The organism is Streptomyces sp. NBC_00271 (assembly GCF_036178845.1).
Classification (GTDB): Bacteria; Actinomycetota; Actinomycetes; order Streptomycetales; family Streptomycetaceae; genus Streptomyces.
This window is the reverse complement of sequence record NZ_CP108070.1, coordinates 1,026,667-1,082,703: the sequence shown is the minus strand read 5'-3', so window position 1 is coordinate 1,082,703 and position 56,037 is coordinate 1,026,667. Positions and strand designations below refer to the sequence as shown.

Here is a 56,037-nt window from a genome sequence, read left to right as displayed (position 1 = left end):
AGGCCCGTCTCCCACCATGCCGCCGCGCTCCAGGCGGAGGCGTCGCCCTTGGCGTCCCAGACACGTACGGACCAGAAGTAGCGCGTCCGCGGCTTCAGTTGGGGGCCCGCGTACGGCACGAGTACGGACTCACCGGAGGTGACCTTCCCACTGTCCCAGACATCCGGGTGCGAGAGGTTCGACGCACTGGAGGCGACACGGATCTGATAGGCGCTCTGGCGCACCCCCGGTTCGTCCGAGGCCATCGGCCAGCTCAGCCGTGGGTGTTGCGCGTCGAGGCCCAGGGGGTGCCGAACGTACTCGACGGTGGGCGCGGTGATGCGCAGGGCACCGCGTGGCGCACCCGCTCGGGCTGGTGCGGACGCCGCCCCGGCCACTGCTGATCCGGTGTCGGCGACGGCCGCGGCCGTGGTGACCGCTGATGCCGCCAGGAAGTTCCTCCTGCTGATCACTGGGGCCCCTCACGTAGAAGCGATGAATCGATTCACGGCGGTGAACGTAGGGGCATGCGGGATGGAGGTCAATGAGTGTGCAGGATTTTCTTGCCGAGCTGCCGGGTGGGCAGGCGCTTTCGGTAGAGCCTGACGCGTCCGAGGACGGGGCGATTGAACGGTTTCAATCGCCCCGTGTGCTCAGGACGAACCGACGAGGCGGTCCAAGGAGTCGGCGAGGACGGGGGTGAGGGCCGCCGAGTAGGCCTCGGAGAGGTGGCTTTCGTCGCGGTAGACGGCGGTGTTGCCGACGACGACGGGGCAGACGCCCGTGCGGATCGCGCAGACCCAGGGTCGGGGGTCGATGACCGTGGTGCCGGTCTCGGCGGCGGCGTTGCGGACGGCGGACTGGCGGGTCGCATCGTGGATCGCGTCCGGCAGGTGGTTCGCGCAGGCGTGCAGTTGCAGGGAGTTGTCGGCGGCGCAGTCGACCGGGTCGCCCTTGGGCCACGGGGTGTCGAGCAGGGCGACCACATGGGCGCCGGAGGTTCCGAGGTCCCGGAAGGTGTCCGCGAAGCCGGTGGTCCACTGCCGCAGGGTGTCGTCGGCGGGCTCGGCGGGGTCGCCCGCGTCCGAGGAGGAGACGACCACCAGGGCAGGGTGGAGGGCGTTGATCCTCGCTACGGCGTGGGAACGCCAGGTGTCGCAGGCCGTGTACGGCTTGTGGCGGTTGATGATGGTCACGCCGGCGACCTTGCAGGAGGCTTTCGTCAGTGAGACCAGCTTCCATCCGCGCGCGGTCGCGAGACCCTGCAGAGCCGGGAACCACTGGGCCGCGTGGGAGTCGCCGAAGAGCACGACGGTCCGGGACGACGCGCGGTTGCCGTAGACGCACGGCGGATTCCGCGTGCTGTCGTAGTCGACGTGGCAGCCGTCCCGGTAGACCGCGGACCGGGAGGACTTCACCTTCGGCAGGGCCGGGGTGAGGTTGTTCGGCAGGCTGCCGGAGGAAGCGGCCAGGAGCTCGGCCAGCCGCGCCTGCGGGTCCGGCGCGCCGGCCAGCTCCTGCGCCAGTACGGGCGCGGGGCCGCCGACTTCGATCGTCGGCGGGACCGCCGCCGCCGTCAGCGCCAGCACCGTCGCCCCCGCAGACAGCCCGATGCCGAGCGCCAGGGCCCGGTTCGGCCGTCCCCGGAACGCCCGGTGGAAGCGGACCGGGTTCTCGACGAGGCGCAGCGTTAGCCAGGCCAGGCCCAGCGCGACCGCGCACAGCCCGAGCGCGAGCGGCACCCCGGCAGTGCCGTCCGTACGGCCCAGTGCCACCGGGGCTACGACCAGCAGCGGCCAGTGCCACAGGTACCAGCCGTACGAGAGCCCGCCCAGCCACACCATCGGCCGCCGCCCGAGCAGCCACCCCGCGCCGTGCGAGGCGGGCGCGCAGCCGCCGGCCAGGACGAGCGCGGTGCCGAGGACCGGCAGGAGGGCGTGGTAGCCCGGGAAGGGCGTCTGGTCGTCGTACCAGACCGCTGCCAGCGCGACGCAGGCCAGGCCGAGCCAGGTCAGCGGGGCCGCGAGGGCGGCGGGCAGCCGTTCCAGCCGGGCCGTGGCCAGCGCCAGCAGCGCGCCGACGCCGAGCTCCCAGCCCCGGGTGGGAGAGCCGAAGTACGCCCAGGGCTCCGAGGAGTTCGTCACCAGGACGCTGACCACGAACGACCCCAGGCACAGCGCCCCGAGCACCAGCGCGATCAGTCGGCGCCGGCCGCGGGCGGCCCGCCAGTTGAGCAGCAGGAGCAGCGGCCACACCAGGTAGAACTGCTCCTCCACGGCGAGCGACCAGAAGTGCTGGAACGGCGAAGGCGGACTGTGCTGGGCGAGATAGTCCGTACCGGCCGCCGCCAGCCGGAAGTTGACCGCATACAGCGCGCTGCCGAGGGCGTCGCCCGCGTACTCGGCGAGCCGCGCCTTCGACAGGAACAGCCATGACCCGGCCAGCGTGACCGCGATGACCAGGGACGAAGCGGGCAGCAGCCGCAGCGCACGGCGGGCGTAGAAGGTGCGGACCGACAAGCGCCCCGTGGTGGCGAGTTCGCGCAGCAGCAGGGACGTGATGAGGAAGCCGGAGATCACGAAGAAGACGTCGACCCCGACGTATCCGCCGCTGACCTGAGGCACCCCGGCGTGGGAGAGCACCACGAGTGTGACGGCCACCGCGCGCAGCCCCTGGATGTCCAACCTCAGCGAGTGGCCTCCGGGTGGTGCGGTTCTGCCGCCCGCTGGGATGGTACGGACCTCGGCGGGCGTGGTGCTCGGCATCAGGCGCAACTCCTTGGGGGACTGACATGGATTGATGCCGTACTGTCCGGCCGCCGCCCGGAGTTCGGGTGAACAACGCCCCAACTTCACGAGAATGCCCGGGGTGATGAGAATCCTCGGCGCGCCTGTACGAAACCCGCTGGTCAGAGGGTTGACCCCGCCATGCGGATGTCAGGCGGTCGAATGGGGGAGAGGAGGTAATCCGTTCGAGCGTCGCGGTCCGCCACCTGTCCGTGACGATGGTGGCGGCGGGTCGGCTCCCGCACGATCTCCCGGGGGATTCCTGGAATGTCGTGCTCGAGTGAGGGACGTCTTGTCGACCGATTCCGCGACGGCGATCGACCATGCTGCTCTTCGTGCAATGCCGCTGGGTGAGGCGCTGGACGGCGCGCCGATGTCCCGGTTCCATGTCCGGTTCTGGCTGCTGGCGGGACTGGGCATCCTGCTGGACGGCTTCGACTTCTTCATCATCGGGGTGGCCAATCCGCTGGTCGCCAGGGACTTCGCGGTCGGCTCCGCGCTGCAGGGACTGATCTCGGTTGCCGCGATCGTCGGTGCGATGTTCGGCGCCGCGCTGCTGGGGCCGTTGGGGGACCGGATCGGCCGTAGCCGGATCTTCCGGCTGGACCTGTGGATGTTCGTCGTCTTCTCGGTGCTGTGCACCCTCGCCTGGGACGCCTGGTCGCTGGCGGCGTTCAGATTCGCTCTGGGGCTGGCGGTCGGTCTCGACTATCCCATCGCCGCCGGCTACCTCGCCGAGATCCTGCCGTCCAAGAACCGTGGGCGGTGGTTGGTGGGCGCGTTCAGTCTGCAGGCGGCCGGGATCCTGCTCGGCGCGGTGGTCGGTGTCGTGGTCCTCAACGTCCGGCCGGAGGTCGACTCCTGGCGGATCATGCTGGGCTTCGGCGTGCTGCCCGCCCTCCTGATCATGTGGCTGCGGCGCGCGGTGCCGGAGAGTCCGCGCTGGCTCGCCCAGAACGGACGTGAGGAGGAAGCCCGCGAGATCGGTCGGGCACTCGCAGGTGTACCCGTGACGGTGACCGGTGCCGACCGGGAACGCCAGGAGGGTCCCCCGGAGGGGTTCCGTGCGTTCCTCCAGCCGCAACTGTTCTCCCGACGGTGGAGGCCGCGCACGATCTTCACCGCGGTGCCCTGGTTCCTGATGGACATCGCCACCTACGGCGTGGGCATCTTCACCCCCACCCTGCTGGCAGCGGTGCCCTTGGTGGCGGCGATGTCATCGGCGATGAACGTGCTGTTGGCGCCGGCCAGTGCGAACGAGGGCTGTCGGGCTGACCGCAGGCCCACCTCTCCATGGTCGTGGTCGGGTTCGCCCTGTTCAACACCTTCATGAACCTGGGCCCCAACTCCACCACCTTCACGCTGCCCGCCGAGGTGTTCCCCTCCGAAATGCGAGCCGCCGGCCACGGCTTCGCCACCGGGTGCGGCAAGTTGGGCGCGGCCCTGGGCACCTTCCTGTTCCCGGTGCTCCTGGCGCGGCTCGGCGAGAGCCTGTTGCTCTACGGCGTGGCGGTCACCAGCGCGCTCGGCTTCCTGGTGACGTACCTCTTCCGCATCGAACCGCGCAGACGGTCGCTGCAGGAGCTGTCGGGACTCGATGCCGCCGCGCTGGCGCCCCGTATCGCCCCTCCGTGACCCGTCGGCGTCACCGGTCGCGCTCAGGCTTGCGAAGCGGACTGGCGGTCCGTATGCTCCAGTGTATACGGACTATCGGTCCGCTTTCATTCGGGTGTCTTCGAGCAGAACGGAAACCTTGATCATGGCAATGCCAATGACGGCCGCGGAGCTCTACCGCCACGGTCTGCGACTGCTGGTGGAGAAGGACATCCCCGGCTGGGTGGCCCTGTGGGACGAGGCCGGCGTCCTCGAGTTCCCCTTCGCGCCCCAGGGCTGGCCGGAGCGGTTGGAGGGCCGGGAAGCCGTCGGGGACTACATGCGCCACTACCCCGACCACGTGGACATCCACGACTTCCCCGACGTGACGATCCACCAGACCACCGTCCCCGAGACGATCGTGGTGGAGATGCGCGGAGTCGGCCGCCTGGTCGAGACCGACAGTCCCTTCGACATGACTTACATCGCCGTGGTCACGGTCAGGGACGGACGCATCACCTCCTACCGCGACTACTGGAACCCTCTCGCCGTTCAGCAGCCCGGCGCCGACTTCGTAGGAGCCAACTGATGCACGCCCCCAGCGCCACCTTGGTCATCGGGGCCACCGGCACCACCGGTAGCCGTGTCGTCGCCGGGCTGGTCGCCGAGGGCCACTGCGTCAAGGCGGCCGGCCGAAGCGCCACCCCGGTGGAGGGTGCGGAGGCTGTCCGCTTCGACTGGAACGAGCCCGCGACCTTCGGTGAGGCCCTCGACGGCGTCGACCGCGTCTACCTCATCCCGCCGATCGGCTCCTCGGACCCGGCCGCGGTCATGCTGCCCTTCCTCCGTCAGGCCCGATCGGCGGGCGTGCACCGCGCGGTGCTGCTCAGCTCATCGGCGATCCCCGCGGGCGGTCCCGCGGTGGGACAGGTCCACCAGGCACTGCCCGGTCTGTTCGAGCAGTGGGCGGTGCTGCGGCCGTCCTGGTTCATGCAGAACTTCGCCGGCCTCACCCCCCACGCGCGCAGCATCCGCGAGGACGGCGCCATCCTGACGGCTACGGGAGACGGCCGTGTCGGGTTCGTCGACGCGGAGGACATCGCCGCCGTCGCCGTACGCGCCCTGACCGACGAGCAGGCCCCCGATGCCGACCTGATCCTGACCGGGCCGCAGGCGCTGAGCTACGACGATGTCGCCGCGATCATCACCGAGGTCACCGGCCGACGCGTCGAGCACCGGCATCTGACGTTCGAGCAGCTGCGCGACCGCTGGGCGGCGGAGATACCACTCGAGTTCGCCACCATGCTGGCCGGCATGGACCGTGCCATCGCCGACGGCGCGGAGGACCGTACCTCGGACACCGTCCAGCGCCTCACCGGTCGCCCCCCGGGCACGTTCCGCGCCTTCGCCGAACGGGAGTTGTCATGAAACAGCTGATGTTCCATGACGATCCACCCTTCTGGTTCGAGACCCTGCGCAACCTCGGTCTCGCCGCCTACGGCGGCTCGGACGTCGGCGAGGTCATCGCCACCGCCTCCCGCGTCACTCCCGGCGACTACGAGAGCTGGCACGACGCCTGGCTCTCCACCGCCGAACGCCTGGAGGCCGAGGCACGCGGAAGCCATCCCGTCAGCGCACGCGACGGACTGCTGCGCGCCTCCAGCTACTACCGGGCGGCGGAGTTCTTCCTCCACGGCCACCCCGAGGACCCGCGCATCGACCACGCCTACGAGCGCGGCGTCTCCTGCTTCCGCGACGCCATCGCCCACTTCCCGGGCGTCACGCCCGTGGAGATCCCCTACGAGGACACCGTGCTGCACGGCTACTTCTACCGGGCGGCGGGCGAGGGCCCGAGGCCGGCCGTGGTGATGCACAACGGATTCGACGGCGCCGCCGAGGAGCTGCACTTCTCCGGCGCCCTCGGCGGACAGGAACGCGGCTACCACGTCCTGACGTTCGACGGTCCAGGGCAGCCCGCAGCCATCCACCGGGACGGGCCGACCTTCCGGCCGGACTGGGAGAACGTGGTCGGTCCCGTCCTGGACTTCCTCACCCGGGACCCGGGTGTCGATCCCGCCCGCATCGCGCTGCTCGGCGTCAGTCTCGGCGGCTACCTCGCGCCCCGCGCGGCCGCCTACGAGCCGCGCCTGGCAGCCGTCGTCGCCCTCGACGGTGTCTTCGACGCCGTCTCCGCCCTGACCGCGCACCTTCCGCTGCCGCACGAAGAAGCCGTCCGGCGCGCGGCAGCCGAGCACGACGAGGAAATGGACCGCCTGATCGCCGACGCCCGGGCGCGGAGCCCGATTCTGCGCTGGGCCTTCGATCACGTCCGGTACACGGGCTCTTTGCGCAGTGCTCCAGGGTTCAGCCTGGGGGTGGAGTGCATCCTGTGGCTGCGACGCGGAGTGTTGCGGTGCCGGGCGGGGCGGGGTGGGCGCGGAGCGGCCGCAGGGCTGCCCGGCGGAGCCGGGGGATGCTTCGTCCGGGCCGTGTTGCCCGTATGGCGGCAGTGCGGAAGTGTTCCGGTGAGGCTGGGTTCGGCTGATCGGGTCGGGGTTGTCGGTGGTGGGTGTTAGCGTCCGGATCATGCAGCTTCGGTATAAGGACGGGAGTGCCGGGAAGATCACCTGCCCCGTGCTGGTGTGCGAGGCGACCGACGACCTGTTCTATTCCACCGCCGAGGAATCCGATCCGCGCAAGCTGTACCGGCGCCTCACCGCACCGAAGACGCTTCTCAGCTTCACCGAGGAAGAAGGCGGCGACGCCCACTGCCACCCGGGTGCCCTCCGTCTGGCGGTTGCGCGTATCTTCGACTGGCTCGACGACACGATCTGACGCGTTGCGCGTCAGGCGGAACGCTCGGCTGCCGCCCCTGGGTGCGGGAGGTGCGGCCGGGCGCGAGCCGCCACTCACGCGAACCCACCGCATATCATTCCCGGGGGCCGGGACAGGCCGAAGACCAAGGAGGCCCCGTGGCCCAGCGCACAGAACGCGCGGACGCCCTGCGCAACCGAGAAGCCGTCCTGGCTGCCGCCGACGCCCTCTTCGCGGCCAGCAGCAGCCCCCACAGCGTGTCGATGGACGACATCGCCGCGGCCGCGGGTGTGGGCAAGGGCACCCTCTTCCGCCGCTTCGGCGACCGCGCCGGCCTGATCGGCGCTGTGATCGCCTCCCGCCTCGACCCCCTGCAGCAAGCCGTGCGGGAAGCGCAGGACGCAGCCGGATCCTCATCGCGGCAGCGGGTGTTGGACCTCCTCGATGCCTCCCTGCGCTTCAAGATCGAGAACCGGAACCTGATGACGGCCGCGGAGGACGCCGGGCTCAGCAGCCCCTACCAGGCCGAGCACTACGGCTGGTGGCACGAGATCCTCCGTGCGGCACTGGAACAGGTGCCCGGCGTCCACAACGCGGATTTCACCGCCCACGCCCTGCTGGCCGCCATCCGCGCCGACCTCGTGGCGCACCTGATCGACGATCAGAAGATGACGCCCGAAGGCCTGCGTTCGTCGCTTGCGGCCTACATCGACAACGTCCTCGGCGGCAGTTCCGATCAGCCCGGCACGCGCAAGGACGCGTGAGCGACTGCTCCCGGGCTGACATGCGGTGGGGCCGGGCGGGCGTCGGTTCGGGCTTGGTGCGGTCCGCCGTCGATGAGCAGCAGCCGGTCGAAGAGCTCGGGCCTGTTGGCGGCACCGCGCAGGGCGACGTACGCGCCCAGCGACTGCCCGGTCAACGCGACCGGACGGCCGTGCCCGAACTCCTCTGCGGCGCGGCACACATCGGCCGCGTGCCGACCGATGACGTAGGGGCCGGGCACGGCGGCACTGCCGCCACGACCGCGTAGGTCACGCGCGTACATGCTCCACTCGGCGGGCAGATGCCGGGCCACCGCGCGGAACGACATCCCGGAAGCGGTGATGCCGTGTGCGGCGATGGCCGTGAGGGGGCCGCTACCGAAGCCACTTACCGCAACGTCCCTCCGGCTACGGACAGTTCTCCTCCGGTCGGGTCGTCCACGTGCTCTCCTCGAGGTCCCGCTGAACCGCTTCTCGGCGAACAGCTCGAGACCCGCCACAAGGATGCGTCCCGCCGTGCGAAGCGCGAAGTCAGCCCGCGGCCTCGTTCAAAAGGGCGCGCGCCTTGCGTTCGACCAGGACCGGAACGAAGTCGCGCACGGGCCGCTCACTGAAGGCAGTGTGTGCCTTGGCTACAGCCGCTTCGACCTGTTCGGGCGTACACGTCTTGTCGTAGGCGCTCGTGAGACGTTCGACGACTCCGCGGATGGCGTCTTCCTCGCGCGTCTCGACAGCCACGACGTCCCCTGCCTGAAAGATGTGCTCCTCAGCTTCCGCTGGAATTGTTACGCGGAAGCGCCATGTCCTGCTGATCATTACACTTGGCCGACGGCGTATCGCGGGAAACCGGCCACGCCTGATGGGCCTGAAGAGCGAGGCTCACCAGGGTCAACAGCAGGTCCATGTCCGTCTCGACTTCGAGGCGTGTCGTCACCCAAGGCGAACCGGGCACCAGACGGAACGCGGTCGCGCCCCTGAGGTGGTCTTCGAAACGCCGGATGGCGCGGGCGGTGAGGTGCAGGTCAACGTCTTGGTCCGTATGGAAGTGGACGATCTCGTTCTGGACCGTGCTCAGTGCCCGCCCCGTGCCACAGCTTGGCGGTGTCTCCGTGAGGTCCGGCCAACTCGCCAGTTGCGCCATGGCGCGCAAGGCCATCGTCATGTACCCATCATGCCCAGCTCACCACGAAGGCATCATGACTTGGGGAAGCCGTAACTGAGGCGCACCGCTTGAATGTCCGGATACCAGCTCGCAGGCCGACGGGGCTTCTACGGCGCCTTCGGCTCCCGGTGTCCGCCGAACGCGACGCGCCGCCCCTGAGGCGGCATGTTGGAGCGGTCGCCGAAGCCGACGTGGGCAAGGTGGTCGTCGACCTGCAGCTCTCACGCCCCGAGCCAGGAGGCGGTCAGAGCCTGTACGGCCGAGCCGTCGGTGTCGGCCAGCTTGACCGCGGTGAAGCCGGCCGCGGACTCGGAGCTCTGGTAGCGGAACCGGGGCTCGGCGGCGGTCAGAGCGCCCACGACGGTCTCCGCGCACTCCCGGGCCGACTGCGCCGCGGAGAACGCCTGCTGGGTGCGGGCCAGATAGCCGTTGATCACCGACTGGTAGTCCCCGGCTCCGGCGACCAGGGCCTCGACGTCCCGGTCGGCCCGTACGTTCGCGACGAATTCGGTGGCCACCGCGCCGGGCTCGATCACACTCACCGCGACACCGAGCTTGCCGACGACCGGGGCGAGACTCTCCATCCAGCCCTCGACCGCGAACTTGGCGGCGCAATAGGCCTCGTTGAACGGCTGGCCGACGACGCCTCCGACGCTGGTGACCGTGATCAGACGCCCCTCGGCGGCGCGAAGGTGCGGCAGCGCGGCCTTGGTCACCTGGACGACTCCGAAGAAGTTGACCTCCATGACGTCGCGGACGTCGTCGACGCTCTCCAGCTCGATGGTGCCGAGGTGTCCGGCCCCGGCGTTGTTGATCAGCGCGTCCAACCGTCCGTGGTCGGCGATCACGCCGTCGACGCAGGCCCTGACCGAGTCCGGATCCGTCACGTCGAGCTGTCGGACGTCGGCGTCGGGCAGCCGCTCGAGCAGTGCCGCGGCCGTGTCGGTGTTCCGCATGGTCGCGATGACCTCGTAGCCCGCCTTTGCGGCGAGTACGGCGGTTTCCAGACCGATGCCGGTCGACGTGCCGGTGACGAGGGCGATCTTCATGACGAACCTCCATGGTTGCGTGTACACACACATATTAGGGTTGTGTGTGCGTGCACGCAAATTGGTAGACTCGCCTGGTGACGGACATCAGGCTCAAGCAGGCAGAACTGCCTGTCGAGGACCAGGCGTACTACCGCCTCGTAGGGGTGAGCAGTGCCCTCACCTCACGCGCGAGCGCCCGACTGGAGGAGGAGTTCCGCCTGCCGGCCTCCTGGTTCGAGGTACTGCTCTGGCTCTACCACCAGGACGGGCCGCTGTCGGCCACCGATCTCGGCTCCTGTGCGTTGATCAGCCGAAGCCAGGTCTCACGGGTGATCGACGCCCTCCAGGCCCGCGAACTGGTCACCCGCGCCCCTTCGGCCAGCGACGCCAGATCCGTCGAGGTGACCATCACGCCGCAGGGCCGTGACCTCTTCGAGCGCGCGGACGCCGCCCGCCGTGAAACCCTGTCTCCGGTCCTGGCGGACAGGCTGGACCCGGCCGAGCTCGAAGAACTGGCCCGCATTCTCCTCAAGCTCAAGGGCTGACGGCGGTATCGGCCGGCGCCGCCCCGGTGCACGTCCGAGGCGCACCGGGACCGGGCCGCCGGACAACGCCGGTTCACACCGATCGGTCAATGCCGACCAGCGCCGGGGCGAGCCACTCCAGCTGGTCCACGCCGACCGAGAAGTCGGTGCCGACCTGCGACAGCAGCGTCACGTGATCCGCGCCGGCGGCCAGGTGCTCGCGCACCTTGGCCGCGATCGCGGCCGGATCACCGTGGCCGATGACCGCGTCCACCAGCCGGTCACTCACCTCGGCGATCTCCTGGTCCGAATAGCGCAGCCGGGCCAGCCCTGCGGCGTACGACGGCTGGCCGAGGCCTGCCGACACCCGCTCCCGTGCGATCGCCCGCGCCCGGTCGCGGTCGCTGTCGGGGACCACGGACAGTCCCACGACCAGCAGCTTGTCCGGGCCGAGCACCTGCCGGGCCTGCGCGGTGAACTCGGGAGGCTGCACGGCGGGCAGCGCTCCGTCGGCGATCTCGCCGGCCAGCGCCAGCATCTTCGGACCGTTCGCGGCGATGATCCGGGGAACGGCGACGTCGGGCGCGGGCGTCTGGGTCGGGGCGGCCATCCGTTCCACGTAGTCGCGCATGGTGGCCAGCGGGCTGCCGAACTCCTGGCCGACGTCGGCCGCCTGCTGCGGGTGGCCGACCCCGAGGCCGAGCACGAACCGGCCGGGATAGGCCTGGGCGAGTACGGCCGCCGCACCGTGCATGGTCTGCGGTTGCCGGGCCCAGATATTGGCGACGCTGGTGCCGAACGCCAGCTGCTCCGTTGCCGACAGCAGCACGGCCAGCTGGACGAGGGCATCCTTGCCACCGATGACCTCGTTGGTCCACACGGCGTGGTAGCCGGCGCGTTCCAGGCGGTGAACGGCCTCGCGCTGGAGATCGATGGACAGGGGGGTGGTGAAGGAGACCGGCAGGGTCACGCCGACCGGCCCCAGGGCCCGGCGGGCCGCGTCGATCACGGTAGTGGTCCCCGTGGACCCCATGAACATCCTCCTCGGATTGCCGGCGGACACGGCGCTCGATGGTGTCCGACCGGTGATTCCACTGTGTGACCCCAGTGCACTCCAGGTCCAATGAATGTTTCGCCATACGCATCCCGCTGTGCGCAACACCGCAGTTCGCGGCGGCCATTGGGGCATACGCCGATGAGCGAGGGGCTACGCTGCAGAGGTGTCCGACTCGCCACCACCTGCCCAGGACCTCGACCTGAAGTTGGTGCGGTGCTTCACCGTCGTCGCCGAGCACCGGCACTTCGGTCGCGCGGCCACCGCCCTGCACCTCACCGCGTCGTCGCTGAGCCGGCAGATCAGTCGTCTCGAACTGCTGGTGGGCGCCCGACTGCTGGACCGCACCCCGCAGGGCAGTCGGCTCACCGAGGCCGGAGAGGTCTTCCTCCCGCTCGCCACAGCACTGCTGCGCTCCGCCCACCAGGCCACGGCACGTGTCCGGGCCGCCGCCCAGCCCGCCCGGATCACCATCGGCTACATCGCGAACATCATCGTCACTCCGGCGGTGCGCGAGTTGCGCCGGCGGCACCCCGACGCCGAGGTGCGCTCCGTCCACCTGCCCTGGAACGAACCACGGGCCGCGCTGCTCGATCACCGGGTGGACGTGGCGGTGGCCCGGCTGCCGTTTCCCACCGACGAACTGCACGTCACGGTCCTCTACGACGAACCCCGGGCGCTCCTGGTGCCCCTCGACCATCGCCTGGTCGGCAAGAAATCGGTCACCCTCGACGACATCGCCGACGAACCCCTGTCCCGGACGCTCGACCCGATGTGGAACGCCTTCTGGCGAGTCGACCCCCGGCCCGACGGACGCCCGGCACCCGACGGTCCGCTCATCGAGGGGACCGTCGAGGACAAGATCGAACTCATCGCGGGTGGGCAGGCCGTGGCCATCGTTCCGGCCGGCGCCCGCATCAACGGCCTGCGCCCCGACCTCACCACGATCCCGCTGGAGGGTGTCGAACCCAGCCACGTCGTGCTGGCCACCCGCGCCGGCGACCGCGGCCGTCTCGTGACCGCCTTCCGCCGATACGCCGAAGCCCACCTCACCGCTCCCGACCCAGGGAGATCTGAGGTTGGCCCTCCCGCATGATCCGCGGAACGACTCCGTGGTGCGGCTGGAGAATGGCTGGCGGCTGGCGAATGGCTACTGGCCAATGGTTAGAGGATGAGGACGATCGCGGCGCCTATTCCGCCCAGGAACAGAGCGAAGGCCGCTTCGGCCCAGCCTCCTCTGCCCCACGGGAAAATACGGTCGACGGCCAGCTTTCCGGGGCCGATGGCCGCCACGGCGAGTGCGGTGACGGTGATACACACGCTGTACTCCACACCGCCTTGGGTGTCCCACAATCCATGCGCCCCGCTCACGGTCGCCATGGCATTGATCATCACGCCGATCACGGCAGCCGCCGCCAGCGGTGTGAACAGCCCCAGAGCCAAGCCGATGCCGCCCAGGAATTCGGAGCCGCCGCCTATGGCGGCGTAGACCTTTCCGGGACGGTACCCCAGCGCGGCGAATCCCCTGCCCGTAGCGGTGAGGCCGTCGCCACCGAATATCCCGAAGAGCTTCTGGGCACCGTGTGCTGCCATGAGCAGGCCGAACGTAAGCCTGATGAGAAGCAGACCGCAGTCACCTGCGGAGACCGCTGCCCGCGCGGGGGTGTCGACTGTCGGAGCGGTGGGAGAGCGCAGTCGCTGCGTTATGTAATTCACGGGGTGCTCTTCTCTGCAACGCGCTCCGGAACGGTACCGGCTGACTATCGAGGAGCTCGCAGAGTTGATGGTCCGGTCGCCATGGCGCGTTGAAGACCTTCAAGACCTTCAAGACGCCAGGTATGGAGGGCCACAACGCTGCCGCACGCGGCCGGAAAGGAAGTTCTCGCGTCGGAGGATCGCGTCGGGCCGCCGGTCGTCTTCTCGTGTAGCGATACGGCCGCACTGTCCCATCCTTACTCCATTCCTTTCCTCATGCCTTTCCTCATGCCTTTCCTCATGGTCGAGCGTTCGACGGGGAAGGTACGGGAGCACGACAGGCGGAATACGGAGCGCGACTCACGGTCCGCCGGGAGCCTGGGCAATGTCCACCACGACCTTGCCCGCCGCGGTGCCCTGTTCGACCGCCGCGTGTGCGTCGGCGACGGAGTCGAGGGTGAAGGTGCGTGGGTCGAGCCGTGGCTTCAGGGAGCCCGCGTCGGCGAGGGCGGTGGCCTCGCGCATGATCTCGCCGTGGTGCGCGCGGTGACTGCCGGTGAGCATGGGCATGAGGGTGAACACACCGGAGTAGGTGGCGCCCCGGAAGGAGAGCGGAGCGAGGGCGTGGGTGCCCCAGCCGAGTGCGCTGACGACGTGGCCGGTGTACGTGCGCACGGCCGTGAAGGAGGCGTCGAGCACGGGACCGCCGACGGTGTCGAAGACGATGTCGAAGCCCTCGCCGCCGGTGTGTTTGCCGACGTACTCCGCCACGGACATCGCGGTGCGGTCGATGGGCGTGGCGCCGAGGCGCGCGACCGTCTCGGCGTGGGCGGGGGAGGTGGTGGCGTAGACGTCGGCGCCGTGGGCACGCGCGATCTGGATGGCCACGTGTCCGATGCCGCCGGCTCCGCCGTGGATGAGGACCTTGTGTCCGGGACGGACTCGGGCGCGGTCGATCAGGCCCTCCCACGCGGTGATGAAGACCAGAGGCAGTGCGGCGGCTTCGCGCAGGGTCAGGGCGGCGGGTTTGACGGCCAGCAACCGGGCGTCGACCGCCGCGTACTGGGCGAGGGAGCCTTGGAGGTCGCCGACCCCGCCGGTGAGTCCGTAGACCTCGTCGCCGACTTCGAATCCGGTGACGTCGGTACCGACTTGTTCGACCACACCGGCGAGGTCGAGGCCGAGTACGGCGGGCAGGACGGTCCGGGCGTGTGCGGCCTTCCCCGCCCGGATCTTGAGGTCGAGCGGGTTCACTCCGCTGGCCGCGATCCTCACCAGGACCTCGCCCGGTTCGGGGGTGGGCCGGGGGAGCTCTTTGAGTACCAGGGGTGCCCCGAACTGTTCGAGGATCGCTGCGCGCATGGCCCTGCCTTCCTTCCTGGAAGTTGTGCGTGAGTACGGAGCCGGAGGCGTGGGGCGTGTCGCGGTCAGGGGTGTGCCCGGTGGCCTGTCACGGGAGGTCGTCGGCCGTGTCGCGGCGGGTGTGGTCGTCGAGGAGGCGCCGGGCCGCGGATCTGGCCTGATCCACCACCGCGCGGTCCTGGAGCAGCCGCCCGGACGCGAGGGCGCCGTCTATCAGGAGGCCGAGGTGGCGGGCGAGGGAGTCGGGGTCGGCGGCACCCGCCTCGGTGCTGAGCTGTGTCAGCCAGGTGTGCCGGCGTTCGACGTGCTGCACGGTGATGGCCCGGGCGTCGGAGTCGCGCGCGGTCTCGACTGCGGCACTGACGAAGGGGCAGCCGAAGAAGCCGTGCCGGTCGAAGGCGTCCGTCAGTGCGTCGAAGAGCCCGGTGATCCGGTCCGCCGCGTCGTCGCCCGCCCGCTCGGCGGCCGCCTCCAGTTGGGTGCGCCAGGATATGTCGGTTCTGCGCAGGTAGGCCGCGACCAGCTCGTCCTTGGTGCGGAAGTGGACGTAGAGGGTGGATTTCGCCACCCCTGAGGCGGCGATCACCTGGTCCACGCCGACGCCCCGCAGGCCGTTCGCATAGAACAGGTCGGCCGCCGTGTCCAAGATCTTCTCGACCGTGTTCGTCCTTCTCGTGCGCGTCGCCATGTGCGGGCACCTCCCTTAATCGAACAGACTAGTCCGTTCGATTAAGGGGAGCAAGGCCGGTCATCGGGATCGACACTCATGCGCGGCGAACGATCGGGGCCACCGTTCCGCCGTCCCGCCGTGCGTCTACGGCCCTGAGCCGGGCCTGACCGCCCGGTGCCCCGCTCGATATCCACTTCGGCCGATATGATGCGTTTTGTGATCATGTCCGGATGGCTGCGGCGCCGTCGTTCCCTCGGCGGTGGCTGGTGGGAAGCTGCCCCGCTGTCACCGGTGGTCCTCACCCTCCTCATCACCTGCCTGGCGTTCTCCACACCGAGGGAGATCGCCGTCAGCCGACTCCTGCCCGCCGCCCCTGCCCTCGCCGCCGCGATGTGGCCCGTACTCCCTACGATCCTGCTGGGCACGTTCTGCCTGCTGGTCATGATCAGCCTCAGCTTCGTCTACGCCGACCTGGGCACGCAGTACACCGCGGCGGCGATCGTCGCGGTCACCCTGGCGGCCGCCTACGCGAGCCATGTCCGACTTCAGCGGGAGGAGGTGCTCTTCCACATCCGCCTCGTCGCCGACGCGGCCCAGAAGGTACTGCTGCGCCCTCTGCCGCACCGCATGGACGGCGTCGAGATCGAGTCGCTGTATCTGGCGGCCCAACAGCAGGCCAGGATCGGCGGCGACTTCTATGAAGCCGCCGCCACGCCGTACGGGGTCCGGCTGCTCATCGGCGACGTACGCGGCAAGGGCCTGTCCGCGGTGGGGGCGGCCTCGGCAGTGATCAGCTGCTTCAGGGAGGCCGCGTACGACGAGCCCGACCTGAGAGGCGTCATCCATCGTCTGGAGATCAGCATCATCCGCCACAGCGCCGCGTTTCCGGCACAGGACCTGCCGGAGCGCTTCGCCACCGCTCTCATCGCCGAGATCCCGCACGGCGGCGGCCACGTCAGACTTCTCAACTGTGGGCACCCTCCGCCGTTGCTCTCGCATCGTGGGAAGATCCGCGTCCTGGATCCCACCACTCCCTCGCCGCCCCTGCACCTCGCGGCGCTCATCGGAGACCAGTACTGCGTCGACACCGTCGCCTTCACCCCGGGCGACCAGCTACTGCTCTACACCGACGGCGTAACGGAGACCCGGGGCCGCACCGGCGAGTTCTTCCCGCTCCCGGACTGGATGCGGCGGCAGGGCCCGAAGCCGCCCCGTGAGCTGCTCGACCGGCTTCACCAGGACCTGCTGCACTACAGCGGCGGCAGGCTCAACGACGACATCGCGGCCCTCGCGGTGAGGTGCCCGAGCACCCAGGCACCGGAGTACCCGGTGTAGGTGGCCGGATGCCGTGGTCGGGGCCCACGGTCGGATCCGCGGTGCGGCGCGGGCGGTGACGCGACGAAGTCGGCCAAGGCTCGTTGATCACCGCATGAAGAACGTCACCCGCCTGACGCGCTTCGACCACGAGGTGCGCGAGTTCGTCCACGCCAACGGTGCCAGGCCCGGTTTCTCGGCCCTCCTGGACGGCGTCTTCTGGTCCGGCGACCTGAAGAAGGCCACCTACGAGCGTTCACGCGAGTTCGACGTCGACCAGGTCGGCCGTGAACCTCCAGGCCCCCGGCGTCAGCCGGACCCGTCTGCATGACGCGCTGCTCGCGGACGCGGAGGCCCGCGACCGGCTCGGCGGCGGCTCGGTCACCCTGGACGGGCGGCTCATCCTCATCGCCCCGCTCGCCGACCTGCCGGTGGCCCGGAGGTTCACGGCCGAACTCGGCGTCGACTGGAACAAGGCCGAGGAGTTCGTGAGCTGAAACCGTGCCCCCGCCCGGCTGAACGTCACGCGCGCCGGGGGTCGGCCGGTAGACGCGTGATGGCCACGAAGGTCGCGAAGGCGGCCAGACTTCCGCACGCGAGACCGGGCCAGTCGGCCCAGTCGGGATCGGTGGGAGCGGATACCACGGCTCTGAAGAGCCTGTCCGCGGACCATCCCGCCGACAGAGCGGCGACGAAGGCCGGCCAGCGATGCCGTACCCCCTTGACGACGTCGTCGAGGAGGGCTTGCACGGTGCCGACGAACATCACGACCACCACCATGTCCCCCCAGCCGAGTGCGGCGGCACCGGCCCCCGCCGCGACCACGAAGAACCAGACCCGCGCCAGGGGCCGGACCGGGGCGGCATCACGAGAGGCCTGCCGCGGCAGCCAGAAGAACCGCCGCACGCTCTCCGTGAAACCGTGCCTGTGCTCTCCGCCGTCAGATGTCACATTGCCCCCGACTACCGGCTCGCCCGCGGAATCATTCGGCTCGCGTCAGCTGGACGCACGGCAGGGAGCGAAGGTTGCGGCGTCGGCAACGGGAAGGGGCGGTATCCGTCGGCCCTCCGTCGCGCACTCGGTGCGCGGGCCACGGATACCGCCCCGACGGACACGGCTACGGCCGTGTCCGATGGGTCGCGTGCTCCCACAGTCGCGACCCTCCTGCAGCCGTGTCAGCCATCACGGGGTGCAGGCGGCTTGGACGGCGACGCCGGTCGGCTCGAGGGTGGAACACCTCACGAGGCCATTAGCTTCCGCACTCGCGGGGCCACCTCGGTGCCGAAGAGCTCGATGGTGGTCATGAGCGTCTCGTGCGGCAGACCGTTCATCCCGTACTTGAGGTCGAAGCGGCTCGCGTCGAGCTCCCGGAGGGTGGTGGCGATCTTCTGCGCCACGGTCTCCGGTGATCCGACGAACAGCCCGCCGCCGGGACCGACATCGCTCATGAAGTGCTCGAATGTCGGGACGCGGAATCCTCGCTGCCGGGCCACCATGCGCATGGTCTTCTCGTAGTACGGCCAGAACTCCTCCACCGCCTGCTTGTCGGTCGCGGCCACGTGCCCCGGACTGTGCACGCCGACCGGCACATCGGGTCGGTCGAACTTCTCCAGCGCCTGGCGGAAGAGCTGCGAGAAGGGGGCGAACCGCGCCGTCGGACCGCTGATGATCGCGAGCATCAGTGGGAATCCGTAGCGTGCGGCACGGACGACGGACTGAGGATTGCCGCCGACGCCGATCCAGGTGGGGATCGCTCCGGACTCGCTGTGCGGGTAGACGGGCTGGTTCGTCAGCGCCGGCCGGGTGCTGCCGGACCAGGAGACGGGCTTCTCCTTGCGCAGTTCGGCGAAGAGGCCGACCTTCTCCTCGAAGAGGGTGTCGTAGTCGCCGAGGTCGTAGCCGAACAGCGGGAAGGACTCCGTGCTCGAGCCCCGGCCGAGAATCACCTCGGCACGGCCGTCGGACACGGCGTCGAGGGTCGCGTACCGCTGGTAGACCCGAACGGGATCGTCCGAGCTGATGACGGTGACACCGGATCCCAGACGTATGCGCGAAGTACGCGACGCGATCGCCCCGAGCACCACATCCGCCGCCGAGAGCGGCATCCAGTCGACGTGGTGCTCACCGATGGCGAAGTGGTCGAGTCCGACCTCATCGGCGAGGACACCCTCCGCCACCAGGTTGCGGATCGTCTCGCCGTGCGAGAGCGGTCGGCCCTGGGCGTCGTCGGTCACGTCGCCGAACGTGTCCAGCCCAAGCGTGATCGGGTGCCCACCCGCGGGGGAGGCGGCACGTTCTGACATCGGCGGATCTCTCTTTTCCCGAAACGGTCGACAGGTGACTCAGGCCGCGCCCCGCACCCCGCGCCGGTGTCAAATGTCAAACGCCGGTGCGGGGCATGGGTGGGCGGCGCCCCGTGATTCCTCGCGTCAGCCGACGCGCAGCGGAGCGAGGGCGTTGCTCCACGCCACGACCTGGTCGAGGGTGGCGGTGACGGCGTCACGGTGGCTGTCGGCGGGCTTGAAGACGCTGAAGTTCTCGAAGTCGGTGAACAGGGAGAGCGCCACCTGGGAGCGGACGTCCGCCATCTGCAGTTCACCGGCGATCAGGCGCAGGTGCTCGACGGCGCGGACGCCGCCGGTGGAGCCGTAACTGACGAAGCCGACGGCCTTGTTGGCCCACTCGGCCGCCAGGAAGTCGATGGCGTTCTTCAGCGCGCCGGGCACCGAGTGGTTGTACTCGGGGGTCACGATGACGAAGCCGTCGAACGAGGCGATCTTCGCGGCCCACTGCTGCGTGTGCGGCTGGCTGTACTGGCCCATCGCCGGCGGGTAGGCCTCATCCAGCAGCGGCAGCTTGTAGTCCACCAGGTCGACGAGCTCGTACTGTGCGTCGGTGCGCTGCGTGGCCAGCTCGTGCACCCAGTGGGCGACGGCCTCGCCGTTGCGTCCGGGGCGCGTGCTGCCGAGGATGATGCCGATCCTTGTCATGTTCTGCACCTTCGCTTGTATGTGTGCTTGTCGAGTCAAGTAAATGTATGAGTGCTTGCCGTGTCAAGGAGATAGGGTGTGAGGCATGCCCTACGACGAACAGCCCCTGCGCCCCTTGGACCAGACCGAGGAATCGCTCGTGCGCGCCCTCGCCCACGTCATGATGGCGCTGCCGCGACTGGTGGACACGGACATGGTCGGCGACGGAGGGCTGCCCCTTTCCGAGTACACCCCGCTCATGTTCCTGTCCGAGGCGCCCCACCGCCGGATGCGGATGAATGAGCTCGCCACCGCCTGCAACCTCTCGCTCAGCGGCATGACCCGTGTCGTCAACCGCCTCGAAAAGCAGGGCTTCGTCCAGCGGGCCAAGTGCCAGGAAGATCTGCGCGGTTGGAACGCCGTCCTCACCGACGACGGCCTCGCCCGTCTCCAAGAGGCCTGGCCCGCCCACCTGGCCAGCATCCGGCGGCACGTCCTCGACAACCTCGCCGGCCACGACCTCGCCGCACTCACCGCCGCACTCGAACGCGTGGCGACGACACCCTGACCCGGTGGCGGTCGCCGCCTCAGCGCTCCAGGACCAGGGCCAGGCCCTGCCCGACGCCGATGCAGAGCGCGGCCAGGCCCGTGCCCGAGCCGGCTTCCGCGAGCTGATGGGCGACCGCTCCGGTGATACGAGCGCCGGAGGCGCCGAGGGGATGCCCGACGGCGACGGCGCCGCCCTTCGGGTTGAGGATGTCGGAGTCGAGTTCCGGCAGGGCGGCGAGACAGCCCAGCGCCTGGGCGGCGTATGCCTCGTTGAGCTCGACGGTGTGCAGGGCGTCGAAGGTGCGGCCCGCCTTCGTCAGGGCCTTGCGGATGGCGTCGACCGGGCCGAGACCGAAGTACTGCGGCTCGATGCCCGTCACGGCACTGGCGCGGATCCTGGCCAGCGGCTCACGGCCCGTCTCGGCCAGCCCGGCCTCGTCGACCAGCAGCAGGGCAGCCGCGCCGTCGTTGAGAGGCGAGGCGTTGCCGGCCGTGACCGTGCCGCCCGCACGGAAGACCGGCTTGAGGCGGGCCAGCGCTTCGAGTGAGGTGTTGTCCCGGATCCCCTCGTCGCGGGGCAGGTCCACACCCTCGACGGGGACCACCTCGGCGTCGTACGCACCGTCCTTCCACGCCCGGGCGGCCTTCTCGTGACTGGCGAGCGCGAAGGCGTCCTGGGCCTCGCGGGTGATGCCGTACTTGTCGGCGATCAGCTCGGCGCTCTCGCCGAGCGGGATGGTCCACGCGTCGGGCATCCGCGGGTTGACCATCCGCCAGCCGAGGGTGGTGGAGTACAGCTCCTGGTTGCCGACCGGGAAGGCGCGCTCCGGTTTGGGCAGGACCCATGGGGCGCGGCTCATGGACTCCACTCCGCCGGCCACGGCGACGGAGGCGTCGCCGAGTGCCACCGCGCGGGCGGCCTGGATGACCGCCTCCATCCCCGAGCCGCACAACCGGTTGACGGTGGTTCCGGGGACCGTCACGGGAAGACCGGCCAGCAGCACGGCCATACGGGCGACGTCCCGGTTGTCCTCCCCGGCGCCGTTGGCGTTTCCGAAGAACACGTCACCGATGAGGGACGGGTCCAAGGCGGGAGTGCGGCGGAGCAGTTCACGTACGACTCCGGCGGCGAGGTCGTCGGGGCGCACGGCGGACAGGGCACCGCCGTATCGGCCGATCGGGGTGCGGACGGCGTCGACGACGTAGACGTCCCGCAGGCGCTCGTTCATCGAGACTCCTTGTGGTGGGGGGAGTTGGGGAGGGGGCTGCTGAATCGGGGTCAGCCGACGGGGTCCGGCACGCGCACGGGCGCGGCGGTACGGCTGACGATCTCGTCCGTGCTGACGCCGGGAGCGGTCTCGACGAGGACGAGTCCGTCCTCGGTGACGTCCAGCACGCCGAGGTCGGTGATGACGCGGTCGACGCAGGCCACGCCGGTGAGAGGCAGGGTGCACGCGGCGACGAGCTTCGGACTGCCGTCCTTGGCGCAGTGTTCCATCACGACGACGACTCGGCGGGCGCCGTGGATGAGGTCCATCGCACCGCCCATGCCCTTCACCATCTTGCCCGGGATCATCCAGTTGGCGAGATCTCCGGTGGCGGAGACCTGCATGGCTCCCAGAATGGCGGTGTCGATGTGACCGCCCCGGATCATTCCGAAGGACAACGCGGAGTCGAAGAAACTCGCACCCGGCAGTACGGTGACCGTCTCCTTGCCCGCGTTGATCAGGTCGGGGTCCACGTCCTCCTCGGCCGGGTACGGCCCGACGCCGAGGACGCCGTTCTCCGACTGGAGCACCACGTGCACCCCTTCGGCCACGTGTTCGGGCACCAGCGTGGGCAGTCCGATCCCGAGGTTGACGTAGTCGCCGTCCTGGATCTCCGCCGCCGCGCGTGCGGCCATCTCGTTCCTGGTCCATGGCATCAGTGCCGCACCGTCCCTCGTGCCGACGGCGCGGAGACAGTGCGCCGTTCGATGTGTTTGTCCGCGGCCTGCTCCGGCGTCAGTTCCACCACACGCTGGACGAACACGCCGGGGAGATGGATCTCGTCCGGGTCGAGCTCGCCGGGCTCGGCCAACTGCTCGACCTCCGCGATCGTGACGCGGCCGGCCATCGCGGCGAGCGGGTTGAAGTTACGGGCCGAGCGGCGGAAGACGAGATTGCCGTGGCGGTCGCCCCTGGCCGCCCGCACCAGTGCGAAGTCGGTGGTGATGCCGTGCTCGAGCACGTAACGCCGGCCGTCGAACTCGCGGACCTCCTTGGGCGGTGAGGTGACGGCCACGGTGCCGTCGGGGGCGTAGCGCCAGGGCAGGCCGCCCTCGGCGACCTGGGTACCGACACCGGCGGGCGTGAAGAAGGCGGGGATGCCGCATCCGCCGGCGCGCAGGCGCTCGGCGAGCGTGCCCTGCGGAGTCAGTTCGACCAGCAGTTCACCGGAGAGGTACTGGCGGGCGAACTCCTTGTTGTCGCCGACGTACGAGCCGGTGACGCGGGCTATGCGACCGGCGGCGAGCAGGATGCCCAGGCCGCCGCCGTCCACGCCGCAGTTGTTGGAGACCACGCTCAGCCCGGTCACACCGGTCGCGTACAGCGCGTGGATCAGCACGTCGGGGACACCGCTGAGGCCGAAGCCGCCCACGGCCAGGGACGCTCCGTCCATGACGCCTGCCAGTGCCTCCTCGGCCGTGGCAACCACCTTGTCCATGTGCACTGCGCTCCGTTCCGGTCCGGCAGACTCGCCCCGAGTGGTGTCTGCCTCTGTTCGGGTTTCCCTGTGGGGGTGTGGGTGTGTGGCTGTACGCGGGTGTCGCGTCGCGGTCGTCAACGGTGCAGTACGGTCCTCAGGGCTGCGAGCAGCTCGCCGTATGCCGCGGAGTCGGCGTCCGGCGCCGAAGAGGCCCGCCAGGCGATGTGTCCGTCCGGGCGGACGAGCAGGCACCCGTCCTCGGCCACCTCCGATGTCCGGCGCCACTCGCCGTAGGCGTCGCGGCTGTCCTCGGCGCCGATGCGGACGTACTTCAGAGGAATCCCCAGAGCCTCGGCGCAGTCGGCCGCGGCCGACTCCCACACGCCACCGGACAGGCCGGTGATCAGCGTGAGGGTTCCCTTGCCGACGACGTCCAGCGTGGACAGGCGGTGGCCGTTGTCGTCGACGAGCCAGGCGTGCGGGAGTTTCGCGCCGGGGCGGGTCGTCGGCCGGTGGAAGAGCTCCGGATCCCGGGTCCATTCCTCGGCGGCGCCGGTGTCCTGTACGACCGCGGAGGAGTCGTAGCGCTGGTTCATCTCGACGCCATGGGCGTTGAACTCGTAGTTCTTCAGCTGAATGGCCTCTTCCAGCGCCTGCCGTCGCTTGGTGCCCTCGGCCGTCCCGCTGCGGCACGCGGCGAGACCGTCGACGATGTCCTCCTCCACGCTGTACTCGTCGAGTCCCAGTGCCTGGAAGATGGGGCCGAACTGGTCGCGGCTGAGGTTGGCGCGATCGACGATCTGCCGGCCGACCGGTGCCCGCTCAGCGGTGTACGTGTCGAGGAGCCCCGGGCCGGCCTGACCGCGGATGACCATGGCGAGCTTCCAGGCGAGGTTGTACGAGTCCTGGATCGAGGTGTTGGAACCGAGGCCGTTGGACGGCGGGTGCCGGTGCACCGCGTCCCCGGCGCAGAAGACACGCCCGGCCGAATACGTCGTGGCATAGCTGTGGTTGACCGTCCACAGCGAGCTCGACGTGATCTCGACGGGAATGTCGCGGTCGCCGATGAGGTCGTGGACGATGTCACGGGCGGTCGCCTCGTCCATGTGGGGCGGGGGCTGGTCGATGTCGTATCCCCACACCAGCAGCCATTCGTTCCACGGCCGCACCATGCGCACCAGCCCCATGCCGATGCCGCCCATGTGGGCGCCGGGACGCATCACCCAGTACAGAACGCTCGGGCGGTGGGCCACGTGCCGGGACAGGTCGGCCTTGAAGACGATGTTCATGCTGCCGGCCTTGCCGCTCTGCCCGGCGATCGGCAGTCCGATCTGCTCCGCCACGGCGCTGCGGCCGCCGTCCGCACCGATCAGGTAGCGGGCTCGCACGGTGAACTCGTCTCCGCGCACCCGGTCCCGGAGCCGGGCGGTGACGCCGTCGGCGTCCTGTTCCAGGCTGAGGAACTCGGTGTCGAAACGGATCTTGGCTCCCCGCGCCGCGGCGTTCTTCACCAGGATCGGTTCCAGAAAGGTCTGCGGAAGGTCGATCATCTGCGCGGGGCTGGCGGCACCGTACTCGGTCGCCGCGTGCGGGCCGGTGCCCCAGCTGCGGATCCGGCCGATCTCCTCGCCCGCCAGGGCGGTGCACAGAACGGTGTCGCCCATGAGTTCGGCGGGGCTCCCGGCCGCGGCGGCTTCGCCGTCCACGCCGAGGTCGCGCAGTACCTCCATGGTGCGCTGGTTGGTGATGTGCGCACGGGGGGTGTCGGCCAGCCAGCCGTACTTGGTGACGAGCAGGGTGCGAATGCCGTACGTGGCCAGGAGCAGGGCCGCGGATCCACCGGCGGGTCCACTGCCGACCACGAGGACGTCGGTGTCGTAGGTGTGGGTCGAGTCCATGAGACTGCTCCAGGTCAGTGTGCGGGGCCGTCGGCCAGGCGGGCGATGCGGAAGGTGAACTGCAGGTTGCGCCACTCCCCGTCGACGGCACGGCCGTCCGGGGTCGGCCCGATCCGGGGGGTGAAGTCCACGATCAGGCCCTCCTTGACGCCGAACACGGTGTCGGAGTCGATGTAGTGGCCGCCCTTCACGAACAGCTGGGTGATCAGGCGCTGGTGGCCGGCGGCGGAGATCATGAAGTGCAGGTGGGGCGCACGGTAGGGATGACGTTCGACGGCTTGGAGCAGCTGTCCCACCGGTCCGTCGTCCGGGATCGGATACTCGGCCGGCAGGGTCGTCCAGAAGCGCAGGCGGCCCTGCTCGTCGGTGCGCAGGCGGCCCCGCAGCACCGGTCCGTCCAACTCGGGCAACTGGACGTCGTAGAAGCCGTCCTTGTTGGCCTGCCAGACGTCCGTGACGGCATCCGGCACGGGCCGTCCGTCCGTGTCGGTGATGAGGATGTCGGCCCACAGAGGGGTGCCGGCCACCCCCTGTGAGATGTCGCCGCCCTGTGCGGTTTCCGGCGGTCCGTCCGTGTAGAAGGGGCCGAGGACCGCTGACGGTGTGGTCTGCGGGGTGCGTGAGTGGGTGAGCAGGTCGACGATGCTGGAGACACCGAGTGTGTCGGACAGCAGCACGAACTCCTGGCGGGTGCTGGTGGAGATCTGTCCGGTACGGGTCAGGAAGTCGATGGCCTGCTCCCACTCGGATTCGGTGACGTCATTGCTCGTCACGAAGTGGTGCAGGTGCCGTACCAGGTCGCTGAGCAGCTGCCTGCTCCGCGGATCGGGTGCGTCCGCGAAGCTCTCCACCACCTGGGCGGTCAGGCGCTCCACATCCGAAGCCACTGCGTGCGCCGCGGGGGCCGACAGCCCAGGGGTTCGCGGAGCCGGAGTCGGCTCCGCGGGAACCGCGGGACGGCGGCCCTGCCAGGCATCGCGCAACAGGCTCTCGATTCCCGTGGGCGTCAGCTCACGGGGGTTGGGGTACGGCGTGGCGACCGCCAGCCGCGCGGCCTGCGGCAGATCCGCCTCCGCCATGCCCAGCTCGCGCAGCGCGGTGGGGCCCCCGAGCGAGGTGATCAGGTCGAACATCCCGCTCGGAGCGTCCGGTACGCCGAGTGCGTCGGCGATGCGGCTCATGGCGTCCCGAGCGGCCGGGGCGTTGTAGGCCATCGCGTGCGGCAGGATCACGGTGTGCGTCGCGGCGTGCGCCAAGTCGAACGCACCCCCCAGCGTGTGGCACAGCTTGTGATGCAGGCCCATACCGACGGAGCCGAGGCAGGTACCGGCCAGCCACGCGGCACGCAGGAGGTCGGCGCGTGCCGCGGTGTCGGACGGCTCGGCCACGAGAGCCGGCAGGGCGCGGGCGCTCAGCGCGATCGCATCGAGCGCCATGGCGTCGATGACGGGGTTCGCCTGTGGCGCGTACAGGGCTTCCACGGCGTGTGCCATGGCGTTGACCGCGCTGGTGACCGACAGGCCCACCGGCAGGCCGAGGGTGAACTCGACGTCGTACACGACGGTCTCGGGCAGGATCGCGGGGGAGGCCACCGTGGTCTTGCGTCCGTCCTGTGTCTCGCCGAGGACGGGGGTGACCTCGGAACCCGCGTAGGTGGTGGGAAGGATCAGCTGCGGCAGATCGGTGCGGAGCGCGAGCGCCTTGGCCAGCCCCGTGGTGGAACCGCCGCCGACGGCCACCAGGCAGTCGGCGGAGTGTTCCCGAAGGAGGTCGAGGGCCCGTTCGGTCACGTCGACCGGAGTGTGCATGGTGGCACCGTCGAACTCCGCCACGATGACGTCACCGAGGACATCGCGGACCCGGGCGGCGGCCTTGGCCACCGACGGAGTGGACAGGAGGAGGACTCGGGAACAGCCGAGTCGCTCGACCTCCTCGCGGACCTGGCCGACCGTTCCGGTGCCGAAGACGATCCGCGAGGGATGGGAGGTATATACGAAATTCCTCATGGGGGTCCGCCTTCGCGTTGCCGTGGGTCCCTGAATTTCTGACTCTGAGTGTGGGGACGGCGGGCGCTCGGACTCCTGCACGTTTCGAGCGTGTTTCTGCAGGATCGGCGCGGTGCGTGGCTCTGGCGGGGGCGCGGGGCGGATGCGGTGCCTGTGGTGCGCCGGAGGAGAGGGGCGGGCGGGGCGGGCCGCGGAACGCGGTGTCAGCCCGCGCGTCGGACCGCGGCGGGGGTCGTGCCGAGTTTGGCGCGCATCACGCGCGTCAGGTGTTCCTGATGGGAGAAGCCGCAGTGGACGGCCACGTCGGGGATGGGCAGGACCGTGGTGCGCAGCATCCGGCGTGCGTGGTCCAGCCGTAGTTGCAACAGGAACTGGTGCGGAGATTTTCCGGTGCTGGTTCTGAACTGCCGACTGAACTGGCTCGCGCTCAGCCCGGTGGCGGCGGCCAGATCGGAGACGCGCAGCGGGTCGGAGATGTGTTGCTCCATCAATTCCCGTGCGGACACGAGCTGCTGGGAGGTCAGTCCCGACATCGCGCCGGGCGGGGCCGCGGGCCGACCGGCTGTGTGCGCGTGGGCGAGCTGCGCGGCGAGCATGCCGACGAGGTGATCGACGTAGGTGCGCGCGGAGGGCTCCCACTGCCGCACGACGCCGTCCAGAGCCAGCATGACCTGCTCGATCAGGGGATCCGAGCTGCCCAGTTCCTCGGCGAGTTCCACCGCCCCACGGCCGCCGTGCGCTTCCTGGAGGGCCGAGTCGCTGAGATAGAGGTGGACGGTGTCGAGGCCCCCCTGGAGTTCGACATCCAGCGCGCGACCTGCCGGGTGGACAAAGAGCCCCCCTGCCGGAATCCGCTGGGCTCGCATCGACCGGCCGGACCGGCGTCGGACGGTCACCGGGCCACTGAGGTGGAGGATCAGCAGATGAGTGGGGGCACTGTCGAAGGTCGAGTGGTACGGCGTTTCCCGCTGGGTGGACAGATACGCGTGCTCCCAGCCCAGACCCGAGCTCGTCCGGTCCGGGGCGACCCACGCCTGGCGCAGGATGCCACCGGTGTCGAGGAGCCCCAGCTCAGACATAGTTCCATCCCCGATCTCGGCGGTGGTGCCCATGCGAGCCTCCCATACGGTCGGCGATCAGGTCCATATTGTTGAGTGCTAAATCATTGTCGGATATTCCCGTCGGAGAGGGGGCGGGTTGGTCGGGGGGACGCCGACGAATGGTCGGGGTCGGTCGGGCGGCCGGGGTCCGGCCGCCCACCCCACTGCAGGCGCGGTGTGGGCGGGATGGCACGGTCGTCGGGTGGTTGCGTGAACGTTCTCCGTGTCATCCCGGTGGAGCCTGGCCTGCCAGGGCGCTGAGGAGGCTCAGTGGCTTGGTCCCCTGTCCTGCGGGCGGCCGGCTGCCTCGACGGCTTGCGCCGTGACGTCGGTCGCGGCGCGCGTGGCCCTTCCGGTCACCCGCCAGGCGACCATGCGCAGCGCGGTGGCCGGAGCGGGCGGGAAGACGCCGAGCTGGCCGAGCATGGTGATGTCGTCGCGCACGGCTTCGTGCCCGACCACTTTGCCGTCGCGGAGTTCGAGCACGTGGATCTGTTCGAAGTCGATGTCACGCCCGGTGGGGGGTATGGCCTGGTCGAGAGCGCCGTCACGGAAGCGGACGAAGGGACCTGTGTGGCGGCCCTGCATGCGAAGCCGTACCCAGACCTGCTCGTCGTTGCGGGCGATGCCGAGGACGGGGAAGGTCAGGTCGCTGAAGGCGAAGCGCATCCATGCGCCGGAGGCAAGGACGCCTGCGGGTCCGGGGAGTGCACAGGCCGCGGGTGACACGGCTGCCTCGCGGTTGTGGAAGTCCTCGTGCACCACCTCGGCGGCCAGTGCCGGATCGCCTGTCTCGAGGACCCGGAAGAGTCCGTGGGCCAGGTCCGTGGCATCCATGCCCATTGCGTTGATCCTTTTCGACGGGTGTGCGCTCTGAGGAGTGAGGCACCGACCGGTCCGAGGGGGACGGGCGGCGCGGTCGTAGCCCGGGTCGAGCACGAGGCCCGCCGACGAATATTGAGGTTATAGCACGCCTAATGAATTCACGCCTTAGGATGACGCCATGCCGTCCAAGCGCCGCTACGTCTCCCCGCTGCGCGAGCAGGCCGCCGCACGGACGCGGGCACTGATCCTCGGTCAGGCCACGGAACTGTTCGCCGAGCACGGCTACGGTCGCGTGACCGTCGCCGACATCGCTTCGGCGGCAGGCGTCGCCTCGAAGACCGTCTTCGCGAGTGTCGGGAGCAAGAGCGACATCCTGAACCGGATCGTCGACCAGGGTGTGATCGCCTCTGGTTACGAGCAGGCCATGGAGGACCTGCTCGCCCTGCGGACACCGGAGTCGGTTCTGAAAGCCCTGGCCCACGGCACGCGGATGGGCAACGAGGGGCAGTTCGCCGTGCACGAAGCGATCCGCAAGGCGCTGCCCGTGCATGAGAACGGCGAGGCCCTGTGGGAGCGCGCGACCGCGGCGTACCGGGACGCCCTCCGCGCGACCGCCCAGCACCTGCACCACCTGACTCCGCCGCCCACCCACTCGGTGCAGGAGACGGCCGACCTCCTCTGGTACTGGTTCGGTCCCACCGGCTGGCGAACGCTCGTGGTGGAGAACGGCTGGTCATGGGAGCGCGCCGAGGAAGTCCTCTACCGCACTTCGGTCGCCACCCTTCACTGACGCCGTTCGCCGAAATCCGCCTGCACGTCTCTAGGAGCGCTCGATGAACCGGACGCGGGGGGCCGATCGGGCTCATCGGGAGGCGCTCGGGTTGAACGGGCGTCGTTCGTGCCCTACGGATGGGTTCGTCGAGGTGCGATCAGCGGCAGACTTTGGAAAGGTCCCGGCCGTGGGCCGGGGCAATCCGCGGGTCCGGAAGGGAGATCGAGATGGCGCGAGTTCTCTACACGGCGGAGGCAACCGTGACCGGCGGCCGCGTAAGCGGCCACGGGCGCACACAGGACGGAGTCCTGGACGTCCAGCTCCGTGTGCCGAAGGAGATGGGCGGCGACGGGGGTGGCACGAACCCCGAACAGCTCTTCGCTGTGGGCTATGCGGCCTGCTTCGAGGGCGCGCTCGGCGTGGTGGGCCGTCGCGAAAGGGTCGAGACCGGCGATGCTTCGATCGAGAGCCGTGTCAGCCTCCTGCCCACCGAGGATCGTGGTTTCGCACTTGCCGTGGAGCTCCACGTGACCCTGCCGCAGATCTCGGATCCCGAGCAGGCAGCGCAGATCGTCGCGGCCGCACATCAGGTGTGTCCCTACTCGAACGCCACCCGGGGCAACATCGACGTCGCCTTGACGGCCAACGGTCACAAGGTCGACTCGGGCGTCGGCGACTGAGTCGGCCCGGCCCGGCTCACTCCCGGCGGGGGAGCGGCTCCTTCTGGGGTGGGCCACCACGACGACAGGTGGGCGCGGTCGCCGTCCGGCGGTCGGTCTCAGTCCGGGATGGCGGCCTCGACCAGGGTCGCGGCCACGATGCGGGCCGCTGTCTCGGCGCTGGGGTCGCGGTCCAGCCAGGCGCTGATCCCGGCGCCGTCATAGAGCAGGACCAGTTGGTGGGCGAGTGACTTCGCGTCCGTGGCGCCTGCCTGCTGGGCGAGGTCGAAGAACAGCTCGTGCAGCCAGGTGCGGTAGTCCTGCGCTGCCTGTTCGACGACACCGCCCTGGGGCGCGTCGGCACTCGCGCTGATGAACGCGCAGCCGCGGAACCCCGGCTCGGTGAACGACAGCCCCTGCACCTCGAACGCGCCGACCAGGCGCTCTTTCGGGGTGTCGTAGCGGGCCTCGAGTTCGCGTGCCATGCGCTCGGCGGTTGCCGCGTGCCGTGCCTGGAGATAGGCGCGGACCAGGCCGTCCTTGCTGCCGAAGGCGCTGTACAGCGTTGCCTTGGCGACTCCGGCGCGCTCGATCACGCGGTCGATCCCGACCGACTGGACTCCCTCGGCGTAGAACAGCTCGTTGGCGGCGGCCAGCAGCCGCGCCCGTGCGGCCACGCTGCGTTCCCGGGGGGACAGCACCTTCTCAGACATGGGTGAATATTAGCAGACAGATCTGTCTGTCTTCAATTGGCCGCCCTTTTCGCGCCCCTCTCCCTTGACGCATCCAGACAGGTCTGTCTAGGTTGGAATTGTTGCCAGACAGACCGGTCTGGATGACATCTTTGGAAGGCGCATCCCATGTCTGAGCGTGAGGACAACCTCGACCTGCAACCCATCACCGCCCTGGTCACCGGGGCCACGTCCGGCATCGGCCGGGCGATCGCCAAGCGGCTCGCCGCCGACGGAATGTCCGTCGTCGTGACCGGCCGCAACGCCCAGCGCGGCGCCGAGACCGTCAACGAGATCACCGCGGACGGCGGCCACGCCCGGTTCGTCGAGGCGGACCTCGAGGACCCGGTCGGCATCGACCGGCTCGCCGCCGAGGCCGGTGAGATCGACGTCCTGGTGCCGGGCACGCGGTCTGGGCACCGACGGAGGAGATGAAGGTCTCCGACTACGACGCGATGTTCGCCGGCAACGTCCGCGCGGCGTTCTTCCTCGTGGCGGCATTCGCCCCCGCGATGGCGGCGAGGGGATCGGGGAACGTGATCAATATCGGCAGCATGGCGGGCAGCCTCGGCCTGGCCACCGGTGCCGCGTACGGCGCGACGAAGGCCGCGCTGGCATCCTTGACGCAAGGCTGGACGGCCGAGTACAGCGGCCGCGGCGTCCGCTTCAACACCGTTGCCCCCGGTCCCGTCTACACCCGGCCTGAGGCCCGCGACCTGTTCGACGCCCTCGGCGAGACCACCGCGATGAAACGCGCGGCCGAGCCCGCCGAGGTCGCCGAGGTCGTCGCCTTCCTCGTCTCGCCGAAGGCCGGCTATGTCACCGGCGCGACGATCGCCGTCGACGGCGGCCGCACCGCCATCTGACCCCGCCCGCTCCTTGTGCGGGGATCGGGCACCAGAGCTGATACGACGCACACATGAAAGGTCACAGCCATGAACAGGCTGGACGGCAAGGTCGCCGTCGTCACCGGCGGCAGTAGCGGTATCGGATTTGCGACCGCGCAACAGTTCGTGGAGGAAGGTGCCTTCGTGTTCATCACCGGGCGGCGCCGGCCCGAACTGGACAAGGCGAAAGACGCGATCGGCAGGAACGTCACGACCGTCCAGGGTGACGTCAGCGTATCCGCCGACCTCGACCGGGGAAGATCGACGTCGTCGTCGCCAATTCGGGTCTGGTCGATCCGCAGATGTTCGGCCGGATCACCGAAGCGAGCTTCGACCGCACCTTCAACGTCAATGCCCGAGGCGCCCTCTTCACCGCCCAGAAGGCCTTGCCCTTGATGAACGACGGCGGTTCGGTCATCCTCGTCGGATCGATCGCGGGCCACATCGGCGTCGAGGGGTACACCACCTACAGCGCCACCAAAGCCGCCTTGCGCTCCTACGCCCGCACCTGGACGAAGGAGCTCAAGGGCCGCGGCATCCGGGTCAACGTCCTCGGTCCCGGCCCGATCGACACCCCGATCATGGACAGCCAGGCGGACTCCGAGGAAGGCGTCGACGCGATCAAGGCGGCCTTCGCATCCGTCATCCCGCTCGGACGCATGGGACGTCCCGAGGAAGTCGCCGCGGCCGCCGTCTTCCTCGCATCCGACGAGAGCAGCTTCTGCGCAGGCATGGAACTGAGCGTCGACGGCGGCATGGCACAAGTCTGAGGCGGGAGCCCGCCGAACGGGGGCTCTCGACCCCGTCCCGTCGCGGCAGGTCAAGCGCCCCGCGACAGGTCCGCCCGGAGGGCGTCGAGCAACTGGTCCAAGTTCCCCAGCTGTTCGGCGCCCATCGCTCCGAAGACCGAGGATCCGCAGTCCGCTCGACCAGTCGCTCCTCGGGGCCGTGTCCGGGTTCTCTCCCGGCTCTCGATGGGTGAGGTACCTCGGCGAATATGACAGGCGAACGGCATCCGCACCCGCCCGGATCGTCACGGTCGCCTCCCGGGCCTCGCGGTCACCTGCTGCTGTCCCGGCTTCAACGCCACCGGCCTGGAGCGTGAGCTCCCCCTCGCCGGTGCCCTGGAAAGGAATCCTCACCGCGCTGGGCAACCGCCCGCCCCGCCCGACGGGAGTGCTCCAGTCGCCGAAGGGCCATGCCCAGAAGATGTAGACACTGGCATCATTGTTGTCGTTGACATCATTGTTTCCAGTGACTACATTCAGGGGCGCAGATCCTGCGGAAACCCCGAGGGCTGTTCGTCGAGGCGGCAGGTCGACTTGCGTCTCGTGTCAGCCTCGGCCCACCCGGCTATCACTACGGAGACCTCTCATGCCTCTGCCGCGCCTCGGGCGGTTGCTTCGCCCCGCCGCCTTCGGCGGCATCCCCACCGGTGCACGACTGGAGCGAATGCAGGCATCTCCTCAGTACGCCGACGGCAGCTTCCGCAACCCGACGGCCACCCTGACCATGGCTTCCGGCTCCGCGCTCGACTTGGCCCGGACGAACGTCCACCGGGCCGATCGCGTCCGTCGAAGGCCGGCCACGGCGATCCCCCTGCACCGACCGGCTCTCACGGAACGCGACGCGGCGCCGGAATCCGGTCTGCGACTGACCTGGACGGGGCACTCCACCGTGCTCACCGAGATCGACGGCGCAAGGGTGCTGTTCGACCCGGTATGGGGCGAGCGTTGTTCACCGGTGGGCTTCGCGGGACCCCGACGACTCCACCCGGTCCCGCTGCCCCTTGAGGACCTCGGCCCCGTGGACGTGGTGGTGATCTCCCACGACCACTACGACCATCTGGACATGCCCACCATTCGCGCCCTCGCCGGCACGGGCGCCCAGTTCGCGGCCCCGCTGGGCGTGGGGGCGCACCTGGAGCGCTGGGGAGTCGCACCCGAACGGATCACGGAACTGGACTGGCACGAGTCGACACAGGTCGCAGGTCTGACACTGACTGCCACACCCGCCCGGCACTTCTGCGGACGAGCCCTGCACCGCCGCACGCTCTGGGCATCCTGGGTGGTGACCGGTCCCAGGCACCAGGTCTTCCACAGTGGGGACACGGGCTACTTTCCCGGCTTCGCCGAAATCGGGGCGGCGCACGGTCCGTTCGACGCGGTGATGATGCAGATCGGCGCCTACAGCGACTTCTGGCCGGACATCCACATGACACCGGAGGAGGGTCTCCGCGCCCATCTCGACCTGGGCGGAGGCGAGCCGCACGGCGTGCTGCTTCCGATCCACTGGGGCACCTTCAACCTGGCCCCGCATCCGTGGGAGGAGCCCGCCGAGCGCACGTACGCGGCCGCTGCTGAAGCAGGTGCTCGGGTTGCCCTGCCCATACCGGGTCAACCCTTCGAACCTGGCGGCGAATTGCCTCAAGCCCCGTGGTGGCGCACGGTGGCAGCGCCCGCATCCGACGCAGCCTCGACCGTCTCCAAGGCCCGCCACCCGGCTGGCGCTCGCCCCGCTCCGGCTCAGCAGCAGCCGTAACTCCGACACGCAACAGGGCCGCGAGCGATGTCTCGCGGCCCTGTATCGACTTGAGTCGCGCGGGCGCTTTGCGCGGAGATTTCCGCGTGCTGTCGCGGACGGCCGCCGTGGTGGAACCTCATATTTCCTCGAGGAGATGTTTCCCCGAGGAGGCAGCCGACTTCGTCTCATGGCTGTGACGCTCGAGAGGGTTGTCTATCCGTGGTCCGGACCTGGTTGGGCGGTGTCGTTCGAGGTGCCTTCGGGTTTGGTGTGGAGGACTTCTCGGGCCTGTTCGGCGGCGCGGGTGATGCTCTCGCTGATGAAGTCGAGGAAGCGGGCGATGTTCTCCAGGCGGGTGGCGGCGGGGGTGTGGGGGCCGAGGACGGCGACGCCTTGGCGTGCGGTTTCGACGAGTTGGTCATTGGCTCGGGCGCTGGCGATCGTCGCCTCGTACCAGGCGTCGTCGTCGACGACGTAGCGGTCGCGGCGGCGTTCGTCGCGTTCCCGGCGGACGAGGCTCTGGCTCTCCAGGAACGCGATCGCTTTGGAGATGGACGCCGGGCTGACCTGGAGGCGCTGGGCGAGCTGGGACGCGGTGAGGCTGCCCGCGTCGGTGGTGAACAGGCAGGTCAGCACTCGGGCCGTCATCTTGGTCAGGCCCGAAGCCATGAGGACGGTGGTGAACGTCTCCTCGTACTCGGCCACGGCCTCGGCGTCACGTCCATGCGGCTGGGCAACGGACTCCGGCCCTCGGGAGGTGGCGGGCCTGCGCCGGTGCGCGCGGCGTTCGGTGGCGCGGTGGGCCAGGTCGGCGCGGTAGGCGGTGGGGCCGCCGTTGCGCATCACCTCACGCGTGATCGTCGAGGTCGGGCGGTCGAGGCGGCGGGCGATCTCGGCGTAGGGGAGGCTGTCGGCCAGCCCCAGCGCGATCTGCTGGCGTTCCTGCTGGGTGAGCCTGCCTCCTGGCATTGCATTCTCCTTGGTGGTCCTTCGCGGCGGTCCCTGATCCCCCCACTGTAGCGTTCACATCACACCCATTGCAATGATCAAGGCAGTCACCGTTGCGTTACCTTCAAGACCGTTGCAACAGTTTCCTGGACTTCACCTGCATAGATGCCGATTCTGCGCAACAAGCTCGTTGCCGGAACATGGAAAGCAACGTAGCGTTTCCGATGTCAGAAACAACGAGCGAGTACAGGAGAACACGATGCAGAAGTTCCACACCCCCGCCCCGATCTCCGCCGTCCTGGACATCCCCGCCGGACGCATCCAGTTCATCGCCGCGGACCGCGCCGACACCACCGTCGAGGTCCTGCCCGCCGACCCCTCCAAGAGCCGCGACACCAAGACCGCCGAGCAGACGGAAGTCACCTACACCGACGGCGTCCTGCGCATCACGACCCCGACCCCCAGCAACCAGCTCTTCGGCCCCTCCGGATCCCTGGAGGTCACCGTCCAGCTGCCCGCCGGCTCCCGAATCGAGGCCAAGACCGCCGGCGCCGAGCTCCGCGTCGTCGGACGCCTCGGCGACATCGCCTTCGACGGCGCGTACCGCCAGATCAAGATCGACGAGGCCGCGCGTGTCCGTCTCACCGCGACCGACGGCGACATCGAGATCGGCCGGCTCGGCGGCTCCGCGGAGATCAGCACCGCACGGGGCGACATCCGCATCACCGAGGCCGCGCGCGGCACGGTCGAACTCCGTACCCAGTCCGGCGACATCTCGGTCGGCGCCGCCGCCGGTGTCTCCGCCACCCTGGACGCCGACACCGCCTACGGCCGCATCAGCAACGCCCTCAAGAACGACGGCACCACCGAACTCGACATCCGAGCCACCACCTCCCGCGGCGACATCACCGCCCGCAGCCTCTGAACGAACCGAACCAGAACCAGATCCCAGAACCAGAACCAGCCAAGGGGGAACACATGACGAAGAACACCACTTCCTCGACCGGTTCGAAGTGGACCGGCATGGTGTCGGTCGACGACACGGCCCTGGCCGTCACCGACACCGGCGGACCCGGCATCCCGGTGGTCTACCTCAATGGCCAGTTCGCCACTCAGGGGTACTGGCGACGGGTCATCGCCGAACTGGGCACAGGGTGGCGGCACATCACCTACGACGAACGGGCCCGCGGCAGATCGAAACGCTCGGCGGACTATTCCTTCGAGGCAGCCGTCCGGGACGTCGATGCCGTTCTCGCGGCCAGGGGCGTGGACCGGGCCCTGGTGGTGGGCTGGTCCTACGGGGCGGTCGTCGGAGCCCACTGGACCAGCCGGAATCCGGAACGTGCCCTGGGTGCGGTCCTGGTCGACGGCGCGTTCCCCTACGACTGGCTCGACGACGCCATGGAACAGCGCATCCGCAAGCTGTTCCGACGGATGGGCTGGTTCCTGCCGCTGCTGCGCCCGACGGGCCTGGCCCCGCGGATGACCGCCGCACAGCAGGCGAACAGCAACATCGAGCTCGGCAGGCTCTCCCGCGAGCGCGAACTGGGCCCCGTACTGGACGACATCACCGTCCCGGTGCGGTACGTCGTCGCTTCGGGGGCGTCCTTCGGAAGCCGCGGTGACGAGCAGGAACGGATCCGCACCGGCCTCGACACGGTGACCGCCCGCAACCCGAACATCCAGATCGGTGCGAAGGTCGCCGGCAACCACGGTGCGATTCTCAAGAAGGACTTCCCGTCCATCGCCGAGGCCGTACGCGAGGTCGCCACCCTCGACCGCACGGGGCGGACGGGGTGAAGCTGTAGCGGCCAGGCACGTTGAGGAGGTCACGGAAGCGCGGGGAGAAGTGCCGGTGAACTTCCCGCACTCCTCGGCCTGTTCCTCAGTAGTGCCGGTCCGGGTCCCTTGGGCGCGGACCGGCACACGCGGGTCGATCGATCCCGTCAGTGGCTGTGGCCGCCACCGCCGTGGCCGCTGTTGTGGTGGTCGCCGTCGGGGCCGACGATCGTCCACGGACGCATCAGGTCGTCGTCTTCGTGTTCGAGGAGGTGGCAGTGGTGGATGTACGTCGCCGGGAGCTCGGCGCCACTGTCCGGAATCGACGCGATCTCGTCCTTCGGCGGGATGAATTCCTGAATGATGATTCTGGTCACCATCTGCGCAGGGGCCTTGACCGTGTCCTTGTAGGACAGCGTTTCGTCCGGGTCCGGCGGAATCGGTGGGCCGGTGAAGTAGTTGGCCAACACCGGGTGGTCCTTTGGTTTGCGGCCACCGTAGATCCACTTGTCGTAATCCTTCTGGTAGGCGGCCGCGTCGATCGGCTGCCTGTTCAGCACCTGGAAGTTGACGAGGTGGACATGCATCGGGTGGGCGTCGTGGTTGGGATTGATGTACTCCCAGATCTCGGTCGAGCCCTCGTTGATGAAGTCCTGCGACGGCTCCATGTATGGCACCGCGTTGAACGTCATCGTCCTGTAGAGCTCGTGCTGGTACACGACCCATTCCCGCCGACGGGTTTGCGGTTTCGGCTTGATGGGTGCGACCGCCTTCAGCCTGAGTTTCTCGGGCGGAGTCGTCCTGTCCCCACCTCCGGACAATTGCTTGGTGACCCGGAATTGCATGATGTCTGCGATTTCCGGTCCGCAGCCGGGGATGCCGGGGAAGTGGACCTGCGTTCCCGGGTAGTTCGTCAATTTGACCTTCGTGCCCGGGCGCACCTGACTGAAGTCGACGATCAGGTCGTACCGCTCGGCTGGACTGATGAGGAAGTCCAGCATTTGCAACGGGGCGCGGAAGCCGCCGTCGGTGCCGATCAGCCAGAACGGCAGTGGGGGCTCAAGAAGTGCGTTTCTGGGGTCTACGTCGAACCTCAGCCGCCAGAAACGCTCGTTCGAAGCGTTGAGAATGCGCAGCCGGTAGCGTCGCGGTTCGACGTCAAGGTAGGGGTATGCCTTCCCGTTGACGACCGGGGTGTCCTCGCCTTCCCTGTCGGTCATCGTGTAGGCGAGCGAGCCGTTCGCGTTGAAGGTCCGGTCCTGCAGGATGAGGGGGACCTCGAATTCGCCTCGCGGCAGCCCGAGCCGCTCGTCGGCGGGGTCACGAATGAGGTAGAGACCGGCAAGGCCCGCATAGACGTTGAGAGCGCTCATCCCCATGGCGTGATCGTGATACCAGAGCATGCACGCATGGTCGTGGTTGGTGTAGCCGTAGATCGCCTCGTTGGGTTTGGCCCGGCTCGGGTCCAGGGTGGTGTAGCCCTCGGCATGGAAGCCCTTCGGGCTGAACGACTGCAGCGGCAGGCCGTCGGACTGGGGTGCTGTGTAACCGCCGTGCTGGTGTACGACGTTCCACACGTTGATGTCATCGGGGAACTGCGGGACGTACTTGTAGGGAGGCGGAGGGATCGGGGCGACGACGGGCTTCTTCTCGCGAATCATGTCGATCACGTGCTGGAACATGTGGGTGGTCGGCAGCTCGTTGCGCCACTTGACGACCGTCGGGTGGTCCACGGTCACGCTGAAGGTCGGCCCGAGATAGCCCATGCCGATCGGACTGTGAGGATCGTGCGGGTTCGTGGCCCAGTAACCCCACGCGGGTGACGGCGCGAGATCCCGGTGGAATTGCCACGAGCCCTGCCGCATCGTGACCTCGTAGTAGTCGGCGCCCGGATAGACGGAAGGATCCGAGATGGCTGTCATCGGTCTGGGCAGCGGGTCGACGAACTTCTCCAGCGGAGGGGTGTTCGGCGTCCCCGCGGGGTCCTCACACCCGGCCGGCGGGTGGTGAGCCGTCGCCGAATACGCCCGCGTTCCCAGAACACCCCGCGGAAGCATGGCCGCAGCCCCCAGGCCACCGGCCATGAGGAATTTCCTTCGCTCAATCATCGTCCCCATCCTTCCGTCGCCTCACGTAGCGCCCAAGGGATACAGGGGCTGGTTCGGAACGTAACTTCAGCACGCCGGTCCGTTTTGATAGGGCCACTCTTTGAGCCGATCTCATCAGCAAATCGGAAGTCATCGGAAGGGGAATCAAACTATTACTGCCAGCCTGCATATGTGTGACATTCTGGAAGCGGTCGGTGGTCCTCGACGCGGGTCGATCGTCATCAACTTCGGCAACCACGGCGACAACCCCAACAAGCTGACCACGATCACCTCGTCGTGGGCCATCCTGTCCGGGTGGGGACAGAACGGCACCACCACCGACCACATGGGCCACATCGCCTTCATCGACGCCAACGACCCGAGCGACTTCAAGTTCCGCTGGGTGCTGCCGGTCATCCCGCTCAACGGCGGCACACCGACACCGCGATTCCCCAACGGGTGCTGTTCTCCGTGCCGTTGTCCTCGATGGACAGCTCACTCAGCTGACCGAAGCGTGCCCCGGGACAGAGGTTCCCGGGGCACGCTTCGCGGCACGCGTCACGCGTCACCGTGCGGTTCGCCGAGTTCATCGAGCCGGGCACGGACCCGCTCGGCGTCGGGGTGGGCCAGTTCGGTGAAAAGGGTGAGGGCGCTGTGCCAGGCGGCGCGGGCGGCCTCGTGGTTGCCTGTCGCACGGTGCGTGTCACCGATACGGACGAGGGTTCCGGCCTCCTCGGCAGGCACGCCCAGGTCCCGGAAGATGGTGAGAGCGTTGCGGTAACTGGTAAGGGCCTGCGGGTGGTCGCCGAGGTTGTGATGGGCGTAGGCGATGCTGTCCCAGGTGGCGGCCTGGCCGATGTGGTCTCCGAGATCGCGCTGAATGGTCAGGGCCTCAAGGCAGTGGCTGAGGGCCTGTTGGTGATCCCCGAGCGTCGCGTGGTCCCAGCCGACCGCGTTGAGGGCGGTTGCCTGCGCGGCCTGCCGGCCGGTGGCGCGGAAGAGGTCCAGGGCCAGCCGGTCGTGCCGGAGGGCACCCGGGAGGTCACCGTGCTGCTCGGCCTCCCAGCCGAGGCTCAGGTGGACGTAGGCCCGTCCGACGTCGTCTCCGAGTTCCGTGAAGAGCTCGAGGACACGGTCGAGGTGGGCACCGGCTTCGTCGCGCAGGCCCAGTCGGCCCGCCACCCGGGCCAGTCCGAGCAGGCCGTGAGCTTCCACGACGGGGTCGGACAGCCGCAGTGCGGCGTCGAGCGCGGTCCGTTGGGCGGCCGCCCAGTCGTGCCAGTGACCCTGCCGGTCGAAGAACCGCTCCAGTGAGGAGACGAGCAGGCAGACGAGGCGGTCCGAACCGGAGCGCGTGGCCGCGTCGATGACGGCGAGCAGCACCGCGTACTCGGCCGCGAGCCAGGCGAGAGCCGACTCGTCGTCGGCGAGTGGTTCGGGGAGGGTCCCCTCGGGGAGAGGCGGGAGCGGCATCGTGTCCACGTACGGTGCGATCAGCCGACCGGCGGCGTGCGCCGTGTACAGATAGTGCTCGAACAGCTGGTTCACGGCTGCCCGGCACTCGGCCTCGCTGTGCTGGGTGTGCGCCAGTTCGGCGGCGTAGGCGCGAAGCAGGTCGTGGAAGGCGTACCGGCCGGGGGCGTGCTCGTTGATGAGGTGCAGGCGGGAGAGCTCGGTCAGCAACAGCCGCGCCTCCCGTTCCGCGAGCCCGGCCAGGGCGGCCGCGGCCGGCGCGGTGAAATCAGGTCCGGGATGCAGTCCGAGCAGTCGGAAGAGGCGGGCGGCGGCGGGCGAGAGGGCGCGGGAGGACCAGGAGAAGACCGCTCCGACATCGGCCGACGTGTCGGCCTCGATGAAGGCGTCGAGACTGCCATGGGCCTCGCGCAGTTCGGCGGCGACGGCCGACAGTGAGAAGTGCGGGTGGGTGGCCGCGCGGGCGGCGACGCAGGCCAGGGCCAGCGGCAGCCCGGCGCACAGTGTGGTGATCTCCGCCGCCGCCTCAGCCTCGGCGGAGACCCGCTCGGCCCCCAGGCGGCGGATGAGGAGTTCCCGTCCCTCGTCGGTGCCGAGCGGACGCAGGGTGAGCGAGTGGGCTCCATGGGCGGCCACCAGACCGGAGAGCTGGTTGCGGCTGGTGACGATCGTGAGGCAGCCGGGCGTGCCGGGCAGCAGCGGCCGTACGTGATCGGAATCCCGCGCGTTGTCCAGCAGGACCAGGAACCGGCGTCCGGCCAGCATGCTGCGGTAGAGCGCGGCCTGGGCGTCCAGACCGTGGGGGACGCGTTCCGGCGGCACCCCCAGCGTGTCCAGAAAACCGCGGACCGCCTCGTCGGGACGCATGACGGCCCCCGATGGGTCGAAGCCCCGCAGATTGACGTAGAGCTGCCCGTCGGGATAGCGGTCCGCGACCCGATGGGCCCAGTGCACGGCGAGCGTGCTCTTGCCGATTCCTGCCATTCCGCCGATGGCACTGATCACCACTGTTTCGGCGGACCGCCCCTCGCTCGACAGCGGTGCGAGGACCTCGGCCAGTTCGGCCCGCCGACCGGTGAACGTCGGTAGATCGAGCGGCAGTTGCGCGGGCACGGGCAGGGAGACCGCTCGCGGACCGACGAGGTCCGAGGCCGCTGGATCGGTGACGGTGCGCGCCTCTGAGACTCTGGGGCCGGCCGCCGAGGATGCCGCGTCCCGCAGCACCGCCTGGTGGGCGTCGCGCAGCTCCGGTCCAGGATCGATGCCCAACTCGTCGGCGAGACGGTTCGACACGGTGAGGTACGTGCTGAGCGCCTCGGGCCGTCGACCGGTGGCCGAAAGAGCGAGAATCAGTCTGGCCATCAGCGGTTCGTCCAACGGGCTGCCGGCAGCGGCCTCTTGGAGCCGGGGGAGGACCACACCCGGCACGTCCGCACGCAGCGCGACATCGGCGGCCTCCTTCACGGTCGCGAGGCGCTCGCCCTCCAGCGAGACGAACGCCGCGTGCGCACGCGCCTCCACGGGGATCCCGTGGGCCGTCGGCCCCTGCCACAGCGACAGCGCCTCGGTGAGCAGATCCACGGCCCGTGCGGGTGCTTCGTCCGAGGCGGCCCGTCGGGCCTCGGCCCGCAGCGCACGGAAGCGCAACAGGTCCAGAGAGTCACTGTCGGCCACCAGCCGGTATCCGCCCGTGTCCCGGAGCAGCCAGTGGCCCGTCGCCCGGGTGGGAAGGCCGGGCTGCAACAGGCGGCGCAGTGCACCGACATGCCGGTGGACCACATTGACCGCGGTGTCCGGCGGACGCCCGCCCCACAGGACGTCGACGATCTCGCTCACGGAGACCGGCTGACCTGCCCGTGCCAACAGCAGTGCCAGCAGCGCCCGTTCCTGCGGACGCCCGAGGTGCAGCTCCGTCCCCGCCCGCCAGACCCGAACCGGTCCAAGTACCGCGAACCGCACCGGATCCGGCGCCACCTCGTGCCCCCTCTGGTCTTCCACCCCCGGCGCTCACCCTACGTCACGCCGCTGGGATGCCCATCTGAAGGACGCCCGGCATACGGCAGTGTCCTGGAGGCCTCCGGCATCAGCCGAGTTCCGCGCCGTGCGTGCCGTCACTCCTCCGTCGGCAGTCGGCATCCGTGCAGTCCCAGCGGCACTCGCACCGGGATCCGTACGCGCGCCACCGGGTTCGCCTCCGGCTCCTGTGCCGCGGCGTCCTGGGTGTCGTACCACTGTCGGCCACTCGGCCCGAACGCGACGTTTCGGAGTTACCGAGTGCCAACCGGGGCCACTGTACGTAGTCGAGCGTCCTCGCCGGGGCGCCCTGACGAGTCGAACGCGTTGACCGTGTGCCGGCAGATCGAAGAAGGCCGGTGCGAGGACGAGCACCAAGCAGCGGCCCGTCAACGCCATGTCGTGGACCATCATGGGTTCGTCGACCCGGGCCACGACGGTGGGACGGCGCCGCACCGTGCCATCGGGTCCGATGATCGACCAGGTCAGCCACGGCGGTTCGAGGCCGTAGCAGAAGACCGCCATCTCGCCGGGGAGCGGGCGAACTGTCCCGGGGGGCTTCTGCAGCGGATGCGGCGGGGTTGGGGCGGTCGCAGCATGAGAGGCAGAGGCCCTCGCCTCAGCGCCCGGCCGGGGGTTTCCTCGCGCTCTCGGTTTCCGACATGGAGGCGCCATCCGCGGAGGTGTCCGATGGGTCGACCCGATGCGAATCGAGGACTCGGAGCGACGGGGAGCGGCGAGTCTCCGCGGTCCGGAATGCCGCCGTCCAGAATGACGCCGTCCGGCATGCCGGCGGCCGATGCGCAGACCGATGTGTCCGGCGGCGAAGCCCTGCGCACCAACAGTGTCTTCCTCGGTTTCGCCCCCTGGATCATCTTCGACGTGGTGGCGAGCCCCAGTACGTGGAAGTACGCCGCACTGGCAGCGCTCATCGCGGCCCTGGTGCTCAATGTGCCCGACCTGCGGCGCGGGAGCTTCAAGATTCTGGAGGCGGCGAGTCTGGTGTTCTTCGCGGTCATCTTCGTACTCGGACTCGCGGTCGACCGCCAGGACCTGATGTGGCTGGAAACCTACGCGCAGACGTTGGCCAACGGGGCGATCGCCGTCGTGGCACTCGGTTCCCTCGCCTTCACACCGTTCACCGAGCAGTACGCACGCGAGTCGGTGCCCCGCCAGTACTGGGACACACCGTTGTTCCGGCGCACCAACAGGATCCTGACGGCGGTGTGGGGCGGGGTGTTCCTGGTCACGGCCCTGCTGGGGCTGCTCGCACTGCAGGTGAAGTCGGGTTCGGACTGGCTCAACTGGGTCATCCCGATCGCCTTGCTGGTCGCAGCGATCCGCTTCACGAAGTGGTACCCGGCACATGTCAGGGCGCAGGCGCGGGGCTGAGGTAAAGCAATCGTATGGTCTAGTCCAAGAGTTATCTGGTCTAGGCCAATCTATTGGCATGGACGCAACACCTACAGGAAGCTGGGGCGACTCTCCCCACCTCCTGGAGGCACGCAGTGAGACGTCTTCGCGCATGTCTGGGCGCGGCAGCCGCCGTTGGACTCGCCGCAGCGGGCACGACCGCACTGGTCGCGGGCAGCGCTTCCGGCGCGACCTCCGCACTCAGCAACCGCTGGTACGCCGCGGCTCCCTACCTGATGCCGCTCGACAACGACCCGCCGGACCCGGCCGCCATCATGGACGCCACCGGCCTCAAGGCGTTCCAGCTCGCCTTCGTCCTCGCCCCCAACGGCGGCGGCTGCAGCCCCACATGGGGCGGTACGGCCGCGGTCTCCTCGGACACCGCCGTGCAGTCGGTCGTCAACACCATCCGTGCCAAGGGCGGCGACGTCTCCGTCTCCATCGGCGGATACGGCGGCACCAAGCTCGGCCAGGTGTGCTCGGACGCGGCTGCCACAGCGGCGGCGTACCAGCAGGTCATCACCAAGTACGGTCTGCACGCCATCGACTTCGACCTGGAAGAGCCGGAGTACGAGAACACGGCGGCCATCAAGAACGAGATCGGCGCCGCGAAGATCCTCCAGCAGAACAACCCCGGACTGTACGTCTCCGTCACCACCGCCGGCACCGCTGACGGCACCGGCTGGTTCGGCAAGCAAATGCTGCTGGAGGCGAAGTCACAGGGTTTCACCCCGAACAACTTCTCCATCATGCCGTTCGACGGCGGCTTCAACGGCGCGGCGTCGCAGACCGGCGCGCTGACCAACTTCAACCAGATCCTGCAGTCCACCTTGGGATGGGACCAGGCGACCGCCTACGCCCACGAGGGCTTCTCCGGGATGAACGGGCGCAGCGACACCGGCGAGTTCTTCACGCAGACCGACTTCCAGACCGTGCTGGACTACGCCACCAGCCACAACATGGACCGCTTCACGTTCTGGTCCCTCAACCGAGACCGTCAGTGCACCCCGGCCGACAACGGCGGCCGGACCTCGGGCACCTGCTCCAGCGTGGCGCAGAACTCCTGGGACTTCGCCAAGTACTCGGTGAAGTTCGCCGGGGCCACGCCGCCCTCCTCGACCCCCACCCCGACGCCGACGCCCACGCCCCCGAGTACCGGGTGCAAGCCGGCCTGGAGCTCCACCGCGGTCTACACCGTCGGCAACGAGGTGTCGTACAACAACCACAACTGGAAGGCCAAGTGGTGGACTCAGAACGAGACCCCCGTCGCCTCCGACTGGGGCGTCTGGCAGGACGAGGGTGCCTGCTGACGATCTGACCGCCTGACGACCTGACCGCTCGAGGTTTGCCGGACCGGTGCGGCGGGGCCCGTGAGGTGCCCCGCCGACCGGGCGCCGCGCGGCCCGGAGCCCGCTGCCTGGTGCGCGCAGGTGCGCCGATCGGGGCCGCCACCACGTGCGCCGGCCCTTCAGAGGGTCGAAAATGGGCAGAGGCCCGGTCGTCGAGGACACGCGGTGTCTGCCGAGAGGAACGTCGCCATGCGCGGACAGCCGCCATTGCCGTCAGGGGCCGTTCGCGGTGCGCGTACCGGCGCGGGCGGCGAGCACGTATGACGCCGGGGCCGGGCGGTGCCGCGATCCTACGCCGGTCGATTCAGGTCACCTGCTCGGCGAGCGTCGGCTTCTACGCGTTCCTCTACGGCCTTCAGCAACCAGTCGCGGCGCTGTACGCACTGTTCACACCGATCTCGCTCGGCCTGCTCTCCACCATTCCCGGGACCGGCCGGCAGCAGGCATGGATCACCCTGCGGACCCTGCCGTTCGCAGTGGCTTTCGTCGCGCTGGGCACGGCACTCGCGGTGAACACGGCGGCCGCAGTGACCGGCATGCTGATCGTCGGATTCCTATTGAGTTTCAGCGTGGTGGCCGGACCTCGTACGGCGGGTCCCGCCCCCGGTCTCCAACTCCTCTACATCCTGGCCTGCTTCCCGCCGTACGCCCCTCAGACGCTGGGCGCCCGGCTGACGGGCGCGGCCGTGGGCGTCGTACTCCTGTGCCTGTGCCAGGTGTTCGTGCTGTCCGGTCCACCTGCCACGAGCTACCGGATCGTGCTTGCCGACGCGCTGGAGACGGCCGCCGCGGCAGCGGCCGATCCGGCCCGCGTCTCCGTCGCGAGGCTGCGTGATCTCAGCGAGGGGCTGCGGCTGTCGCAGGTTTCCCCGGGTGAGCGCCCGACCGGCCCGGGGCGCCGGGACCGGGCCCTGGCACAGGCGGGAGCCGCGGTCCGGCGGGTCGTGGACCAGCTGGCGTCGCGGAGCGCGACGTCCGTGCCCCCTGGCGCGGCACCGCGCACGGATCCATCGGCCGCCGCGCTCCGCGAACGCGTCGCGCGGACGTGCGAGGACATGGGGGCGGCCCTGCGTGCCGGTGAGCGTCCACCGACGGCCGACGCGCTCGACAGGGCGATCCGGCAGTTCCAGGCGGAACGGATCCGCCGTGCGGCCGACCCGGGGGAATCGGGTGTGGACACCGACGTCCTGCGGCGACAGGCGACGGAGCTGACACTGGCCGAGTCGACATGGATCGCGGTGACAGCCGTGGGCGTCTCTGTCGCCGGGCGCAGAACCTCACCCCTGCGGCCCAGCGAACTCTTCTGGTACGCCGACCTGCCCACGACGCAGCTGTGGGCGCGTCGCATCATGGGCAACGCGACGCATCGCTCGGTGTGGTTCCAGAACGCCGTACGAGTCGCGTGCGGCCTCGCCCTCGCCCGTCTTGTCGCGGGCACCCTCGACCTCGCGCACGGATTCTGGGTCCTCCTCGCGGTCCTCACGCTGGGGCGTACCACGATCGGCGCCACCTGGCGGGCCGTGCGCCAGGCCATGATCGGCAACCTGGTGGGGGCTGTCGCGGCAGGTGCGCTGCTCATCGCCCTCGGCCGGCACCTGGACGCCTACGCCGTCCTGCTCGTGCCGGGCATGCTCATCGCCTTCGCTCTGGGCCCGCGGCTCGGAGTCGCCTACGCACAGGGGCTGTTCACGCTGGTGGTCTCCCTGGCCTTCGCCCAGATCACCCCGACCAACTGGCGAATGTCGGAAGCCCGCATCGTCGATGTCGTCACCGGCAGTGTCATCGGCCTTCTGTGTGGGCTGCTCGCCTGGCCGGCGGGGGCGCGGAGAGAGGTTCACCGCACCATGGCGGGCCTGCTGCGCTCGTGCGGGACGTTGGTACCCGCCACCGTCGAGGCGCTGCTGGCCCCGTCGGCGGCCGCTCCGTCTCCGCCCGCGACGTTGCCGACGCTGCGGCATCTGCGCCTGGCGGAGGCCGCCTATGCGCAGTTCCGCAGCGAGCCACCCACCGCCTGGGAGGGCGCCCAGGCCGACTGGCACGGGGTGCTCATCGTGGCGTACCACACGGTGCTCGGTGCCCAGCGGCTACCTTGCTTCGAAACGCCCCTGACCGATGTGCCGCCGGACGCGCGCGCATGGGTCCGCGGGACGGCCGCCGAGCTGACGACGGACGCCGACCGCATTGCCACGTACTTCACCACCGACGAACGCCCCGCGCCCGGCCGGAGTCCCCCTGGCCCACCGCTGCCGGAGCACCACTCGGCCCTGCCCACACTCATCGATCTCGAAGTGTGGTTGACCGACATCGACCACCAGCTCGCCCGCATCGAAGACTCCGTCCGGCCCAAGACCTGAGCGCGACGGGCTCAGGAGGGTCACCCCTCGCGCGGAGGGGTTTTCCGGACCGCGGCGCAGAAGGTGCCGGTCGCATAGGATTCGAGTATCTGGTCCGTTATGCGGCTATTTGAGGAGTCGCGTCATGGAGGGCATCGCTGACATGGGGGGCACCTCGGGATGGGGCCCCGCGCGTCCGCCCAGGGCCGATGAACCGGTCTTCGCGGAGCCCTGGCAGGGCCGGGCCGCCGCGCTGACGATCCTGGCCACTCGGGTGTCCGGTCGGAATGTGGACGCTTTCCGGCACGCGCAGGAACGCCTGGACCGAGCCGCCTACCTCGATGAGGGCTACTTCGGCCGCTGGCTCAACGCCGCCGAACTGATGCTCACCGAGGGCGCCATCCTCGCCCCCGGCGAGATCGACGCCCGGGCCCGCGACCTGCGCGGCGAACACGTCGAAAATCCCTCCGTCTCCGTCTCCGTCTCCGTCTCCGTCGCCGTCCCCGAATCCGCCCGGCCCGACGTCGGCCCGCCCACCGCGGCGATCGCCGTCTGGCGGTCCGCTCCCGGTTCGCTGCGCACCATCGACGCCGCCCCCGCCTTCGCCGTCGGCCAACGGGTCCGCGCCAAGAACATCTCGCCACCCTGGCACACCCGCCTGCCCGGCTACGTCCGGGGACACGCCGGCGTCGTCGAGGTCATCCAGCCCGCCGCCGTCTTCCCCGACACCCACGCGCACTTCCTGGGCGAGAACCCCCAACACGTCTACTCCGTACGGTTCGACTCGCACGAACTGTGGGGCGAGGGCGCCGACTCCTTCGCCGTCACTGTGGATCTGTTCGAGAACTACCTGGAGACCACCTCATGACGACCTCCAGCGAATCTGGCGAGACCCCTTCCGCGGCCCTGCGCACCGAGGCACTCGAACAGCTGCTCACCGAACGCGGTCTGATCGACCCCGAGATCGTTGATGCGTTCATCACCAACTACGAGACCAACGTGGGTCCGCTCAATGGCGCCAAGGTGGTCGCCAAGGCCTGGACCGACCCCGAGTACCGCCGACGGCTCCTGGCGGACGGCACCTCCGCCATCAAGGAACTCGGCTTCGGCGGCCCCCAGGGCGAGCACATCGTCGTCGTCGAGAACACTCCCACGACCCACAACGTCGTCGTCTGCACGCTGTGCTCCTGCTACCCCTGGCCCGTGCTCGGCCTTCCGCCGAGCTGGTACAAGGACCCCGTCTACCGTGCGCGCGTGGTCAAGGAACCCCGCACCGTCCTCTCCGAGATGGGCCTCGACCTCGGCGACGACGTTCAGATCACCGTGCGGGACTCCACGAGTGAGGTTCGCTGGCTCGTCCTGCCCGAGCGGCCCGCCGGCACCGAGCACCTGACCGAGGAGGAGCTCGTCCCGCTCATCACCCGGGACGCCATGGTCGGCGTGGCGAAGGTGGCAGCCGCGTGACCGCCCCCCTCGACGTCGACGGGGCCGCGGCCCCACCCCGCGCCAACGGGGAACTCGTCTTCTCCGAACCCTGGGAGAGCCGCGCCTTCGGCATGGCTGTCACTCTCTACGAGGCAGGCGCCTTCACCTGGCCCCAGTTCCGGCGCGCACTCATCGCCCGCATCGCCGCGTGGGAGAACGCACGCGACCAGGACCGGCCGTGGAGCTACTACCACCATTGGCTCGCCGCGCTGGAAGACGTACTGGACGAGCAGGGAACCGTCTCCTGCGACGAAGTCGCCACTCGTGCACTCACCCTGGCCCAACGCCCGGCCGGTCACGACCACCACCACTGAGAGGGGCCCCGTGCACGAGTCCGTGGGCCGCCGCGCGCGGCCTGCGGACCCGTCAGGTCACTCGACGCGGGTGAGCGGAGGGCATTCCCATACCGCGTCCACGACCTCGCGGTGCGGACGGTACATGCGCAGGATCACGAACCAGGTGCCGTTTTCGGGTGTGGGCAGCCAGTTGAACTCACGATCGTCTCCCGGTGATGTGGACTGCAGATGGAGGGTCAGACCGCCGTCAGGGTCCATGACGAGCCCGGTCGTGCGGTCCCCGACCGAGTAGCGGTCGGCCGGGTTGGGGATCAGGTTCATGTCGTCGCCGTACGCGGACAGGGACCAGAAGGCATCGACGGGCGGCATCGCGCCCGCGCCGAAGCGCAGCGTGTACCGGCCGGACGACAGCTTGTTGCCGTCCGCGTCGTCGTAGTTGAGCAGATAGACCGCCTCGTCGGGATCGTTGGCCATGATGCCCGCCAACGACTGGTCGGCGGCACGCTTGACGAAGTCGTCGCCGAAGCGGCCCATCTGCGGTGGCGGATAGCGCCACCCGTTCACCACATGTGCCCACTCACCGCTGAGCATCTGCTGTTTGAGCATCGGCATGCCGACAGCCGCGGCCCTGATGAGGTTCTGTTTGACCGCCTCAGGCTGCGCCTCGACGTCGAGACCGGGACCGATGCCGACCTCGGCGAACTGCTTGAGCAGGATCGCGTGGTGCGCCGGTGGCGGGTTCTCTGCCAGCATGGCGTTGAGCGTCTTCCAGGGGCCGAGGGGATCCTGCGCGGGGTCCACCGGCGCCGGCACCTCATGGCTCGCCGGGAGCAGCGCCGGGTCGACCGGCCCGCCGCCCCTGTCGAAGAAGCTGAGCGGAGTGAGCCGGTACTGGGCCTGGAGCGTCTGTACGTTCGGCACGTCGCCCTCGCCGTCGACCAGCGTCCTGCCGAGGATCAGGATCCACGGGCTCGGCGCGGTCGCGACACGGCGCACACCATCGGGAAGCTTCCCGCTCCAGTCCGGACCGACGATCGCGAAGTGGCCGGCCTCGGATCCCGTGGAGCGCTGGCCTATGTAGTCGAAGTTGTCGGAGGTGATGCCCATCAGCTCGAAGGCGAAGTAGCGATCGCCCATGTCCGGATGCGAGAGAATGACCGGCTCGTTGTGCAGGTTCACCCACGCGGTCGAGTACAGGGTGTCGTTGTTCGGACAACCGCCGTCCCGGTACGAGGCGTCCAGCAGTCGCTGCGCATGCCAGAAGTGATTCACCGCGGCGTACGGCACCGTCGCCGGGTCACGCGGCTGGGTCACCCACTGGTGGCGCAGCCGGGCGTTGTAGATGTACGGAAAACCGTAGATGAATGCCTGCTCACCCAACGCGTAGGCGTACTCCCCACGCCAGTCACGCACTCGTCCGGTCAGGAGGGGTGTCACCGCCTGCCGTACCAGTGGCAACGCCTGAGGCAGCTGCCGCAACCGTTCCACCACGGCCTGGGGGTGCCGTACGGCATCCGCCGCGGCCCGACCGGCCGCGCCCGCGGCGTCGGCTGCCCGGTTGATGGTGGCCGTGACGCCTGCGGCATCCTCGTGCGTCCGCCGAAGCGGACGGTGATGTGTGGGATGTGTGGCTTCGGACATGATTATGTCCTCCCCGTTGTGAACACCTCGTGGGAAGCCTCTGCACCACTTCTCACCATAGGTCGCATCCTGAGGAGCGCCAACGCGGCGGAGATGTCAGACGCGGTCAGCCGCGATGAGCAGGTACTGGAAGCTGCCGTTCCCGTAGGCGCTCAGGAACGTTTCCTCGATGCCGGTGATCAGGTGGTCGGCCTGCTTGCGGAGTTCCCAGTAGGGGATGGTGTCGGCGGTCAGGTCCTGGACGTGGACGGGTACGAGGCGGTTGCGGGCCATGGCGCGGAAGTACTCCGACCGTGGGTGGATGTCGCAGATGTAGTGGGCGTTGATGAGAGACACCTCCCGGGAGGCCCGCCCGTAGGCGTCGTTGTAGCAGCCGGTGATCGTCACGTAGCGTCCGCCGCGGCGCAGCAGCCGTGCGTGCTCGGCGAACAGCAGGTCGAGTTCCACGTACATGGTGGACTCGTTGTTCCAGGAAGCCGCATACGCGCCGGAGGGCAAGCCGGTGTCGAGCATGTTCCGGTGGTGGTAGCGGACCTTGTCGTCGATGTTCCGACTGCGGGCCTGGGCATTGGCGAAGTCGGCCTGTTTCCTCGAGATCGTGACGCCGTCGGTGTGGCATCCGTACCGCAGATGGGCCACCACACTTCCGCCGCCGCGCCCGCAGCCTGCGTCGAAGACGCGGTCGGCGCGGGCGAGGGGGCCGAGACGGGAGGCGAGGAGGTCGGCCTGTGCCTGTTCCAGACGGTGCAGTTCGGCGGTGATCCGGTCACGGCGCACGGCAGCGCCGTCCCCGTCCCTGTCCCGGCCTGCGTCGAGTACCGACCAGTCGACGTCCCCGATGCCGTAGTGGTGGTGGTAGAGGTCGTCGATCTTTCCGAGTTCGAGGTTGACCGGGTTCTCCTCGGCGTCCCAGTAGTCCGCGACGCGGGTCTGGTACGTCGACTGGCAGGTGGCCTGGGTCGGCATCGGTGCTGCCGCGGTACCGGCATCGGTGATGGGCAAAGGTGACTCCTTGTGGCGCGGTGGACGACGGGCCGGACGGCAGGGCGTTACCAGTAGTTCGGGAGGTGGTAGCGGTGGGTGTTGGTGGCGTGCCATTCGTGGTTGCCGGACACCCAGGCGGCCAGGCCCCTGGCGTAGCGCTCGACGAGAGGCGAGGTGGCGGACAGGGCCGCCGCCTCCTCCTCGAACGCCTCCATGACCTGGTTGTGGATCTCGACGGCCTTCAGGAAGGCGGCCTTCAGCCCGCACCGTTCGTTCGCGGCGATGACCTGAGGCAGATTGAGGTGGCTGGGATCGTTGGCCAGTTCCTTGGTGAAGGAGTACAGGTCGTTGACGATCGTGGTGGCGTTGCCCGCGAGCGCGGTGATCCGCTGGATCTCGGGCCGGACGTAGAGAGCCTCGGGCAGCTCGTAGCCGTCCACGGCGTCGACGATCGACAGGCAGGGGCGGAAGTTGTTGAACTGCCGCATCATCAGGTACTCCCATACCGGTGGCACGTACCGGATTTCGGCCCAGGCGGCCTCACCGAGATAGCCCAGATGCAGCCGGGCGAGATCGTGCACCAGCCGGTCGGTCTGGCTGGGGGTGGCGAAGACGGCGTAGTCCTTGAGGGCCCCGTGGTACGAGCGCAGCGGCCCGTCGGCCTGTACGCCGCGCCGCCACCGCGCTTCCAGTTCGGGAGTGGAGTGGAAAGGGTCGAGCGCGGACTGGGCCCTGATCAGCCTGCCGCCGAGGCCGCGCGATGAGCCGCCTCTGTCCTCGTCCTCCTCGCAGTAGCAGTTGTCGACGAGGTTCTCGGCCAGCAGGAGCTTGCCGGCCGCGGTGAGGCGTTCGAGATCCGCCGCGCCCGGATGCTGGAGTACGACGGCCCGGCCGAACTGGAACCCCGCGAAGTCCCCCGTCCACGACTTGGGGAACGCGTCGAGCCGACGGACCCAGGCCTCCAGCCTGCGGTCCACCTCCGCCGCCTTCCCCGGGTCCGCGGGGGCGGCGGGCCGGTGGCGCAGCCCGGGGATCGCCCCGCTCCGCCGTGCTTGCGTGACGGGGACGAGGCGGGGCGGCCCGGGCAGTCGCGGCGGCGATCCGGACGCCGATGGTGTGCTCATTCCGCGGTCCGCCCGACCTGGACGTTCTCCAGGATCCCCGCGGCGTCGGGTACGAGGATGGCCATCGCGTAGTAGGCGGTCACCAGGTAGCTCATGATCGCGGTGCTGTCGATGCCCATGAACCGTACGTTCAGACCGGGCTCGTACTCCTCCGGAATGCCCGTCTGGTGCAGGCCGACGACCCCTTGGTCCTTCTCTCCCGTGCGCAGCGCGATGATGCTGCTGGTGTGCTGGGGACTGATCGGGATCTTGCTGCACGGAAAGAGCGGAACGCCGCGCCACGCCGGTACTTCATGACCGTCGAGGTTGACGGTGCCGGGCACCAGCCCGCGCCGGTTGCACTGCCGGAAGAAGGCCGCTATCGCCTTCGGGTGGGCCAGGAACAGCCGGGTCTTGCGGCGCATCGACAGCAGTTCGTCGAGATCGTCGGGCGTGGGGGGACCGGCGAAGGTGCTGACACGCTGGCCGTAGTCGACGTTGTGCAGCAGACCGAACTCGCGGTTGTTGACCAGCTCCCACTCCTGGCGCTCGCGGATCTCCTCGATGGTCAGGCGGAGTTGCTGCTCGGTCTGGTTCATCGGATGGTTGTAGAGGTCGGCGACCCTGGTGTGGACGCGCAGGACGGTCTGGGTCAGGGACAGCTCGTATTCGCGCGGGGCGAGGTCGTAGTCGACGAAGCCGCCGGCGAGGACCGGTTCGCCCACGTGCCCGGCCTGCACGGGTACGTCGGCCTCGCCCTTGCGGTTCATGGGCTTGCTCTGCTGCTGCGCGAAGGCGTCCAACTGGGCGGCGAGCGACGGGGTACGCTCCACGAACGCCAGGAGCGTGTCCCAGTTGAGTGCCAGCACCACGCCCGGAGTCTCGGCCCGAACCGAGCTGAACCACAGCGGGTCGGCCTGGCCGATGGCCTCGTCCCCCATTCCGTCGCCGTCCGTGATGACTCCGGTGACTTCCTGCTCGCCGTACTTGCCGGTGGTGTAGCGGGTGAACCGGCCGTGGACGACGAGATAGGCCTCGGTGACGGGTTGCCCGGCGTCGAAGAGGACCTGGCCCGTACGCACCTCACGCACCCTGAACCGTGAGGAGATCTCCCGCAGGGCCGCGGTGTCGGAGTAGCCGCGCAGGGCGGGCAGCTCGGTCAGTGTCTCGGGAATGACCCTGATGTCGTCCGCGCCGTTCTGCTCGAACTGCACCCGGCCCCGGCCGACGCGGAGTTGGAGCCGCCGGTTCACCCGGTAGGCGCCGCCCTTGACGTCCACCCAAGGCAGCATCTTGAGCAGCCATCGCGAGGTGATGGCCTGCATCTGAGGTTCGGACTTGGTGGTGGTGGCCAGCTGACGTGCCGCGTCGGTACTGAGACTGGTGGACCGTGGTCCGTCGGCGGTGGGCCCGGCGGCGCCTCCTGGGGAGCTTTCCGGGACTGTCACATGTCCTCCCGATACGTGAGCGGGCGTGGGTGGATACGCACGGACATCAGCGAACAAAGCGGGGCGTCGACGCCGTACGCCTTGGGCAAGGGCTCCTGCTGCCCGGCCATGGACGACGTCTGACGCGTAAATAGATCCTGGTCAGGATGGGTGTGGGCAGGGCTGAGTGCCCGGTGGTCGCGGTGGGTCGCCGGGTGTCTGGGGCTGCCGGGTCAGGCGGGGTTCTCCCTCGGGTTGAGGGTGACGGTGTAGCCGAGCTGGTTGAGCTGGTTGACCGCGCGGCGGGTGGCGCGTTCGGGGTCGCGTTGGGTGAAGTAGGTGCCGCCGAGTTCCTGGTAGGGCACGTTGTCGGTGAGCATGTGCCAGAGCGCGGTGATGATCGAGTGCTCGACGGCGACCAGCGCTCTGAGGGGGCCGCGGCGGGCGGTCAGGCGCTTGTAACGGGCCTGCAGATAGGTGTCTTTGGTTCTGACCGCGCCGAACGCGGCGAGGCCGAGGGCGCCCTTCAGGTAGGGGTTGCCGGGCCGGACTTTGGTGCTTTTGGTGCGGCCGGCGGACTCGTGGTGGCCGGGGCAGACCCCGGCCCAGGACGCGAGGTGTTTGGCGGTGGCGAAGCGGTTCATGTCGCCGCCGGTCTCCGCGATGATCACTTCGGCGACGGCCCGGTTGATCCCGGGGATGGTGTCGAGCAGGTCGAGGGCGCCACGAAAGGGTGCCATCGCCTCCTCGATGCGTCCGGTGAGCTGGTCGATCATCGTGGTGAGCTGGTCGTAGTGGTCCAGATGCAGGCGGGCCAGGAACGCGTGGTGTTCGCGGAAGCGTCCGGTCAGGGCCTCGGTGAGTTCGGGGATTTTGTTGCGGAGCCTGCGTTTTGCCAGGTCCGCGAGGACCTGCGGGTCACCTTCGCCGCGGATGAGGGCTTCGAGCATGGCCCGGCCGGAGACGCCCATGATGTCGGAGGCGACTGCGGAGAGTTTGATGCCGGTGTCCTCCAGCAGCTTTTCCAGCCGCTGGACCGCCCGGCCGCGTTCACGGGTGGCGGTGGTCCGGGCGCGGGTGAGGTCCCGTAGTTCGCGGACCGGCTCGGGCGGCACGAAGGAGGGCCTCACCAGGCCGTGGGCGCCGAGCTGGGCGAGCCACGCCGCGTCCGAGACGTCCGTCTTGCGGCCGGGCAGGTTCTTGACCTGCCGCGCGTTGACGCGGATCACGTTCAACTCGCAGGCCAGCACGTAGTAGAACGGTTTCCAGTAGTCCGAGGTCGCCTCGATCACCACCAGCGTCACCCGTGCGGCGAGCAGATGATCCCGCAGGGCGAGGACCGCGTTCGTCGTCG

The 56,037-nt window shown here is 69.3% G+C and carries 54 protein-coding genes and 2 pseudogenes (2 of these 56 cut by a window edge); 26 read left to right on the top strand and 30 right to left on the bottom strand.

All coding sequences use genetic code 11. The features are described from left to right. On the bottom strand, positions 1–452 hold the beginning of the coding sequence (locus OG798_RS05370) for an alpha-L-rhamnosidase (RefSeq protein WP_328756438.1). 2,797 nt of this gene lie to the left of the window's left edge; 452 of the gene's 3,249 nt are visible here — the first part of the coding sequence; it begins with the start codon at positions 450–452; its stop codon lies beyond the left edge, outside the window. 180 nt (positions 453–632) lie between these two features. Continuing rightward, positions 633–2,744 (bottom strand): acyltransferase family protein, encoded by a 2,112-nt coding sequence (locus OG798_RS05365; RefSeq protein WP_328756437.1) that lies wholly within the window; start codon positions 2,742–2,744, stop codon positions 633–635. A 361-nt stretch (positions 2,745–3,105) separates the two neighbouring features. Between OG798_RS05365 and OG798_RS05360 the strand changes: the two genes are divergently transcribed. The 7 genes from OG798_RS05360 (at position 3,106) to OG798_RS05330 (ending at position 7,936) form a co-directional block, all read left to right on the top strand. Further along, positions 3,106–4,098, top strand: coding sequence for an MFS transporter (locus OG798_RS05360; RefSeq protein WP_328756436.1), 993 nt, complete (start codon positions 3,106–3,108; stop codon positions 4,096–4,098). Continuing rightward, on the top strand, positions 4,059–4,400 hold the full coding sequence (locus tag OG798_RS05355; protein ID WP_328756435.1) for an MFS transporter: 342 nt from the start codon (positions 4,059–4,061) through the stop codon (positions 4,398–4,400). Before OG798_RS05360 ends, OG798_RS05355 begins: the two co-directional genes overlap by 40 nt. Before the next feature lie 124 nt (positions 4,401–4,524). Further along, a complete protein-coding gene (locus tag OG798_RS05350) occupies positions 4,525–4,947 on the top strand; it encodes a nuclear transport factor 2 family protein (RefSeq protein ID WP_328756434.1) in 423 nt (140 codons plus the stop codon). Next, on the top strand, positions 4,947–5,786 hold the full coding sequence (locus OG798_RS05345; RefSeq protein ID WP_121417561.1) for an NmrA family NAD(P)-binding protein: 840 nt from the start codon (positions 4,947–4,949) through the stop codon (positions 5,784–5,786). Before OG798_RS05350 ends, OG798_RS05345 begins: the two co-directional genes overlap by 1 nt. Then, on the top strand, positions 5,783–6,934 hold the full coding sequence (locus OG798_RS05340) for an alpha/beta hydrolase family protein (RefSeq protein ID WP_267060539.1): 1,152 nt from the start codon (positions 5,783–5,785) through the stop codon (positions 6,932–6,934). The genes OG798_RS05345 and OG798_RS05340 overlap by 4 nt, the downstream gene beginning before the upstream one ends. 10 nt (positions 6,935–6,944) lie before the next feature. Continuing rightward, on the top strand, positions 6,945–7,193 hold the full coding sequence (locus OG798_RS05335; RefSeq protein WP_143669760.1) for a hypothetical protein: 249 nt from the start codon (positions 6,945–6,947) through the stop codon (positions 7,191–7,193). 137 nt (positions 7,194–7,330) lie between these two features. Next, positions 7,331–7,936 carry a TetR/AcrR family transcriptional regulator gene (locus OG798_RS05330; RefSeq protein ID WP_121417563.1) on the top strand — a complete coding sequence of 202 codons (606 nt, stop codon included), beginning with the start codon at positions 7,331–7,333 and terminating at the stop codon, positions 7,934–7,936. Here OG798_RS05330 and OG798_RS05325 read toward each other — a convergent pair. The 4 genes from OG798_RS05325 to OG798_RS05310 form a co-directional block, all read right to left on the bottom strand. Continuing rightward, positions 7,909–8,262, bottom strand: coding sequence for an alpha/beta fold hydrolase (locus tag OG798_RS05325; protein WP_267060538.1), 354 nt, complete (start codon positions 8,260–8,262; stop codon positions 7,909–7,911). The genes OG798_RS05330 and OG798_RS05325 overlap by 28 nt on opposite strands. A gap of 202 nt (positions 8,263–8,464) precedes the next feature. Further along, positions 8,465–8,671 (bottom strand): three-helix bundle dimerization domain-containing protein, encoded by a 207-nt coding sequence (locus OG798_RS05320; protein ID WP_097226985.1) that lies wholly within the window; start codon positions 8,669–8,671, stop codon positions 8,465–8,467. 28 nt (positions 8,672–8,699) lie between these two features. Next, positions 8,700–9,095: a luciferase domain-containing protein gene (locus tag OG798_RS05315; RefSeq protein WP_097226986.1), complete on the bottom strand. Its 396-nt coding sequence runs from the start codon at positions 9,093–9,095 to the stop codon at positions 8,700–8,702. Positions 9,096–9,316: 221 nt separating this feature from the next. Then, positions 9,317–10,144 (bottom strand): SDR family oxidoreductase, encoded by an 828-nt coding sequence (locus OG798_RS05310; protein ID WP_328756433.1) that lies wholly within the window; start codon positions 10,142–10,144, stop codon positions 9,317–9,319. Between the two features lie 77 nt (positions 10,145–10,221). Between OG798_RS05310 and OG798_RS05305 the strand changes: the two genes are divergently transcribed. Further along, entirely contained in the window at positions 10,222–10,671 is a 450-nt protein-coding gene (locus tag OG798_RS05305; RefSeq protein WP_095856814.1) for a MarR family winged helix-turn-helix transcriptional regulator, read from the top strand. A gap of 73 nt (positions 10,672–10,744) precedes the next feature. On the opposite strand, the gene OG798_RS05300 is transcribed toward OG798_RS05305, so the two are convergent. Further along, positions 10,745–11,683: a TIGR03620 family F420-dependent LLM class oxidoreductase gene (locus OG798_RS05300; protein WP_328756432.1), complete on the bottom strand. Its 939-nt coding sequence runs from the start codon at positions 11,681–11,683 to the stop codon at positions 10,745–10,747. A 187-nt stretch (positions 11,684–11,870) separates the two neighbouring features. On the opposite strand from OG798_RS05300, the gene OG798_RS05295 reads away from it, so the two are divergent. Continuing rightward, positions 11,871–12,800: a LysR family transcriptional regulator gene (locus OG798_RS05295; RefSeq protein WP_267060535.1), complete on the top strand. Its 930-nt coding sequence runs from the start codon at positions 11,871–11,873 to the stop codon at positions 12,798–12,800. Between the two features lie 68 nt (positions 12,801–12,868). Here the strand turns inward: OG798_RS05295 and OG798_RS05290 are convergent, their stop codons facing one another. The 3 genes from OG798_RS05290 to OG798_RS05280 all read right to left on the bottom strand — a co-directional run bounded on the left by OG798_RS05290 (position 12,869) and on the right by OG798_RS05280 (position 15,449). Further along, a complete protein-coding gene (locus OG798_RS05290) occupies positions 12,869–13,399 on the bottom strand; it encodes a DoxX family protein (protein WP_328759985.1) in 531 nt (176 codons plus the stop codon). 360 nt (positions 13,400–13,759) lie between these two features. Beyond that, complete coding sequence (locus tag OG798_RS05285) at positions 13,760–14,761, bottom strand: zinc-dependent alcohol dehydrogenase family protein (protein ID WP_267060534.1); 1,002 nt, start codon at positions 14,759–14,761, stop codon at positions 13,760–13,762. Positions 14,762–14,849: 88 nt separating this feature from the next. After that, positions 14,850–15,449, bottom strand: a complete 600-nt coding sequence (locus OG798_RS05280) for a TetR/AcrR family transcriptional regulator (protein ID WP_267060533.1) — start codon at positions 15,447–15,449, stop codon at positions 14,850–14,852. Between the two features lie 198 nt (positions 15,450–15,647). Between OG798_RS05280 and OG798_RS05275 the strand changes: the two genes are divergently transcribed. The 3 genes from OG798_RS05275 to OG798_RS05265 all read left to right on the top strand — a co-directional run bounded on the left by OG798_RS05275 (position 15,648) and on the right by OG798_RS05265 (position 17,242). Beyond that, entirely contained in the window at positions 15,648–16,766 is a 1,119-nt protein-coding gene (locus OG798_RS05275) for a PP2C family protein-serine/threonine phosphatase (protein ID WP_413253508.1), read from the top strand. A 94-nt stretch (positions 16,767–16,860) separates the two neighbouring features. Continuing rightward, on the top strand, positions 16,861–17,076 hold the full coding sequence (locus OG798_RS05270) for a hypothetical protein (protein ID WP_267060532.1): 216 nt from the start codon (positions 16,861–16,863) through the stop codon (positions 17,074–17,076). Next, a complete protein-coding gene (locus OG798_RS05265; protein ID WP_267060531.1) occupies positions 17,033–17,242 on the top strand; it encodes a hypothetical protein in 210 nt (69 codons plus the stop codon). The genes OG798_RS05270 and OG798_RS05265 overlap by 44 nt, the downstream gene beginning before the upstream one ends. Before the next feature lie 25 nt (positions 17,243–17,267). On the opposite strand, the gene OG798_RS05260 is transcribed toward OG798_RS05265, so the two are convergent. The 3 genes from OG798_RS05260 to OG798_RS05250 all read right to left on the bottom strand — a co-directional run bounded on the left by OG798_RS05260 (position 17,268) and on the right by OG798_RS05250 (position 19,735). Then, positions 17,268–17,651, bottom strand: a complete 384-nt coding sequence (locus OG798_RS05260; protein ID WP_267060530.1) for a hypothetical protein — start codon at positions 17,649–17,651, stop codon at positions 17,268–17,270. A gap of 332 nt (positions 17,652–17,983) precedes the next feature. Then, positions 17,984–19,048 (bottom strand): LLM class flavin-dependent oxidoreductase, encoded by a 1,065-nt coding sequence (locus OG798_RS05255; RefSeq protein WP_267060529.1) that lies wholly within the window; start codon positions 19,046–19,048, stop codon positions 17,984–17,986. A gap of 126 nt (positions 19,049–19,174) precedes the next feature. After that, positions 19,175–19,735 carry an NADPH-dependent FMN reductase gene (locus tag OG798_RS05250; RefSeq protein ID WP_267060528.1) on the bottom strand — a complete coding sequence of 187 codons (561 nt, stop codon included), beginning with the start codon at positions 19,733–19,735 and terminating at the stop codon, positions 19,175–19,177. 85 nt (positions 19,736–19,820) lie between these two features. Between OG798_RS05250 and OG798_RS05245 the strand changes: the two genes are divergently transcribed. After that, complete coding sequence (locus tag OG798_RS05245; RefSeq protein WP_267060527.1) at positions 19,821–20,282, top strand: MarR family winged helix-turn-helix transcriptional regulator; 462 nt, start codon at positions 19,821–19,823, stop codon at positions 20,280–20,282. A gap of 19 nt (positions 20,283–20,301) precedes the next feature. On the opposite strand, the gene OG798_RS05240 is transcribed toward OG798_RS05245, so the two are convergent. The 7 genes from OG798_RS05240 to OG798_RS05210 all read right to left on the bottom strand — a co-directional run bounded on the left by OG798_RS05240 (position 20,302) and on the right by OG798_RS05210 (position 28,798). Then, positions 20,302–21,492, bottom strand: a complete 1,191-nt coding sequence (locus tag OG798_RS05240; protein ID WP_328756431.1) for a thiolase family protein — start codon at positions 21,490–21,492, stop codon at positions 20,302–20,304. 50 nt (positions 21,493–21,542) lie between these two features. Next, the gene (locus OG798_RS05235; protein ID WP_095856826.1) at positions 21,543–22,187 is read right to left on the bottom strand and encodes a CoA transferase subunit B; all 645 of its coding nucleotides are present in this window, start codon (positions 22,185–22,187) and stop codon (positions 21,543–21,545) included. Beyond that, positions 22,187–22,969, bottom strand: a complete 783-nt coding sequence (locus OG798_RS05230) for a CoA transferase subunit A (RefSeq protein ID WP_328756430.1) — start codon at positions 22,967–22,969, stop codon at positions 22,187–22,189. The genes OG798_RS05235 and OG798_RS05230 overlap by 1 nt, the downstream gene beginning before the upstream one ends. Before the next feature lie 116 nt (positions 22,970–23,085). After that, positions 23,086–24,849 (bottom strand): FAD-dependent oxidoreductase, encoded by a 1,764-nt coding sequence (locus OG798_RS05225; RefSeq protein ID WP_267060524.1) that lies wholly within the window; start codon positions 24,847–24,849, stop codon positions 23,086–23,088. A 14-nt stretch (positions 24,850–24,863) separates the two neighbouring features. Further along, positions 24,864–26,855, bottom strand: a complete 1,992-nt coding sequence (locus OG798_RS05220) for a maleylacetate reductase and hydroxyquinol 1,2-dioxygenase domain-containing protein (protein WP_328756429.1) — start codon at positions 26,853–26,855, stop codon at positions 24,864–24,866. Positions 26,856–27,058: 203 nt separating this feature from the next. Beyond that, on the bottom strand, positions 27,059–27,934 hold the full coding sequence (locus OG798_RS05215) for a helix-turn-helix domain-containing protein (RefSeq protein WP_328756428.1): 876 nt from the start codon (positions 27,932–27,934) through the stop codon (positions 27,059–27,061). 288 nt (positions 27,935–28,222) lie between these two features. Beyond that, entirely contained in the window at positions 28,223–28,798 is a 576-nt protein-coding gene (locus OG798_RS05210; RefSeq protein WP_121417567.1) for an ester cyclase, read from the bottom strand. Positions 28,799–28,958: 160 nt separating this feature from the next. On the opposite strand from OG798_RS05210, the gene OG798_RS05205 reads away from it, so the two are divergent. Both OG798_RS05205 and OG798_RS05200 read left to right on the top strand, forming a co-directional pair. Continuing rightward, entirely contained in the window at positions 28,959–29,570 is a 612-nt protein-coding gene (locus OG798_RS05205) for a TetR/AcrR family transcriptional regulator (protein ID WP_121417568.1), read from the top strand. Between the two features lie 209 nt (positions 29,571–29,779). Then, positions 29,780–30,232, top strand: a complete 453-nt coding sequence (locus tag OG798_RS05200) for an organic hydroperoxide resistance protein (protein WP_121417569.1) — start codon at positions 29,780–29,782, stop codon at positions 30,230–30,232. Between the two features lie 98 nt (positions 30,233–30,330). Here OG798_RS05200 and OG798_RS05195 read toward each other — a convergent pair whose 3' ends face one another. Continuing rightward, positions 30,331–30,924, bottom strand: coding sequence for a TetR/AcrR family transcriptional regulator (locus tag OG798_RS05195; protein ID WP_183127586.1), 594 nt, complete (start codon positions 30,922–30,924; stop codon positions 30,331–30,333). A 147-nt stretch (positions 30,925–31,071) separates the two neighbouring features. On the opposite strand from OG798_RS05195, the pseudogene OG798_RS05190 reads away from it, so the two are divergent. From OG798_RS05190 to OG798_RS05180, 3 genes and pseudogenes are all read left to right on the top strand, one after another. Continuing rightward, positions 31,072–31,808 (top strand): annotated as a pseudogene (locus OG798_RS05190) (SDR family NAD(P)-dependent oxidoreductase). Between the two features lie 69 nt (positions 31,809–31,877). Then, positions 31,878–32,599, top strand: a pseudogene (locus tag OG798_RS05185) (SDR family oxidoreductase). Between the two features lie 604 nt (positions 32,600–33,203). Next, positions 33,204–34,370, top strand: coding sequence for an MBL fold metallo-hydrolase (locus OG798_RS05180; RefSeq protein ID WP_097226998.1), 1,167 nt, complete (start codon positions 33,204–33,206; stop codon positions 34,368–34,370). Between the two features lie 195 nt (positions 34,371–34,565). Here the strand turns inward: OG798_RS05180 and OG798_RS56445 are convergent, their stop codons facing one another. Beyond that, on the bottom strand, positions 34,566–35,321 hold the full coding sequence (locus tag OG798_RS56445; protein ID WP_413253507.1) for a GbsR/MarR family transcriptional regulator: 756 nt from the start codon (positions 35,319–35,321) through the stop codon (positions 34,566–34,568). 238 nt (positions 35,322–35,559) lie between these two features. Between OG798_RS56445 and OG798_RS05165 the strand changes: the two genes are divergently transcribed. Together OG798_RS05165 and OG798_RS05160 are read left to right on the top strand one after the other, a co-directional pair. Then, the gene (locus OG798_RS05165) at positions 35,560–36,225 is read left to right on the top strand and encodes a DUF4097 family beta strand repeat-containing protein (protein ID WP_328756427.1); all 666 of its coding nucleotides are present in this window, start codon (positions 35,560–35,562) and stop codon (positions 36,223–36,225) included. Positions 36,226–36,278: 53 nt separating this feature from the next. Then, complete coding sequence (locus tag OG798_RS05160; protein WP_121417574.1) at positions 36,279–37,100, top strand: alpha/beta fold hydrolase; 822 nt, start codon at positions 36,279–36,281, stop codon at positions 37,098–37,100. Between the two features lie 146 nt (positions 37,101–37,246). Here the strand turns inward: OG798_RS05160 and OG798_RS05155 are convergent, their stop codons facing one another. The 3 genes from OG798_RS05155 to OG798_RS56440 form a co-directional block, all read right to left on the bottom strand. After that, positions 37,247–38,944, bottom strand: a complete 1,698-nt coding sequence (locus OG798_RS05155; protein ID WP_328756426.1) for a multicopper oxidase family protein — start codon at positions 38,942–38,944, stop codon at positions 37,247–37,249. A gap of 780 nt (positions 38,945–39,724) precedes the next feature. Continuing rightward, entirely contained in the window at positions 39,725–42,637 is a 2,913-nt protein-coding gene (locus tag OG798_RS05150) for an AfsR/SARP family transcriptional regulator (RefSeq protein WP_328756425.1), read from the bottom strand. Positions 42,638–42,646: 9 nt separating this feature from the next. Further along, positions 42,647–43,177: a hypothetical protein gene (locus OG798_RS56440; protein ID WP_443053711.1), complete on the bottom strand. Its 531-nt coding sequence runs from the start codon at positions 43,175–43,177 to the stop codon at positions 42,647–42,649. A gap of 261 nt (positions 43,178–43,438) precedes the next feature. Between OG798_RS56440 and OG798_RS05140 the strand changes: the two genes are divergently transcribed. The 6 genes from OG798_RS05140 to OG798_RS05115 all read left to right on the top strand — a co-directional run bounded on the left by OG798_RS05140 (position 43,439) and on the right by OG798_RS05115 (position 49,546). Continuing rightward, positions 43,439–44,044: a hypothetical protein gene (locus OG798_RS05140; RefSeq protein ID WP_121417577.1), complete on the top strand. Its 606-nt coding sequence runs from the start codon at positions 43,439–43,441 to the stop codon at positions 44,042–44,044. 116 nt (positions 44,045–44,160) lie between these two features. Beyond that, complete coding sequence (locus tag OG798_RS05135; protein ID WP_328756424.1) at positions 44,161–45,375, top strand: carbohydrate-binding protein; 1,215 nt, start codon at positions 44,161–44,163, stop codon at positions 45,373–45,375. 299 nt (positions 45,376–45,674) lie between these two features. Next, positions 45,675–47,768: an FUSC family protein gene (locus OG798_RS05130; RefSeq protein ID WP_328756423.1), complete on the top strand. Its 2,094-nt coding sequence runs from the start codon at positions 45,675–45,677 to the stop codon at positions 47,766–47,768. Between the two features lie 124 nt (positions 47,769–47,892). Continuing rightward, on the top strand, positions 47,893–48,615 hold the full coding sequence (nthB, locus tag OG798_RS05125; RefSeq protein ID WP_328756422.1) for a nitrile hydratase subunit beta: 723 nt from the start codon (positions 47,893–47,895) through the stop codon (positions 48,613–48,615). Next, positions 48,612–49,211, top strand: a complete 600-nt coding sequence (gene nthA, locus OG798_RS05120; protein ID WP_097227008.1) for a nitrile hydratase subunit alpha — start codon at positions 48,612–48,614, stop codon at positions 49,209–49,211. The genes nthB and nthA overlap by 4 nt, the downstream gene beginning before the upstream one ends. Next, complete coding sequence (locus tag OG798_RS05115) at positions 49,208–49,546, top strand: nitrile hydratase accessory protein (RefSeq protein WP_121417581.1); 339 nt, start codon at positions 49,208–49,210, stop codon at positions 49,544–49,546. Before nthA ends, OG798_RS05115 begins: the two co-directional genes overlap by 4 nt. 57 nt (positions 49,547–49,603) lie before the next feature. Here OG798_RS05115 and OG798_RS05110 read toward each other — a convergent pair whose 3' ends face one another. From OG798_RS05110 to OG798_RS05090, 5 genes are all read right to left on the bottom strand, one after another. Continuing rightward, the gene (locus tag OG798_RS05110) at positions 49,604–51,169 is read right to left on the bottom strand and encodes a DUF1254 domain-containing protein (protein ID WP_121417582.1); all 1,566 of its coding nucleotides are present in this window, start codon (positions 51,167–51,169) and stop codon (positions 49,604–49,606) included. A gap of 96 nt (positions 51,170–51,265) precedes the next feature. Then, positions 51,266–52,135, bottom strand: coding sequence for a geranyl diphosphate 2-C-methyltransferase (locus tag OG798_RS05105; RefSeq protein ID WP_267063741.1), 870 nt, complete (start codon positions 52,133–52,135; stop codon positions 51,266–51,268). Between the two features lie 83 nt (positions 52,136–52,218). Then, positions 52,219–53,277: a family 2 encapsulin nanocompartment cargo protein terpene cyclase gene (locus tag OG798_RS05100; protein WP_121417583.1), complete on the bottom strand. Its 1,059-nt coding sequence runs from the start codon at positions 53,275–53,277 to the stop codon at positions 52,219–52,221. Next, positions 53,274–54,704 (bottom strand): family 2B encapsulin nanocompartment shell protein, encoded by a 1,431-nt coding sequence (locus OG798_RS05095; RefSeq protein WP_328756421.1) that lies wholly within the window; start codon positions 54,702–54,704, stop codon positions 53,274–53,276. Before OG798_RS05095 ends, OG798_RS05100 begins: the two co-directional genes overlap by 4 nt. Before the next feature lie 212 nt (positions 54,705–54,916). Beyond that, positions 54,917–56,037 carry the 3' portion of an IS110 family transposase gene (locus tag OG798_RS05090; RefSeq protein WP_328756420.1) on the bottom strand. Its footprint extends 124 nt past the window's final position, so the window shows 1,121 of its 1,245 coding nt (coding positions 125–1,245); the start codon falls outside the window, past its right edge; its stop codon occupies positions 54,917–54,919.

Excerpts from the sequence above, each read along its gene's own strand:
- OG798_RS05365 (WP_328756437.1), bottom strand. The coding sequence starts at position 2,744 with ATGCCGAGCACCACGCCCGCCGAGGTCCGTACCATCCCAGCGGGCGGC.
- OG798_RS05360 (WP_328756436.1), top strand. The coding sequence starts at position 3,106 with ATGCCGCTGGGTGAGGCGCTGGACGGCGCGCCGATGTCCCGGTTCCAT.
- OG798_RS05355 (WP_328756435.1), top strand. The coding sequence starts at position 4,059 with ATGGTCGTGGTCGGGTTCGCCCTGTTCAACACCTTCATGAACCTGGGC.
- OG798_RS05350 (WP_328756434.1), top strand. The coding sequence starts at position 4,525 with ATGGCAATGCCAATGACGGCCGCGGAGCTCTACCGCCACGGTCTGCGA.
- OG798_RS05345 (WP_121417561.1), top strand. The coding sequence starts at position 4,947 with ATGCACGCCCCCAGCGCCACCTTGGTCATCGGGGCCACCGGCACCACC.
- OG798_RS05340 (WP_267060539.1), top strand. The coding sequence starts at position 5,783 with ATGAAACAGCTGATGTTCCATGACGATCCACCCTTCTGGTTCGAGACC.
- OG798_RS05335 (WP_143669760.1), top strand. The coding sequence starts at position 6,945 with ATGCAGCTTCGGTATAAGGACGGGAGTGCCGGGAAGATCACCTGCCCC.
- OG798_RS05325 (WP_267060538.1), bottom strand. The coding sequence starts at position 8,262 with ATGTCGTTCCGCGCGGTGGCCCGGCATCTGCCCGCCGAGTGGAGCATG.
- OG798_RS05315 (WP_097226986.1), bottom strand. The coding sequence starts at position 9,095 with ATGACGATGGCCTTGCGCGCCATGGCGCAACTGGCGAGTTGGCCGGAC.
- OG798_RS05310 (WP_328756433.1), bottom strand. The coding sequence starts at position 10,144 with ATGAAGATCGCCCTCGTCACCGGCACGTCGACCGGCATCGGTCTGGAA.
- OG798_RS05300 (WP_328756432.1), bottom strand. The coding sequence starts at position 11,683 with ATGGGGTCCACGGGGACCACTACCGTGATCGACGCGGCCCGCCGGGCC.
- OG798_RS05285 (WP_267060534.1), bottom strand. The coding sequence starts at position 14,761 with ATGCGCGCAGCGATCCTCGAACAGTTCGGGGCACCCCTGGTACTCAAA.
- OG798_RS05280 (WP_267060533.1), bottom strand. The coding sequence starts at position 15,449 with ATGGCGACGCGCACGAGAAGGACGAACACGGTCGAGAAGATCTTGGAC.
- OG798_RS05270 (WP_267060532.1), top strand. The coding sequence starts at position 16,861 with ATGAAGAACGTCACCCGCCTGACGCGCTTCGACCACGAGGTGCGCGAG.
- OG798_RS05255 (WP_267060529.1), bottom strand. The coding sequence starts at position 19,048 with ATGTCAGAACGTGCCGCCTCCCCCGCGGGTGGGCACCCGATCACGCTT.
- OG798_RS05250 (WP_267060528.1), bottom strand. The coding sequence starts at position 19,735 with ATGACAAGGATCGGCATCATCCTCGGCAGCACGCGCCCCGGACGCAAC.
- OG798_RS05245 (WP_267060527.1), top strand. The coding sequence starts at position 19,821 with ATGCCCTACGACGAACAGCCCCTGCGCCCCTTGGACCAGACCGAGGAA.
- OG798_RS05240 (WP_328756431.1), bottom strand. The coding sequence starts at position 21,492 with ATGAACGAGCGCCTGCGGGACGTCTACGTCGTCGACGCCGTCCGCACC.
- OG798_RS05235 (WP_095856826.1), bottom strand. The coding sequence starts at position 22,187 with ATGCCATGGACCAGGAACGAGATGGCCGCACGCGCGGCGGCGGAGATC.
- OG798_RS05230 (WP_328756430.1), bottom strand. The coding sequence starts at position 22,969 with ATGGACAAGGTGGTTGCCACGGCCGAGGAGGCACTGGCAGGCGTCATG.
- OG798_RS05225 (WP_267060524.1), bottom strand. The coding sequence starts at position 24,849 with ATGGACTCGACCCACACCTACGACACCGACGTCCTCGTGGTCGGCAGT.
- OG798_RS05220 (WP_328756429.1), bottom strand. The coding sequence starts at position 26,855 with ATGAGGAATTTCGTATATACCTCCCATCCCTCGCGGATCGTCTTCGGC.
- OG798_RS05215 (WP_328756428.1), bottom strand. The coding sequence starts at position 27,934 with ATGTCTGAGCTGGGGCTCCTCGACACCGGTGGCATCCTGCGCCAGGCG.
- OG798_RS05210 (WP_121417567.1), bottom strand. The coding sequence starts at position 28,798 with ATGGGCATGGATGCCACGGACCTGGCCCACGGACTCTTCCGGGTCCTC.
- OG798_RS05205 (WP_121417568.1), top strand. The coding sequence starts at position 28,959 with ATGCCGTCCAAGCGCCGCTACGTCTCCCCGCTGCGCGAGCAGGCCGCC.
- OG798_RS05200 (WP_121417569.1), top strand. The coding sequence starts at position 29,780 with ATGGCGCGAGTTCTCTACACGGCGGAGGCAACCGTGACCGGCGGCCGC.
- OG798_RS05195 (WP_183127586.1), bottom strand. The coding sequence starts at position 30,924 with ATGTCTGAGAAGGTGCTGTCCCCCCGGGAACGCAGCGTGGCCGCACGG.
- OG798_RS05180 (WP_097226998.1), top strand. The coding sequence starts at position 33,204 with ATGCCTCTGCCGCGCCTCGGGCGGTTGCTTCGCCCCGCCGCCTTCGGC.
- OG798_RS56445 (WP_413253507.1), bottom strand. The coding sequence starts at position 35,321 with ATGCCAGGAGGCAGGCTCACCCAGCAGGAACGCCAGCAGATCGCGCTG.
- OG798_RS05165 (WP_328756427.1), top strand. The coding sequence starts at position 35,560 with ATGCAGAAGTTCCACACCCCCGCCCCGATCTCCGCCGTCCTGGACATC.
- OG798_RS05160 (WP_121417574.1), top strand. The coding sequence starts at position 36,279 with ATGACGAAGAACACCACTTCCTCGACCGGTTCGAAGTGGACCGGCATG.
- OG798_RS05155 (WP_328756426.1), bottom strand. The coding sequence starts at position 38,944 with ATGCGGCAGGGCTCGTGGCAATTCCACCGGGATCTCGCGCCGTCACCC.
- OG798_RS56440 (WP_443053711.1), bottom strand. The coding sequence starts at position 43,177 with ATGGCGGTCTTCTGCTACGGCCTCGAACCGCCGTGGCTGACCTGGTCG.
- OG798_RS05140 (WP_121417577.1), top strand. The coding sequence starts at position 43,439 with ATGCCGGCGGCCGATGCGCAGACCGATGTGTCCGGCGGCGAAGCCCTG.
- OG798_RS05130 (WP_328756423.1), top strand. The coding sequence starts at position 45,675 with ATGACGCCGGGGCCGGGCGGTGCCGCGATCCTACGCCGGTCGATTCAG.
- nthB (WP_328756422.1), top strand. The coding sequence starts at position 47,893 with ATGGAGGGCATCGCTGACATGGGGGGCACCTCGGGATGGGGCCCCGCG.
- nthA (WP_097227008.1), top strand. The coding sequence starts at position 48,612 with ATGACGACCTCCAGCGAATCTGGCGAGACCCCTTCCGCGGCCCTGCGC.
- OG798_RS05110 (WP_121417582.1), bottom strand. The coding sequence starts at position 51,169 with ATGTCCGAAGCCACACATCCCACACATCACCGTCCGCTTCGGCGGACG.
- OG798_RS05105 (WP_267063741.1), bottom strand. The coding sequence starts at position 52,135 with ATGCCGACCCAGGCCACCTGCCAGTCGACGTACCAGACCCGCGTCGCG.
- OG798_RS05100 (WP_121417583.1), bottom strand. The coding sequence starts at position 53,277 with ATGAGCACACCATCGGCGTCCGGATCGCCGCCGCGACTGCCCGGGCCG.